Source organism: Streptomyces sp. NPDC048479, from assembly GCF_040651435.1.
Classification (GTDB): Bacteria; Actinomycetota; Actinomycetes; order Streptomycetales; family Streptomycetaceae; genus Streptomyces.
The window spans coordinates 1-57,671 of record NZ_JBEZKA010000036.1; the positions used below are offsets into that span (position 1 = coordinate 1).

At 70.4% G+C, this 57,671-nt stretch carries 43 protein-coding genes and 1 pseudogene (1 of these 44 running past the window's edge); 17 read left to right on the plus strand and 27 right to left on the minus strand.

The genetic code is table 11. The features are described from left to right. The 7 genes and pseudogenes from AB0D12_RS35325 to AB0D12_RS35355 all read right to left on the minus strand — a co-directional run. Window positions 1–81 (minus strand): annotated as a pseudogene (locus tag AB0D12_RS35325) (VOC family protein); the annotation flags it as partial. Between the two features lie 20 nt (window positions 82–101). Next, entirely contained in the window at window positions 102–536 is a 435-nt protein-coding gene (locus AB0D12_RS35330) for a helix-turn-helix transcriptional regulator (RefSeq protein WP_362692383.1), read from the minus strand. Between the two features lie 207 nt (window positions 537–743). After that, window positions 744–1,571: an AfsR/SARP family transcriptional regulator gene (locus AB0D12_RS35335; protein WP_362692386.1), complete on the minus strand. Its 828-nt coding sequence runs from the start codon at window positions 1,569–1,571 to the stop codon at window positions 744–746. 264 nt (window positions 1,572–1,835) lie between these two features. After that, window positions 1,836–3,053, minus strand: coding sequence for an alpha/beta fold hydrolase (locus AB0D12_RS35340; protein ID WP_362692389.1), 1,218 nt, complete (start codon window positions 3,051–3,053; stop codon window positions 1,836–1,838). Between the two features lie 112 nt (window positions 3,054–3,165). Continuing rightward, window positions 3,166–3,864: a TetR/AcrR family transcriptional regulator gene (locus AB0D12_RS35345; RefSeq protein WP_362692392.1), complete on the minus strand. Its 699-nt coding sequence runs from the start codon at window positions 3,862–3,864 to the stop codon at window positions 3,166–3,168. Beyond that, window positions 3,865–5,463 (minus strand): MFS transporter, encoded by a 1,599-nt coding sequence (locus tag AB0D12_RS35350; RefSeq protein WP_362692396.1) that lies wholly within the window; start codon window positions 5,461–5,463, stop codon window positions 3,865–3,867. 128 nt (window positions 5,464–5,591) lie between these two features. Continuing rightward, a complete protein-coding gene (locus AB0D12_RS35355; RefSeq protein ID WP_362692399.1) occupies window positions 5,592–6,332 on the minus strand; it encodes a 4'-phosphopantetheinyl transferase superfamily protein in 741 nt (246 codons plus the stop codon). A gap of 282 nt (window positions 6,333–6,614) precedes the next feature. On the opposite strand from AB0D12_RS35355, the gene AB0D12_RS35360 reads away from it, so the two are divergent. Genes AB0D12_RS35360 through AB0D12_RS35390 form a run of 7 tightly spaced genes read left to right on the plus strand, consistent with a single transcriptional unit; the run spans window position 6,615 to window position 15,827 of the window. After that, the gene (locus AB0D12_RS35360) at window positions 6,615–8,414 is read left to right on the plus strand and encodes a fatty acyl-AMP ligase (protein ID WP_362692402.1); all 1,800 of its coding nucleotides are present in this window, start codon (window positions 6,615–6,617) and stop codon (window positions 8,412–8,414) included. Window positions 8,415–8,446: 32 nt separating this feature from the next. Continuing rightward, window positions 8,447–8,764, plus strand: coding sequence for an acyl carrier protein (locus tag AB0D12_RS35365; RefSeq protein ID WP_362692405.1), 318 nt, complete (start codon window positions 8,447–8,449; stop codon window positions 8,762–8,764). Next, entirely contained in the window at window positions 8,761–11,790 is a 3,030-nt protein-coding gene (locus tag AB0D12_RS35370) for a beta-ketoacyl synthase N-terminal-like domain-containing protein (RefSeq protein ID WP_362692408.1), read from the plus strand. The genes AB0D12_RS35365 and AB0D12_RS35370 overlap by 4 nt, the downstream gene beginning before the upstream one ends. Further along, window positions 11,787–12,809: a 3-oxoacyl-ACP synthase III family protein gene (locus AB0D12_RS35375; RefSeq protein WP_362692411.1), complete on the plus strand. Its 1,023-nt coding sequence runs from the start codon at window positions 11,787–11,789 to the stop codon at window positions 12,807–12,809. The genes AB0D12_RS35370 and AB0D12_RS35375 overlap by 4 nt, the downstream gene beginning before the upstream one ends. After that, the gene (locus tag AB0D12_RS35380) at window positions 12,806–14,785 is read left to right on the plus strand and encodes an HAD-IIIC family phosphatase (protein ID WP_362692414.1); all 1,980 of its coding nucleotides are present in this window, start codon (window positions 12,806–12,808) and stop codon (window positions 14,783–14,785) included. Before AB0D12_RS35375 ends, AB0D12_RS35380 begins: the two co-directional genes overlap by 4 nt. Next, on the plus strand, window positions 14,782–15,021 hold the full coding sequence (locus tag AB0D12_RS35385) for an acyl carrier protein (protein ID WP_362692417.1): 240 nt from the start codon (window positions 14,782–14,784) through the stop codon (window positions 15,019–15,021). The genes AB0D12_RS35380 and AB0D12_RS35385 overlap by 4 nt, the downstream gene beginning before the upstream one ends. After that, window positions 15,018–15,827 (plus strand): alpha/beta fold hydrolase, encoded by an 810-nt coding sequence (locus AB0D12_RS35390; protein ID WP_362692421.1) that lies wholly within the window; start codon window positions 15,018–15,020, stop codon window positions 15,825–15,827. The genes AB0D12_RS35385 and AB0D12_RS35390 overlap by 4 nt, the downstream gene beginning before the upstream one ends. Here AB0D12_RS35390 and AB0D12_RS35395 read toward each other — a convergent pair. From AB0D12_RS35395 to AB0D12_RS35410, 4 genes are all read right to left on the minus strand, one after another. Further along, the gene (locus AB0D12_RS35395; protein ID WP_362692424.1) at window positions 15,787–16,644 is read right to left on the minus strand and encodes an MBL fold metallo-hydrolase; all 858 of its coding nucleotides are present in this window, start codon (window positions 16,642–16,644) and stop codon (window positions 15,787–15,789) included. The genes AB0D12_RS35390 and AB0D12_RS35395 overlap by 41 nt on opposite strands. A 64-nt stretch (window positions 16,645–16,708) precedes the next feature. Next, complete coding sequence (locus AB0D12_RS35400; RefSeq protein ID WP_362692427.1) at window positions 16,709–18,667, minus strand: AMP-binding protein; 1,959 nt, start codon at window positions 18,665–18,667, stop codon at window positions 16,709–16,711. Continuing rightward, window positions 18,667–19,839, minus strand: coding sequence for a thiolase family protein (locus AB0D12_RS35405; RefSeq protein WP_362692430.1), 1,173 nt, complete (start codon window positions 19,837–19,839; stop codon window positions 18,667–18,669). Before AB0D12_RS35405 ends, AB0D12_RS35400 begins: the two co-directional genes overlap by 1 nt. Continuing rightward, window positions 19,839–21,173 carry an MFS transporter gene (locus AB0D12_RS35410; RefSeq protein ID WP_362692433.1) on the minus strand — a complete coding sequence of 445 codons (1,335 nt, stop codon included), beginning with the start codon at window positions 21,171–21,173 and terminating at the stop codon, window positions 19,839–19,841. Before AB0D12_RS35410 ends, AB0D12_RS35405 begins: the two co-directional genes overlap by 1 nt. Window positions 21,174–21,348: 175 nt before the next feature. Between AB0D12_RS35410 and AB0D12_RS35415 the strand changes: the two genes are divergently transcribed. Together AB0D12_RS35415 and AB0D12_RS35420 are read left to right on the plus strand one after the other, a co-directional pair. Next, window positions 21,349–21,966, plus strand: a complete 618-nt coding sequence (locus tag AB0D12_RS35415) for a TetR/AcrR family transcriptional regulator (RefSeq protein ID WP_362692436.1) — start codon at window positions 21,349–21,351, stop codon at window positions 21,964–21,966. Between the two features lie 126 nt (window positions 21,967–22,092). Continuing rightward, window positions 22,093–22,389, plus strand: a complete 297-nt coding sequence (locus tag AB0D12_RS35420) for a hypothetical protein (protein ID WP_362692439.1) — start codon at window positions 22,093–22,095, stop codon at window positions 22,387–22,389. Between the two features lie 292 nt (window positions 22,390–22,681). On the opposite strand, the gene AB0D12_RS35425 is transcribed toward AB0D12_RS35420, so the two are convergent. The 3 genes from AB0D12_RS35425 to AB0D12_RS35435 all read right to left on the minus strand — a co-directional run bounded on the left by AB0D12_RS35425 (window position 22,682) and on the right by AB0D12_RS35435 (window position 28,082). Beyond that, window positions 22,682–24,901 (minus strand): NADP-dependent isocitrate dehydrogenase, encoded by a 2,220-nt coding sequence (locus AB0D12_RS35425; protein ID WP_362692442.1) that lies wholly within the window; start codon window positions 24,899–24,901, stop codon window positions 22,682–22,684. A 98-nt stretch (window positions 24,902–24,999) separates the two neighbouring features. Next, window positions 25,000–27,405 (minus strand): SpoIIE family protein phosphatase, encoded by a 2,406-nt coding sequence (locus AB0D12_RS35430; protein WP_362692445.1) that lies wholly within the window; start codon window positions 27,403–27,405, stop codon window positions 25,000–25,002. 284 nt (window positions 27,406–27,689) lie between these two features. After that, complete coding sequence (locus AB0D12_RS35435; RefSeq protein ID WP_362692448.1) at window positions 27,690–28,082, minus strand: DUF664 domain-containing protein; 393 nt, start codon at window positions 28,080–28,082, stop codon at window positions 27,690–27,692. A 422-nt stretch (window positions 28,083–28,504) separates the two neighbouring features. On the opposite strand from AB0D12_RS35435, the gene AB0D12_RS35440 reads away from it, so the two are divergent. Beyond that, complete coding sequence (locus tag AB0D12_RS35440) at window positions 28,505–29,878, plus strand: hypothetical protein (protein WP_362692451.1); 1,374 nt, start codon at window positions 28,505–28,507, stop codon at window positions 29,876–29,878. A gap of 414 nt (window positions 29,879–30,292) precedes the next feature. Then, entirely contained in the window at window positions 30,293–33,577 is a 3,285-nt protein-coding gene (locus AB0D12_RS35445; protein ID WP_362692453.1) for a GH92 family glycosyl hydrolase, read from the plus strand. A 118-nt stretch (window positions 33,578–33,695) separates the two neighbouring features. On the opposite strand, the gene AB0D12_RS35450 is transcribed toward AB0D12_RS35445, so the two are convergent. From AB0D12_RS35450 to AB0D12_RS35465, 4 genes are all read right to left on the minus strand, one after another. Next, window positions 33,696–36,110 (minus strand): SpoIIE family protein phosphatase, encoded by a 2,415-nt coding sequence (locus AB0D12_RS35450; RefSeq protein ID WP_362692456.1) that lies wholly within the window; start codon window positions 36,108–36,110, stop codon window positions 33,696–33,698. Window positions 36,111–36,273: 163 nt separating this feature from the next. Beyond that, entirely contained in the window at window positions 36,274–38,109 is a 1,836-nt protein-coding gene (locus AB0D12_RS35455; RefSeq protein ID WP_362692459.1) for a GMC family oxidoreductase, read from the minus strand. Beyond that, window positions 38,106–39,512: a hypothetical protein gene (locus AB0D12_RS35460; protein ID WP_362692462.1), complete on the minus strand. Its 1,407-nt coding sequence runs from the start codon at window positions 39,510–39,512 to the stop codon at window positions 38,106–38,108. The genes AB0D12_RS35455 and AB0D12_RS35460 overlap by 4 nt, the downstream gene beginning before the upstream one ends. Then, entirely contained in the window at window positions 39,509–40,195 is a 687-nt protein-coding gene (locus AB0D12_RS35465) for an FCD domain-containing protein (RefSeq protein WP_362692466.1), read from the minus strand. The genes AB0D12_RS35460 and AB0D12_RS35465 overlap by 4 nt, the downstream gene beginning before the upstream one ends. Before the next feature lie 205 nt (window positions 40,196–40,400). Here AB0D12_RS35465 and AB0D12_RS35470 point away from each other — a divergent pair, with 205 nt between their 5' ends. Next, window positions 40,401–40,703 carry a hypothetical protein gene (locus AB0D12_RS35470; protein WP_362692469.1) on the plus strand — a complete coding sequence of 101 codons (303 nt, stop codon included), beginning with the start codon at window positions 40,401–40,403 and terminating at the stop codon, window positions 40,701–40,703. Between the two features lie 30 nt (window positions 40,704–40,733). Here AB0D12_RS35470 and AB0D12_RS35475 read toward each other — a convergent pair whose 3' ends face one another. Continuing rightward, window positions 40,734–42,824, minus strand: a complete 2,091-nt coding sequence (locus tag AB0D12_RS35475; protein ID WP_362692518.1) for an FUSC family protein — start codon at window positions 42,822–42,824, stop codon at window positions 40,734–40,736. Window positions 42,825–42,916: 92 nt separating this feature from the next. Further along, on the minus strand, window positions 42,917–44,362 hold the full coding sequence (locus tag AB0D12_RS35480; protein WP_362692472.1) for an MFS transporter: 1,446 nt from the start codon (window positions 44,360–44,362) through the stop codon (window positions 42,917–42,919). Window positions 44,363–44,573: 211 nt separating this feature from the next. Between AB0D12_RS35480 and AB0D12_RS35485 the strand changes: the two genes are divergently transcribed. From AB0D12_RS35485 to AB0D12_RS35495, 3 genes are all read left to right on the plus strand, one after another. After that, window positions 44,574–45,140, plus strand: a complete 567-nt coding sequence (locus tag AB0D12_RS35485) for a hypothetical protein (protein WP_362692474.1) — start codon at window positions 44,574–44,576, stop codon at window positions 45,138–45,140. A gap of 19 nt (window positions 45,141–45,159) precedes the next feature. Further along, the gene (locus tag AB0D12_RS35490; protein WP_362692527.1) at window positions 45,160–45,480 is read left to right on the plus strand and encodes a hypothetical protein; all 321 of its coding nucleotides are present in this window, start codon (window positions 45,160–45,162) and stop codon (window positions 45,478–45,480) included. 426 nt (window positions 45,481–45,906) lie between these two features. After that, window positions 45,907–50,475: a glycoside hydrolase family 2 TIM barrel-domain containing protein gene (locus tag AB0D12_RS35495; protein ID WP_362692476.1), complete on the plus strand. Its 4,569-nt coding sequence runs from the start codon at window positions 45,907–45,909 to the stop codon at window positions 50,473–50,475. A gap of 133 nt (window positions 50,476–50,608) precedes the next feature. Here AB0D12_RS35495 and AB0D12_RS35500 read toward each other — a convergent pair whose 3' ends face one another. From AB0D12_RS35500 to AB0D12_RS35525, 6 genes are all read right to left on the minus strand, one after another. Beyond that, window positions 50,609–51,481, minus strand: a complete 873-nt coding sequence (locus AB0D12_RS35500) for a hypothetical protein (protein ID WP_362692478.1) — start codon at window positions 51,479–51,481, stop codon at window positions 50,609–50,611. 76 nt (window positions 51,482–51,557) lie between these two features. After that, complete coding sequence (locus tag AB0D12_RS35505) at window positions 51,558–52,160, minus strand: TetR/AcrR family transcriptional regulator (RefSeq protein ID WP_362692481.1); 603 nt, start codon at window positions 52,158–52,160, stop codon at window positions 51,558–51,560. A gap of 112 nt (window positions 52,161–52,272) precedes the next feature. Continuing rightward, complete coding sequence (locus tag AB0D12_RS35510; RefSeq protein WP_362692484.1) at window positions 52,273–52,461, minus strand: hypothetical protein; 189 nt, start codon at window positions 52,459–52,461, stop codon at window positions 52,273–52,275. A 65-nt stretch (window positions 52,462–52,526) separates the two neighbouring features. Next, window positions 52,527–53,222 (minus strand): SRPBCC family protein, encoded by a 696-nt coding sequence (locus AB0D12_RS35515; RefSeq protein WP_362692487.1) that lies wholly within the window; start codon window positions 53,220–53,222, stop codon window positions 52,527–52,529. Window positions 53,223–53,232: 10 nt separating this feature from the next. Beyond that, window positions 53,233–54,345: an XdhC/CoxI family protein gene (locus AB0D12_RS35520; RefSeq protein ID WP_362692490.1), complete on the minus strand. Its 1,113-nt coding sequence runs from the start codon at window positions 54,343–54,345 to the stop codon at window positions 53,233–53,235. After that, the gene (locus AB0D12_RS35525) at window positions 54,338–55,168 is read right to left on the minus strand and encodes a VWA domain-containing protein (protein ID WP_362692492.1); all 831 of its coding nucleotides are present in this window, start codon (window positions 55,166–55,168) and stop codon (window positions 54,338–54,340) included. The genes AB0D12_RS35520 and AB0D12_RS35525 overlap by 8 nt, the downstream gene beginning before the upstream one ends. Before the next feature lie 228 nt (window positions 55,169–55,396). Between AB0D12_RS35525 and AB0D12_RS35530 the strand changes: the two genes are divergently transcribed. Both AB0D12_RS35530 and AB0D12_RS35535 read left to right on the plus strand, forming a co-directional pair. After that, complete coding sequence (locus AB0D12_RS35530) at window positions 55,397–55,921, plus strand: hypothetical protein (RefSeq protein WP_362692494.1); 525 nt, start codon at window positions 55,397–55,399, stop codon at window positions 55,919–55,921. A gap of 652 nt (window positions 55,922–56,573) precedes the next feature. Further along, window positions 56,574–57,524, plus strand: a complete 951-nt coding sequence (locus tag AB0D12_RS35535) for an NAD-dependent epimerase/dehydratase family protein (protein ID WP_362692497.1) — start codon at window positions 56,574–56,576, stop codon at window positions 57,522–57,524. Here AB0D12_RS35535 and AB0D12_RS35540 read toward each other — a convergent pair. Beyond that, on the minus strand, window positions 57,511–57,671 hold the 3' portion of the coding sequence (locus AB0D12_RS35540) for a hypothetical protein (protein ID WP_362692500.1). It continues 73 nt past the right edge of the window; only the last 161 of its 234 coding nucleotides appear in the window; its start codon lies off the right edge, out of view; it ends in the stop codon at window positions 57,511–57,513. The genes AB0D12_RS35535 and AB0D12_RS35540 overlap by 14 nt on opposite strands.

Genomic DNA, 57,671 nt, shown 5'->3' on the forward strand with positions numbered 1-57,671 from the left:
GCCGAGGGTGTCGCGGTAGAAAGCCAGGGACGCGTCCGGGTCGTCATGCGGGAGGAAGCTCGTGTGAATGGTGATGTCCATGGCAGTCACGCTAGCTGCGACTATGTGACCGGCGCTTCTCGATTCCTGATCGGTCTTGTCACCTGTTTTGCCACACACGGCGGCATCCCCGCCGCAGCGCCCGTTTCGCGGCGTCTGTAGGCGCTGGGCGACATGCCGACCAGCTCGGTGAAGCGCGTGCTGAAGGTGCCCAGCGATGAGCAGCCGACCGCGAAGCAGACGTCGGTGACGCTGAGATCGCCACGACGCAGCAGCGCCGTCGCGCGCTCGATGCGACGCGTCATCAGGTACGCGTACGGCGACTCGCCGTAGGCCAGCCGGAACTGGCGGCTGAGGTGCCCGGCGGACATGTTCACTCCGCGGGCAAGCGCCTCGACGTTCAGCGGCTGCGCGTACTCCCGGTCGATCCGGTCACGGACACGGCGCAGCCGCGCGAGGTCGCGCAGGTGCTGCGCCGCGGCGGGTCTGCTGGTCACCTGCTCGATCGTGTCACGTCGCGCCGGAGTTGCCCAGCGCCGCCGGCGTCCCACCCCACTCCGCGTCCGCTCTGGCCGGTCTGCTCCGCTCACGTCCTCGACCTGCTCAGGCCCTGAGGTATTCGGCCTTCGCCGCGTTGACCCAGTGGTCCCCGGTGAGCAGGTCACGATCCGCTCACCGGGGATCGCATGCACAACACCGCGCCGTCAGCGAAGGGAAGGCGTCATACCCGCAGCGGGGTCGGCCCGCAGGATGGCCTCCTGTGCCAGGCGCAGCGGCGGGCCCGGCTCGATCCCCAGTTCTTCCCTGATGATCTGCCGGACCCTGCGGTACACGCCCAGCGCATCGCCCTGCCTGCCCACCCGGTAGAGAGCCACCATCAGCTGCCGGTAGAAGGGCTCCCGCAGCGGATGCTGGACCACCAGGCCCTTGAGCTCCTCGATCACGGCGTAGTGGCGGCCGAGAGCCAGGGCGGATTCGATATTCAACTCGATGCAATTGAGCCGTTTTTCCTCCTCGACGGCGGCAAACGAGTTGATCTCCAGAGATCCTGCAATACCGTCCAGGACAGGCCCCCGCCACACGGCGAGGGCCTGTCCGAGATACTCCGATGCGGCCAGATGGTCAGCCGCGAAGCAATGGGATCTGCCGATTTCGTAGAGTTCGTCGAACAGTCGGACGTCGAGCTGCGCCGTACTGACATTGAGAATGTAACCGGGCGACACCGTAATAATCGGCGAGATCCTTCCGGGTTCGCTGAGGAGTTTCCGTAATTGCGACACATAGACGCGCAGGCTCGCGGTCGCGGAGCGCGGCGGCTGCTGCTCCCACAACTCCGCGACCAGCTTGTCCCCCGGTACGGTCTCCCCCGCCCGGACGGTCAGGAGGGCCAGCAGTTTGGCGATCTTCGGTGGCGCCGGCGTCAGGTCGACATCGCCACGGGTCACCCTCAGCCGACCGAGCACCTCATAGCGCAGCGGCTGGCCGTTTTGCGCAGAGTGCAGGGACACGTAAACCCCCTGAATGCGTGCCACGCATTCGATAGTTCGGAATCCCCCGTCTACTCCCTGATGTCGCCTGGAGTACACGCTTGCCGATAAACACCCTAGCGCGGCCGTCGTTACGTGGTCATTAAAAGGAAGATAACAGCTGAGATGAGACCCGAATGTCTATTTCCAGCCATTGAACAGCTGGAATTCAATTGTTGAAGCGGCACGATGGAGCGGCAGAGGCGGCCGGCTCGGGGAATCCCCCTGCGCCGGCCGCCTCTCGTCCCTCGTCCTTGCATGTGTGTCGGATCAGGTGGCTGGTACCTGGTCGGGTGCCAGCGTCTCGGCCAGCCAGGAGAACAGCCGGTCGTGGTAGAGGCTCATGGCTCCGGAGTGGCAGTGGGCGCCCCCGCCCTCGTCCGCAGTGAAAACATGCAGTGTCTTGGCGCTGTTCAGCCCCGTGTGCACCTTCTTCGCGTGTTCAAGACCGGAGAAGAACATGTCCTCCTCGGCGTCGAGCACCAGCACGGGACAGCGCACTTGTCCCACGACCTCCGAGAGGTTGAATGCGGGCATACAGCGCAGCAGTTCGGCGGGCGTTTCGGCGCCGAACGTCCACAGTGCCTGGCGCAGCAGCCAGCGGGTGAACGTCTGCTGGATGGCGATCCCGTACATCACGGGATTGGCGAAGTCGTCGCAGCCCTGCTCGACCCACTCCAGTACGAACGGGGGCAGCGCCACGACATCACCGAGCTGCCAGACCGCGTCGTGGGCCACGCAGCCTGCCAGCCGGTGCTCGAACGCCGCGGCGCGTACGGCCAGCAGTCCACCGAGGCTGGTGCCGATCAGCGCCAGACGCTCGGCGTCCACCCCCGGCTGAGCCAGCGCGAAGTCCACTGCCGGGGCGACCACGTTCTCCCAGTCGGGCTTGAAGGTGAGGCCTTGTTCGCGCAGCACCGACCCCTGTCCCGGCCCTTCGAAGCAGAGACAGTGGTAGCCGCGCGCCAGGGCGGCCGCCGCGACGAAGAAGTAGCCCTCCTCGAGTGTGGAGTCGATCCCGCCGTGGTGAATGATGGTGGGCCGTGGCCCGGCGGAGTCGTCGGCGCGGTAGAAGTGGCCCGGCAGTGATCCGTTCTCGTACGGGATACGGACGAACTGCGGTGGGCGTTCCATCAGTTCGGCGGCCTGAGCGAACGTGTCCTTGGAGAGGCGCATCAGCCGGCCGGCCTCGGGGTCGTGGGCGGGGTCGTCGCGCAGGAAGAACTCGGCCGTCCGGTAGTAGTTGTGCGCACGCAGCAGTGCGGCACGGGCGTCGACGGTCCGCCTCTCACCGAGTGCCGCCGTGCCCAGCCGGTGTACGCGCTCGGCCATGGCGGTCCACTCGCGCCGCCAGGCGTCGGTGTCGCCCTCCTGGATGCGCGAGGCGACGGCGATGACCTCGCCGAGCTGTGCACCGCCGAGGTCGGCGTAACCGGCGGCGCGCAATGCCTCGTAATCGAAGGCCGGGTCGTCGAAGAGGAATTTCATGGCTGCGGCTCCTGGGTCGAATGTGGTGCTCCAAAGCCCTGGATCGGGCGCGTGGGGTGACCGATCTGTGCGTACGGGGTGGCGCTGGTCCTTCGGGTCGGCGGCGGAGTGCCTACCGGGATTCCGGGTGAGTCCTCGTCCCGTTGAGGAAGGTGTCGACGATCGACTCGGCGAACGCGGCGGACTCCACCGGCCGCTGCCGGAGGATCAGCCGGGAGAGCATCGGTCCGGTGAGCAGCTCGATGGCCTGGTCCACGTCCAGGCCGGGACGCAGTTCTCCGCTGTCCATGCCTTCGCGCAACGCCCGGCGCATAGCGTCCCGCCGCGCGGCGACGACCGAGTTCTCGAACCGCTCCACCAGCTGCGGGCGGCGCACCGCCTCGCCGAGCAGTCCGGCGAGCAGACGGTGCAGGTTGGTGTCCTGACCCCGGTTCCGGATCTGGTCGACCAGGCTCACCAGCTGGTCCCGCACCGAGAGTCCGTCCAGCGGGGGGATGGGAAGGTCCAGGCTGCTCAGGGCGGCGAGTACCAATTCCTCCTTGTTGCGCCAGCGGCGGTAGATGGTGGCGCGGGCGACCGAGGCCCGCTGCGCCACCAGGTCCATGGACAGCGCGCTGAAGCTGCACCCTTCGCCGAGCAGGCCGAGTGTGCTCTTCAGGATCGCCCGGTCCGCGGCGGGATCGCGCCGGCGGCCGCCCCGGGCGGTGCGCACCGGAGCGGCATTCGGCCCGCGCCGGTCCCCCGACGCGGATGCGGGCCGGAGGCCGTCGGACATGTCGCCCCCGGCCTCCGGCTGAACGTGTGCCTCCATTCAGACCTCCGTGGTGTGGTCGGTTCTTACCGCTTCCTGGATGTTCGGGCGGTCCGCACTCCTACGGGGAGGCAGAAACAGCAGGCTGACAAGGGCGCCCAGAAGGGTGGCTCCAGCGGCGACCAGAGCGGTGACATGCATGGCGGACACGAACGAGTCGACGGCCCCGGCCGCAAGCCCGGACCCGCGCGGGCCGAGCGAATCGGCGACGGTCAGCGTGCTTTCGACGGACTCCTCGGCCTTGTCGCGGACTGCGCCGGGCAGGTCCGCCAGCCGGTCGGCCATCTCGGAGCGGTAGACAGTGGACAGCACCGAGCCCAGCACGGCGACCCCGAGAGCGCCGCCGACCTGGCGGAACGTGGTGTTGACGGCCGAGCCGGTGCCCGCCCTCTCCCGCGGCAGGGCGGACATGACGGCGGTCGTGGCGGGTGGCATCACGCACGCGATACCGACGCCCAGGACGAAGAAGACGGATTCGAGCAGCCACAGCTCGGTGTGCTCGTCGATGGTGGCGACGGTGAGAAACGCGAGCGTGGTCAGCAGCATGCCGGTGACGCACACCGGGCGGATCCCGATCCGCTCGGCCGCGAGACTGGCCGGCGGGGAGAACGCCAACTGGGCCACGGCCAGGGGCAGCAGGCAGTACCCGGCCTCAAGCGGTGTCCATCCGCGCACACTCTGCAGATAGAAGACGAGGAAGAAGGTCGCACCGAGCAGTGCGAAGAACACAAGGCCGATGACGGATACGGCCGCCGAGAAACGCGGGATGCGGAAGAGGGCGATGTCCAGTGCGGGACGCCGGGTTCGCCGCTCCCAGGCGACGAAGACAGCCAGCACGGCGAGCCCGCCGAACATGGGCCCCCACACCTGGGCCTGCGCCCAGTCGTCCGATTCACCGCCCTTGATGACGCCGTACACCAGCAGGGTCAGGCCGACGACGGACAGGGCGACGCCGGCCGGGTCGAAGCCGCCGCGTCCCGGGTCCCTGGACTCGGGTACGACGACGAGGGCGGCGACGGTTCCCACCGCGACGATCGGGATGTTGATCAGGAAGACCGAGCCCCACCAGAAGTGTTCGAGGAGTGCGCCGCCGGCGATGGGCCCGATGGCGACGGCGAGGCCGGCCGCGCCGGCCCAGATGCCAACGGCCTTGGCGTGCTCCGCGGGTGGGAAGACGTTCATGATGATCGCCAGCGTCGCGGGCATCGCCAGCGCGCCGCCTGCACCGAGTCCGGCCCGGGCGACGATCAGCTCGTCGGCGCTGCCCGCGTAGGCGGACCACAACGAGCAGGCGCCGAAGACGACGAGCCCGGCCACCAGCGTGCGCTTGCGGCCCCAGCGGTCGGCGAGCACACCGGTGGTGAAGAGCAGCGCGGCGAAGACGAGCGTGTAGGAGTCGACCGACCACTGCAGCTCGCTCTGCGAGGCGCCCAGGCCGACGGGTTCGGGCTGAGCCAGCGTCTTCAGCGCCACGCTCAGTATTGATGTGTCGAGGACCACGAGCAGGAGGCTGACGAGCAGGACGCCCAGGACCCACCAGCGGCGGGCGTCAGGGGCGGGGACCTGGTCGGCGGTACGGAGTCGGGGCTGTGTTGTCACGGTTTCCGCTCCTCGCAAGAAGAGGGTGCTGCGTGAACTGCCGTCTGAATGCCGTGCAGTTCGACGCTAGGCCCGGCTCTCCATCGAGTCAATGCCGTATCGAAACAACGTTGACTCGTATCTGGCCATCAAAGACCGGCCCCCGGTCCGACCGCACATGCGACAACGAAGTGCCGTGCGACGACGCCGCTTTGGAAGTGCCAGTCCGGTGCTGCACGAGAGCGCCAGAGCGTTGTGTCCCGGCCGACCCGGCGCGGCTGAAAATGCACACGCGAGAAGTCCAGCCCCAACCCGATGCCCAGGGCCTTCGCATACGCCTCTTTGAGCGTCCACAGCCGTACGAGCATGCGATTGCGCTCGGCGTACGGGAGCAGCCGCAGCGCGGCGAGCTCCTCCGGGTGGCAGACCTTCTCCGGGAGCCCCGGCGTGAGCAGCAACCGGTCCTGCGCCTCCACGTCCACGCCGATCCGGAACGTGCCTGAGACACCGACCACCAGGAGACCGGCGGTGTGGCTGATGCCCCCGTCGAAGCCCGCCGGCTCGATCACGCCGGGGCGCCCGCGTGCGCCCCGCCCCAGCACCACACCCGCAGGATCGACGCCACCCGCAGCAGCGACCGCCTGACGCAGCAGTAAGCGGGACCCGAACAGCCGTGCCCGTAACGTGGGTTCACGCGTCGCCTGGTACCTCGGCCAGTCCGCGCCGAGCAGTTCGCGCGCCGGTGTGCACGGGGCGGACGCCCAGTCGGCCAGCCGTCCGTGACACACCACGTACCCCTCGCGCCGCACGTTCGCGCTGACGGCACCCCAGGGCCCTGAACCGGGGAGGAGAGGGCCGACCGAGAAGGACGCCGCACCTGGTTCCACCACAGCCGCGTCCTCCTGTCGTTCCCCACGGTCTCCGCCTCGGCGGCTCACGCCCGGACGGCACCGCGTGCCAACACGCGGCGTTCACAAGCGCGTACCCATTGTTCTAGCGCCTCCGGGCGACGCAGTCCTGGAAACGCCGGACCTGCGACGTGCGCATCAAGCGCGCCTTTACGACTCCTTTTCACCGCCCCCCAACGATGGAGGAACCTGGGTGGCACTTGGTGCCGCCCGGCCCGTATCCCGTACCGGCGGAGCAACCGCCGGCGAGCGACAGGGGAAGAGATGCGCAGGACCTTGACGGACGCCGTACGCGCCGGCGTGGAACAACACCCCGAGCGGGCCGCGTTCGTGTACCTGCACGAAGACGGCGGGAAGATGCGGCCCGAGCGGCTCACGTACAGGGAACTGGACCGCCGGGCCCGCCTGGTGGCCACCCGGCTGCGCGAAGCTTCCCAGGGCGACGACTCACGCCCGGTACTGCTGCTCTACCCGCCCACACTGGACTTCGTCACCGCGTTCCTCGGCTGCTTCTATGCCGGGCGCACGGCCATCCCCGCACCGCTCCCCGACGAGCCGGGTGAGCGGCTCGCCCGGGTGCGGGGCATCCTGCGGGACTCCTCGGCGGGCGCGGTACTGACGCTTCCCGAGCACCGGCAGGCCCTCGCCGCCTGGCTGGCCACCTCCGAGGAACGCGATGTGGTGTGCCTCGCGGCCGGCGGCGACGACGCCGCAGAGCCCGACGTCTGGCTCTCGCCGCACGTACGGGACCAGGACGTGGCCTTCCTGCAGTACAGCTCGGGCTCCACCAGCGAGCCCAAAGGAGTCATGGTCACGCACGCCAATCTGGCTGCCAACCAGGAGGCCATCCAGCGGGCCATGGACACCAGAAAGGGCGTCGTCACCGGCAGCTGGCTGCCGCTCTACCACGACATGGGCCTCATCGGGATGACCCTGCACCCCCTGTGGATGGGCGGCACGAGCGTCCAGATGTCACCCATCTCGTTCATCAAGCAGCCGCACCGCTGGCTGCGCATGATTCACGACTACCGGGTCGAGGGCACCGCCTCACCCAACTTCGGCTACGAGCTGTGCACCCGCCGGGTCACCGAGGAACAGTCAGCCGGGCTCGACCTGTCCACCCTGCGCGTGGCACTCAACGGGGCCGAGCCGGTGCGCGCCGGCACCATCCGCGCCTTCAGTGCCCGCTTCGCCCCCAACAGACTGCGCCCCCAGGCCATGCTCCCCTGCTACGGGCTGGCAGAGAACACACTGCTGGTCTCCGGCGGCGACACCGCCGGGCCGCACATCGAACTGAGCGTGGACGCCCAAGGTCTGGAGCAGGACGAGCTGCAGCCCGCACAACCCGGCCGGGCGACCAGAACCCTGGTCGGCTGCGGCCGCCCGAAGGACACCGAGGTCCTCCTCGTGGACCCGATGACCCTCGAGGTACTGCCGGACGGCCGGGTCGGCGAGATCTGGCTGCACGGCCCCTCGGTGGCCGCCGGCTACTGGAACCGCCCCCAGGAGACCGCCGAGTCCTTCCAGGCGTCGACCGCGGACGGTCGCTCGGGGTACTTCCGCACCGGCGACCTCGGCGCCCTGCTCGGCGGGGAGTTGTACGTCACCGGGCGGATCAAGGAGATGCTCATCCACCACGGCCGCAACCTCTACCCGCAGGACATCGAGCATGCCGTGCAGGACTCGGGGCCCGCCTTCCGCCGTGGCGGCGGCGCCGTGTTCACCGTCTTGGACGAAGAGGCCGAGCGCGCCCATGTGGTGGTGGTGCAGGAGATCCGTCCGCGCACCTACGACGAGCCGGACCTGCCGGGACTCGCCGCGTCGGTACGGGAGTTGGTGAGCCGCGAGTTCCAGCTGCCCGCCGCGAGCGTGGTGCTGGTGCGACCCGGTGTGATCCGCAAGACCACCAGCGGCAAGACACAGCGCACCCTCATGCGGCAGCTCTTCCTCGACGGTGCCCTGCCCGTTCTGCACCAACGCCTGGAACGACCGGTCGTGGCCCTGATCGACGGCGGCGCCGACAACAACCCGGAGTCCGCCCCGCTGGCCGCCCGCGGTCGCTGAGACCACCCGGACCCCCAAGGGAGAGGTACGCCATGCACATCGCCCCCGAAACCCGCCCCGAGAATCTGGACATCGCGTTGTCCGGCCTGACCGCTCCGGACCTCGAGCAGTGGCTCACCGACCGCGTTGCGTTCCATCTGCACCGGTCCGCCGATGAGATCGACCCGACCACGCCGCTCGCCGACTACGGCATCGACTCGGTCGCGGCGATCGGCATCTGCGGCGAGATCGAGGAGCGGTATCGGCTGCCGGTCTCCCCGACGATCGCCTACGACTTCCCCACGGTCCGCGCGATCAGTACGCATCTCGCCGAGCGCCTCGCGGACGGTAGCGGCGGAGAGGCGTCATGACCGACCGCGAAGCGGTCGCGGTCGTCGGCCTCGACTGCCGCTTTCCGGGTGCCCGCGACCCGAAGGAGTTCTGGGAGCTCCTGATGGGGGGCCGGGACGGTACCCGCCGCGTCCCGGAGCAGCGCTGGGACGCCGACCGCTACCACATGGCGCCCCCGACCAGTCCCGCCAGTACGTCCGAGGCCCGGCCGCCCGGCCGCAGCAACACCGTACGCGGTGGCTTCATCGACGATCCGGACGCCTTCGACCCACAGTTCTTCGGGATCTCACCACGCGAGGCGGCCGCCATGGACCCGCAGCAACGGCTGCTGCTGCAGTGCTCCTGGCGCGCCATCGAGGACGCGGCGGTCGCCCCCGAGGACCTGGCCGGCACCGGAACCGGAGTGTTCGTCGGAGTCATGGCCAACGAATGGGCGTATCTGCAACTGTCGGACTACGACAGGATCACCGCCCGCTACGGTTCCGGCAACGGCTACTTCATGGGCGCCAACCGGGTCTCGTACCACCTCGACCTCAAGGGCCCCAGCCTGGCGGTGGACACGGCCTGCTCCTCGTCGCTCGTCGCCGTCCATCTCGCGGCAGGCGCACTGCGCGCCGGCGACTGCGACTACGCCCTGGCAGCGGGCACCAACCTGATCATGACGCCCGTCATCAACATCTTCTACGCCCAGGCCGGCCTCTCGGCGCCCGACGGACGATGCAAGCCCTTCAGCGCATCGGCCGACGGAATCGGACGGGCCGAGGGCATCGCGGTGCTGGTGCTGCGCCGGCTCAGCGACGCCCTGGCCGACCGCCAGCCGGTGTACGCCGTGCTGAGTGGGAGCGGGGTCAACCAGGACGGGCGCAGCAATGGGATCACCGCCCCCAATCGCTGGGCCCAGCAGCAACTCATCGAGGACGTCTGGCAGTCGGCCGGGGTCACCGCGGACGACATCCGCTTCGTCGAGGCGCACGGCACCGGCACCCTGCTCGGCGACATGATGGAGGCGCAGGCACTCGGTCACTTTGCCGGTGACCGCCGCGTCGGGAGCATCGCGCTGGGTTCGGTCAAGAGCAACTTCGGGCATGCCGAGGGAGCGGCCGGCATCGCCGGGATCGTCAAGACCGCGCTCGCTCTGCATCACCGGACCGTGCCCCCCAGCCGCTTCGCCGACGACGAGAACCCCGGACTCCAGCTGGCCGAGCGGCGGCTCTCACTGCTCAAGTCCCCGCTGCGGCTTCCGTCCGGCACCGTGCACGCCGCCGTCAGCAGCTTCGGCATCGGCGGCACCAACGCGCACGCGGTGCTGTCCTCCGCGCCTCGAGCGGTACACCGGTCCGGCGACAGGGCGCCGGGAGTGTTCACCGTGTCCGCCCGTTCCGCACGGCAACTGCGCCCCAACCTGCTGGCCCAGGCGGAGGCCCTGGCCCGCCTGCCAGAGGACCGGCTGGCGCAACTGTGCTGGACCAGCAACCGGGTCAAGTCCCGGCTGCCGCACCGGGTGGCCGTCGCCGCCGCGGGCCTGACCGAACTGGTGGCGGGGCTGCGCGACGCGGCGGAACACTCCGCGGGCGGCGGGCCGGCCGGCGGCGCGCGGCGGACGGTACCCGCGGTGGCGTTCGCCTTCACCGGTCAGGGCGCGCAGCACCCCCGTATGGCCGCCTCCTGGTACACCGAGTCCCCCGTCTACGCGCGGCTGTTGGACGAGATCGACAAGATACTCGCCGGCCACCTCGGGCTGTCGGTACGGGACGCCGTACTCGACGGCGACCCGGGCATCGACCGTACGGGCCTGGCCCAGCCCGCGCTGTTCGCGGTGGAGTACGCGATGGCCGGCACCCTCGTCGAGGCCGGGATCAGACCATCGTTCGTCATCGGACACAGCGTCGGCGAGTTCGCCGCCGCGTGCACGGCCGGCGCGCTCGATCCCGGGGACGCCGCCAGGCTGGTCGCGCGCCGGGGCACCCTGATGGAGGCACTCCCCGACGGGGGCGGCATGCTCTCGGTGCCGCTGGGCGCGACCGGCGTAGAGGCGCTGCTGGGCGAGGATACGCGGCTGTGTGTTGCCGCGCTCAACGGCCCGGACAGCACGGTGGTCGCCGGCGATGTGGCCGAACTGGACGCGCTGCGTGCCGCGTTGGTCGACCGGGGTATTGCCTCGCGTCCGCTGGCCGTCTCACACGCCTTCCACTCGCCGCTGATGCGGCCCGTCGTGGCGGAGTTCCGCCGTGCGGCAGACGTGCCGGTGCGCCGGCCCACAGTGCCGTACTTCTCCACCGTGTACGGGCGCCGCACGGCCGATGACGAGACCCTGGACGCGGACTACTGGACGGAACAGATCACCGCGCCGGTACGGTTCGCCGAGGCCGCGACCGGGTTGTTCGCCGCCGGAGCCACCCACATCGTGGAGATCGGCCCGCGCGCCGCCCTCACTCCGCTGCTCGCGCGCCTCAAGCCGGACACCGGCCACCCGGTGAGCTGCCACGCCGCCCACCCCGGGCACCGCGCGCCGGGGCACCGGCTGTACCAGCTGCTCGGGGAACTGTGGTGCGCCGGGCTCACCCCCGACTGGGACGCGCTGTACCAGGAGGCGGACCGGGTGCCGCGCCGGCTGCCGCCGTATCTCTTCGACGACACCTTCCGCGCCTGGCGCTCCGCCGACGCACCAGAACTGCCCGTGTCCACTTCCCTCGCCACGGACGCGGCAGCCGCGGCACCGCCGACGGCGGACCGTGGAGAATCGTGCCCGCCGACCCGTGCCGGTGAACCCCCGCACCTCGTCTCCGAGGTGACGCACCGTCTGATCTGCCAGGTCGGCGGGCACGAACCGCCCCAGGTTCACGGCCGTTCACGCCTGCACGAAGACCTCGGCTTCGACTCGATCCAGGTGATGGAGCTCAAGACCCGTATCGAGAACGAGCTGCCCCGGCTCGGCAGTCTCCCGATCGAGGAGCTGCTCGCGAGTCTGGAGACCGTGGGCGACCTCACCCGCTATCTGCACGACCGTCTGCTGACACCGTCCGTACCGGAAGGAAGGCACTCATGACCGTCCCCACCGCGCACCTGGTCTCGGTCGGCACCTGTCTGCCGGGCGAACCGGTGGACAACGCGACACTGGCAAAGCTCGTCGGCGTCGACGAGCGGTGGGCCGAGATGTTCATCGGCAACACCAGCAGGTACTTCGCCGTCGACCTGGCGACCGGTCACATCCGGCACACCCTCGCCGACATCGCGGCGACCGCCGGGGACCGGGCCCTGACGGAAGCGGGCCTGGAACCGGGGGACGTCGACTGCATCGTCATGGGCACGGCCACCCCGGACCAGCTGATGCCCGCCACCGTGAACCTCGTGGCGGACCGTCTCGGTATCGACAACGTTCCCACCTACCAGCTCCAGTCCGGCTGCGCCGGGGCCGTTCAGGCACTCGACGTGGCCCGCACCCTGCTGCTCGCCGGGCGCTGCGCGACCGTGCTGGTGATCGGCGGCGATGTGTGCGCCAAACACCTGGAGACGGACTTCGACCCCGGCTCCCGTACCTCCGCCGAACTCGTCAACTATGTGCTCTTCGGCGACGGAGCAGGTGCCGCTGTGCTCAGTGCAGAGCCCCTCGGCCACGGCATCGAGATCCGCCAGGTGCTCAACCGGCTGGTGGGCCTCGGCAAGAAGCCGGGTCAGGTCATCGACTGGTTCGGCCTCGGAGACCGGCACAGCGACCGGACGGTGATCTCCGAGGACTACAAGGCCATCGAAGCGGCTGTGCCCGGCCTGGCATCGCAGATGTTCTGGGAACTCCTCGACGACCTGGGCTGGGCGGCCGAGCAGGTGGACTACCTGCTCCCGCCCCAGCTCTCCGGCCGGATGAGCGACCGTATCTCCGCGGAGATGCCCGCCCCGGACGCCCGGCGCATCAACGTCGTACGCACCGTCGGCAACAACGGCAACGCCCTGCCGTTCCTCCAGCTCGCCGAGCTGACCGAGCAGTGGCAGGGTCCCGGGCGCGCCGTCGCGGTCGCTGTCGAGTCCAGCAAGTGGATCAAGTCCGGCGTCGCCCTGGAGCGCACATGACCACCACGGAACGCACCGCGGCAGACACCACGGCCCACACCACGCCCCGCACCGCGTTCACCGCCGCGGGCGACAGCGGCACCTGGCGGGATCCCGGGGCGCTGCGCACTCTGCGCAGCGCGTACGCCGCAGGCCGGCTGGAGGCCGAGTACGGTTCGGTCCGTGCCCTGCTCACCCGCTTGCCGGAGAGCGATCTGCCTGCGGCGGGCCAGCTGCTGGCCCGTCTCGACCGCGAGGCGGTCGCACGGCTCCACCCGGACCTGCCGGTGGTCACCGTCGCCGTCACCGGCCAGTCCACGGTCGCACCGCTCGTCGGCCCGCTCACCGCTCAACTCGCCCGGCACGGGCTGCTGCTCGACCCGGTGGTCTCCCCCTACGGCTCGTATCTGCAGGACCTGCTGGGGCCCGCGCGGTCCGGCGACGGCGCCCGGCAGCCCCTGCTCACCCTGTGCCTCCTCGACCCGCATACGGTCTTCGAGCAGGTGCCCATGCCCTGGCGGGTCGAGGACGTCGAGGCTGCGGCCCGGGACAGACTCGCTCTCCTCGGCAAGGCAGTGAACACCCACCAGGACTGCGGCCGGGGGCTCTTGGTGCTCAACACCGTGCCGCTGCTGCACCACCACGCCCACCAACTGGTCGATCTGCGCTCCCGGGCCCGGCTGGGCGCCGTGTGGCGCGAGTTCAACAGCGGGCTGCTCGCCCTCGCCCAGGAACATCCCGGGGTGGTCGTCGTCGACCTCGACCCGTTGGTGAGCCTGGGCACGCCCGCGTACGAGCCACGCACCGGCCTGTACGCCAAGGCCAGGCTGGCCGAGGGGCTGCTCTCCGGCTACGCGAGGGAGGTCGGCCACCTCGTCCTGGGCCGCCTGGGCAGGACTCGTAAATGCCTGGTGCTGGACCTGGACGGCACACTGTGGGGCGGAGTGCTCGGTGAGGAGGGCCCGGACGGCATCGAGCTCGGCGCGGGGTTCCGCGGGGAGGCCTTCCTGGAGTTCCAGCGGGTGCTCGCCCAGCTCGGCTCGCAGGGCGTGCTGCTCGCCGTGAGCAGCAAGAACGACGCGGGCGCGGTGCGCGAGGTGCTGCGCGACCATCCTTCGATGCTGCTGCGCGAGGACGACTTCGTCTGTGTCAACGCCAACTGGTCGGCCAAGCACGACAACCTGCGGGACATCTCCGAGCGGCTGGGGCTTGGCCTTGACAGCTTCGTCTTCGTCGACGACACCCTCTTCGAGTGCGGTCTGGTCAGAGAGCAGTTGCCCGAGGTCGCCGTGGTCCACGTCGACCAGGAGCCGGCCCTGCATCCGTCCGCGCTGCTCGCCGACGGCTGGTTCGACCTGCCCCAGCTCACCGAGGAGGACCGCGAACGGACGGGCCGCTATCGTACGGAGGCCCGGCGACAGGAGTTCCGCGAGGACATCGGCTCCTACCAGGACTACCTGGACGGGCTCGGAATCGAGGTCACCGTGCGGCCGGCAGACCCGTCGGAGGCACCGCGGGTTTCCCAACTCACCCTGCGCACCAACCAGTTCCACCTCGCAACCGCGCGCATGCAGGTTCCGCAGGTGCTTCAGTGGGCCGGACTCCCGGGCCACAGCGCGCTCGTGGTGTCCGCACGCGACCGGTTCGGCGACCACGGGCTCGTCGGTGCGGTGTTCCTGCGCCGCGACGCGGAGCAGCTGCGCATCGACAACTTCGTGCTGAGTTGCAGGGTCTTCTCCCGGGGCATCGAGAGCGGATGCCTGAGTGCGGTGCTCGATCATGCCCGCGCCACCGGCGCCCGCGCCACGACGGGCCGCTATCTGCCCACGTCCAGGAACGCCGCCTTCTCCTCCTTCTACACCGACCACGGCTTCACCCCCGCCGGGCCGGACCCGTACGACCCCGACGTCGCCTTCTTCCACCACGACCTGCGCGACATCGCCCCCGCACCCGCCCATCTGCGCCTGCACACCACCTTCGAGGGAGACCGGACATGACCACCGCCATCGCGGACACCGCGGCGTTCTGCACCCTCCTGGAGGAGGAGCTCGGCCTGCACGTCACGCCCGAGGACCTCGACCGCCCCCTGGACGACGTCCCCGAATGGGACTCGGTGCACCTGCTGCGCCTGGTCACCGTCGTGGAGAGCCTCACGGGCCGGCCTGTCCCGGTGGCCGGGCTGTTGGAGGCCATCACCTTCCGGGAGATGTACGACGTGGTGGTCCGCGCATGACGACCACGGTCTCGACGCCGACGGCCTGCCTGGTCCGGGCGCCCCGGGAGAACGCCCGGCTGCGGCTGTTCTGCTTCCACCACGCGGGTGGCGGGGCCTCGTTCTTTGCCCCGTGGCCTGCTCGGGTGGCGCCCGAAATCGACGTCCTGCCGGTGCAGTTGCCCGGGCGCGAGTCACGCTTCCGCGAGCCCCGCTTCCGCGATGCCGGGACGCTGGCCGAGGCCCTCGAGCGCGAACTCGCCCCCTGGCTGGACCGGCCGTACGCCGTCTACGGGCACAGCATGGGCGCCCTGGTGGCCTTCGCGCTGGCGGCAGCCCGGATGCGGGGCGGCGGCCGGGCGCCGCTGATGCTGTTCGTCGGCGCCTACGGTGCCCCGCACCTCACTCCGCCGCTGCCGCCGGCCGACCGGTACGCGGACGTGGAACTCGCCCGTTTCCTGGTGGACATCGGAGGGCTCAGCCCACAGTTCCTCGGCCGGGACGACTGGCTGCGGGCCCTGCTGCCCATCATCCGGGACGACTTGCGGATCTGTGCCAGTCACCGGCGGGCGGGGCTGCCTGATCCGGACGACGAGGAGGCGCGGCTGCCGCTCGACATCCATGCCTTCGCGGGTGAGGACGACCGGCTCGTGGACCCGGGCGCCGTGTGGTTGTGGGAGCGGTACGCCCAGCGCTTCCGGATGTCCACTGTGCCGGGCGGCCACTTCTTCCCGCGCGAGGAGCCCGGACCGTTCTTCGACGTACTCAACCGCTCGCTGACCGAGCTCATCGCGGATCCGGGCGGACGACACGGGGAACCTGTGTAATTCGGCGTGTTATCTCCTCGGCGTTCTTCTCGTACCTCGGGCGCTGGTCGCGGATGCCGGGCATGACCCACAGCGGGCGTGCCGAACCGTCCGCGAAGACGAGCCCGTCGGCGTCGGGCCGCAGCCCCGTCACCGTCAGCGCGAACGGCTCGAGGTAGTCGATCTCATTGTCGGCGGTGAGGCGGAAGGGGCGGTCGTGGCCGGGGTAGATGACATCCGCCAGATCGATGACCCGTTCGATGCTGCGTGATGCCAGCTCGGCGTCCCAGAAGACGAGGGGGTTGCGGCGCGTCTGGGCAACGTAGGCGAAGTGCAGTGCGTCGCCGGTGATCGCGCTCCGCCCGGCATCGGTGTCCACCAGCACCCCGATGCTGCCGGGCGAATGCCCCGGCAGCCCGACGGCGGTGACACCGGGAATGATGTCCTCCCCGTCCGCGACCTCGCGGACGGGTAGTTGTTCGAGCAGCAGTCCGGTCCACGCGGGGGTGGCCCAGTCGTTGGTGTGCGGTGTGTGGGCGTACCGCCGCTCGTCGGTGTGGATCAGCAGGGTCGCCTGTGGGAACAGATCGATGTTCTGTACGTGGTCCCAGTGGGCGTGCGTGAGCACCACGGTGTCGATGTCCGCCGCTGTGAGCCCGCGGGCGGCGAGCGCGTCCCACAGGTGGGGGCGCCGTCCGACGTGCGCGGCGTCGACGAGGATGTTCCGGTTCCGCCCCGCGGCGTCGGTTCCGCGGACCAGGAAGACTCCGCAGAAGGCGGGATAGCCCTGGTCGGTGTCGATGGCGAAGCCCGGCAGGAGAATGTCGATCGTCGGCATGGAACTCCCTTGTCGCTGGCTGCTGTCGGTGGTCTGCGGGCTGTGGTCGGGTCAGTGGTCCGTGTCAGTGGTCCGGCGCGTCGGGGACGACGGAGCGCAGTGCTTCGAGGCTCCGGGGATTCACGAGGGTGGAAAGGTCGCCGGGCGGATCGCCGGTGACACAGTCGCGGATCAGGCGCCGCATCACCTTTCCGGTGCGGGTCCTGGGCAGGGCGGGAAGTGCAATCACTCGGCCGGGCCGGAAGGCGTGCCCGAGCGCGTCGGCCACGCGCTCACGGATCCGGTCTGCGTCCGCCGCGGCAAGCGGGCCGCGCGAAGGGACCACGAAGCACCAGAGGACTTCCCCCTTGATGCGGTGCGGCACCCCGACGGCTGCGGCCTCGGCCACTGCCGGGTCCCCGAGGACGGCCTCTTCGACCTCGGCCGGCCCGAGCCGCTTGCCTGCCACCTTGATGACGTCGTCCAGCCGGCCGTGCAGGAACCACTCCTCGCCGACGCGGGAGGCGAGGTCGCCGTGGGACCAGCGGCCCGGCAGCCGGCTGAAATACGTATGGGCGAAGCGCTCCGGCGCCCGCCACAGTCCGCGGGTCATCCCCGGCCAGGATCGCCGGACCACCAGCTCGCCCAGTTCTCCCGCCGCGACCTCGGCGCCGTCGGCGTCGACGACGGCGGCATCGATGCCCAGGCAGGGGCCGGCGAAGCTGCAGGGCGACTGCGGCACGGTGGGCGAGGAGCCCAGGAGCGACCCACCGACCTCCGTACCTCCGCTGATATTGATCACGGGGCAGCGCCGGCCGCCGAATTCCGCGAAATACCACTGCCAGGCATCCTCGGTCCAGGGTTCCCCGGTGGAGCCCAGAATCCTCAGCCGGGTGGGGGCGGGCGGGGCAGCCGGGGCGGGGTCTCGCGTCATCAGCGTCCGCGACAGGCTGGGCGAGCTCCCGAAGACCGTGACTTGGTGGTCGTCCAGCAGCCGCCACAGCCGGGCAGGGTCCGGATGGTCGATCGCGCCTTCGTACGCCAGGACGCAGGCACCCGCGAGGGTGCAGCCGACGGCGACAAGCGGAAACATGATCCAGCCGGGGTCGGTGACCCAGAAGGCCACGTCGTCCGGGCGGACGTCGAGGTTGTAGCGGACTTCCGAGCCGACCTGCAACGGAAAGCCGCCGTGGGTGTGGACCGCGCCCTTGGGCAGTCCGGTGGTGCCGGAGGTGTGCATGAGGAGGAAGGGGGCGCTGCCGGGGAGCGAGACGGTCGCGGCGGGCTCCGCCGCGACCAGCCGGTCCCAGCTCGTGGCCGCCGGACGGGCCGATGACGTGTCGTCCGTCGACCCGCGCGTCAACTCCTCGGTGACGACCACGAGATGAAGTACCGCGGGCACCTTCTCCGCCGCTGCACGGGCGACCGACTCCATGTCGTGCCGAGTGCCGCGCCGGGTCGTGGCAGCAGCAGTGACGAGCACCTGTGCCTCGGCGTCGGCCAGCCGCACGGCGAGCGCCTCGGAGCCGAAGCCGGAGAACATCGGCACCAGTACGGCTCCGATGCGGGCGCAGGCGAAGAGCAGCACGAAGGCCTCGGGACCGGGTGGCAGAAATGCCGCCACCCGGTCCCCCACCCCCACCCCGAGGCCGCGCAGCCCGGTGGCGACCCGGGCGCTCAACTGCGCCACCTCGCCGTAGCCGAGCCGGCCGCCGGACCCGTCCTCGCGCTCCCAGCGCAACGCGACGGCATCACCGCGGCCCTCCCGCACATGGCGTTCGAGGCAGGAGTCGACGAGATTCGTGCGGCCGCCCGGGAACCAGCGGGTGGCGGCGATACCACCGCGGTCGTCGCAGGTGCGCAGCGGCGGTTCGTGCCAGACGATGCCGATGTCACGAGCGGCGTGAGACCAGTACCACTCCGGATCGGTGACGGAACGGCCGTGCAGCTCACGGTATCCGTCGATGCGGTGGGCGCGGCAGAACGCGGCAACATTGCTGTGCTCGGTCAACTCGCGGCCCGGGAACCAGACATACTCGCCCATCAGGCACTCCCCGGATTCTCGATCAGCGCGGCGATGCCCTGGCCACCTCCGATGCACATGGCGATCACGGCGAACCGCCCGCCGGTGCGGCGCAGTTCGTGCGCGGCCTTGAGCAGCAGGATCGTGCCCGTGGCGCCGATGGGGTGTCCGAGCGCGATCGCCCCGCCGTTCGGATTGACCCGGTCGGGCTCGAGCTTGAGGTCGTCCATCACGGCAAGGACCTGGGCGGCGAAGGCCTCGTTGAGCTCGATCACCTGGACGTCGTCGAGGAGGAGGCCGGTGCGCTGCAGCAGTTTCCTGATGGCCTCGGCGGGCGCGAATCCCATGATCTCCGGTTCGAGCGCAGTGACGACCGTGTCGCGCAGCCAGCACAAGGGGGCGGTTCCGTGAGGGAGATCGGCACCGCGCATCAGCACCACGGCGGCGGCACCGTCGTTGAGCCCCGCCGAGTTCCCCGCAGTGACCGTGCCGTCATCGGTGAACGCGGGAGCGAGCGCCTCGAGTTTCTGCAGGGTGGTGCCGGGGCGCGGGTGTTCGTCCTGCTCGACAGCGCAGTCCGGAGTGATCACGGGCACGATCTGGCCGGCGAACCGCCCGTCCGCAAGGGCCACGGCGGCGCGGCGCTGGCTCTCAACGGCCCAACGGTCCTGGCGCTCCCGGGAGATGGAGAACAGTCCCGCCACGCGCTCGCCCGTCATACCCATCGGAGCGTGCGCGAACGGGTCGGTGACCAGCGAGACGGTGCCGTCGATCCGGTGCTGCCCGAAGAGTTCGTCGGGGGCCCGCTCGCTGTAGTCGAGCAACGGCTGGCGGGTCATCGACTCGTTGCCACCGGCCACCATGATCTCGGCCTCGCCGAGGGCGAGAGTCTGCGCGGCGGACCAGACGGCCTGGATGCCGGACCCGCACAGCCGGTTGACGTTGTACGCGCGGACGTGGACCGGCAGTCCGGCGGCGAGTGCCGCGCGCCGGGCGTTGAACGCGTCCGGCCCCACCTGTCCCACACAACCCAGGACCACTTCGTCGACGGCGTACAGCTCGACGCCGGCGCGCACGATCGCTTCCTGGATCACCACGGCACCGAGCCGGTGCGCGGGGACCGAACGCAGCGCGCCCCGGTACCGCCCCACCGGCGTACGGGCCCCCTGGACAACGGCGATGTCGGACAGCATCAGATGTCACTCCTTCGCTGGGTACCCAGCAACAGGGCGTCCCGGTCGGGCCGTACCAGGAGCATCGAGATCACACCGCCGGCGATCAGCAGCCAGGCCGCGACATCGAAGGCCCGGCCATACCCCAGCGCTTCACTCGGCGCCGCATCGATGATCCGGCCGGTGACGTACGGCGCGAGCAGACTGGAGAGGGCGGCGAGCGCGTACGACAGACCCAGGGCGGCGCTGCGCCGTCCGGGCGGGGAAATATCCGCGATAGCCGAGTTGGTCAGCGGTGTCTGCCCGTTGCCGGCGGAGAAGGCCACCACCAGCGGCAGCAGGAGAGCGCCGGGCCCCACGCGGGTGGTCAGCAGCAGGCAGGCCCCGGCGAGCAGTGGCAGCAGTGCGCCGAGCAGACCCTGGGCGACCCGGGCGGTGGTGCCCCTGCGCAGCAGCCGCTGGGCGGCGATTCCGGCTGTGAGGACAAGGACGGCCATCGACAGTGCGGGCAGCCCGAGGATCCCGCTGATCTCCGCGTCGCTGAATCCCGCCTGTTCCTCCAGGAACAGCGGCAGCCAGGCGAATCCGAGGGCCAGGGTCCACATCACCGTGAAGGCGGAGAACGTGGCCCCGAGCCAGGTGCCAGTGGCGACGATGCGCCGGAAGGGCGCCTCGCCCGCGGGCGCGCCCGGTACAGCAACGGACAAGGCATCCCCGACCGGGGCGGTGGCGTCCACCCGTGCGGCGTACGGTCCGCTTCCGCCGAGCCGCAGCCAGGCGATCACCCAGAGGATCCCGATCCCGCCCAGCAGACCGAAGGAGGCGCGCCACCCGAGGGTGTTGCTGACCAGGATGACAAGGGGGGCGGCCACAATGGTGCCGCCCGCGCCCCCGGCGACGACCACGGCGGAGGGCAGCGACCGCCCCTTGCCCGGAAACCAGGTGAACGCTGTGTAGTTGGCCAGCGGATACCCCGGCCCCTCGCCCGCGCCGAGCACCACACGGGTGGCGACGAGGGTGCCGAAGCCCGCCGCGGGCAGCAGGATCGGGAGCTGCGCCGCGGCCCAGACCAGCGCGAGCGCGGCGAGCAGCGGCCGGGCACGGATCCGGTCGCCAAGGAAGCCGACCGCGACGGCCGAGACACTGAACAGCAGGTAGAAGCTGCTGGCGACGGTGCCGAACTCGGTTGCAGTGAGACCGAGATCGTCCCTGATCGGGTCCGCGGTGAGGCCGAGTACGGCCTTGTCCGCGGCGTTGATCACGATGAAGAGCGCCAGCACGACGAGGACGGTGCGGGCGCGTCGGCGGGTGCCGTCGGCCGTGCTGCCGGGGTGCACTTCGGCTTCGAGTCCCATCACACGGCCAGTCGCTCGTCCAGCCAGTCGGAGAACGCCTTGTCGTCGAAAAGGAACTTCATCAGAACCCCTCCCAGCGGAACGGAACGGAACGGAACCGTTCCGGAACACTGCGCGGAACGTACAGCGGGAATTGACGGAACGCAACCGTTCCGTTCCGTGCTAATCTCCGATCATGGACACAAGCCCTGCCAGCGAACTCCTCCGCCCTGCCACCGGCGCCGCTCTCCTCCGGGAGTCCGTGACCGAGACGATCCGACGGGCCGTGTTCGAGGAGCTGGCGGAGACCGGGTACGCCCGTATGTCCATGGAGGCCGTGACCCGCCGCGCGGGCGTCGGCAAGGCCGCGCTCTACCGCCGCTGGCCTTCCAAAGAGGCGATGGTGGTGGACCTTGTGTCCGAGATGGCCGCCGAACACATCCCCACCACGACGGACTCGGGGTCGCTGGGTGTCGATGTCGAGAGGTTCATCAGAGAGACCATGGAAGCGCTGCGGCATCCGCTGGTGGGCCGGATCATCCCTGATCTGCTGGCCGAGTCGGCTCGCAACAGTCCCTTGCACGAGGCCCTTCATCAGGCGGTCCTCGAGCCCCGTCGCGCAGCCGTCGCGACGCTCCTGCGCCGGGCGACGGAGCGTGGCGAACTGCCGCCCGACATCGACACGAGCCTCGCCATCGACCTCTTCGGCGCCCCGCTGTACTTCCGCATGCTTGCCGTCGGCGGGCCGACGGACGACGGCTACGTCGCACGCCTCGTCAAGGCCGTCGTGGCGGCCATCACCGCCGGCCGCTGACCGCGCCCAACGGAAGCTCCGCAGCTGCGGAAGCTGCCGGAATTGGTCGGCTGCCGGGCCGTCACGCCCTCGCAGCCAGCGCGGCAACGAGTCGCGCATGCGAGGCGGCAGTGTGACGCTGGGAGGATGAGCTGGGCATCGTGGACGACCACCGGAGTGTTCTCAGGGCGCGGAGGGGTGCTCACGGACGAGGTCGGCGTGGTGACCGGGGACCTCACCGTGCATACCACCTGGGCGGATGGTGAAGCACGGGTCGCTGTGCAGTACAGCGGGGCATCGGACTGGTTCACGATGTCGGGCAGTCCAACGTCCTGCCCTTCCGAGAGCGACAGCCGCACACTCCATGACGCCGTGGTGCAAGCCGTGCGGGACGGTGACGCTGCCACCGTTCCGTGTCTGCCGCCCCAGACCTCGGTGCAGTGATCCCCTGTCCGCGACCTGGGTGGTCGTAGGCATCAGCAACTCGGCGGCCGACCGTGGGTGTTCTGGTGACCGGCAGCGCGAGTTCCTTGAGCGCGGCCCACGGATGAGGAAGCCGAAGGCGCGATGCGGACGACGGGACCGCCCCGGCCGGACAGAAGCCGGCCGGGGCGGAACGGGTGCGGACGGAGGACGGGTGCCTCCGCGGCGAAGGCTCTTGTCGGGCTTCAGCACAACGGTCACCGCATGGGCAGTGGCAAGACCCGGGCACCCTCACCCGTCCGCAGCCATCGCGTCAGCCGAGGGTCGCGAGGGCCTGGTTGAAGGTCGCCGACGGACGCATGACCGCCGAGGCCTTGGACGAGTCGGGCTGGTAGTAGCCACCGATGTCGGCCGGCGAACCCTGCACCGCGATCAGCTCGTCGACGATGGTCTGCTCCTGCTCGCTCAGCGTCTTGGCGAGGGCGGCGAACGCCTCCGCGAGCTGGGCGTCGTCGGTCTGCTTCGCCAGCTCCTGCGCCCAGTAGAGCGCCAGGTAGAAGTGGCTCCCGCGGTTGTCGATGCCACCAAGCCGACGGCTGGGCGACTTGTTCTCGTTGAGGAAGGCGCCGGTGGCACGGTCGAGCGTGTCGGCGAGCACCTGAGCGCGCGCGTTGCCCGTCGTCTGCGCGAGGTGCTCGAAGCTGACCGCGAGCGCGAGGAACTCGCCCAGGCTGTCCCAGCGCAAATAGTTCTCCTTGACGAGCTGCTGAACGTGCTTGGGCGCGGAGCCGCCGGCGCCGGTCTCGAACAGTCCGCCACCGTTCATGAGCGGGACGACGGAGAGCATCTTCGCGCTCGTGCCGAGCTCAAGGATCGGGAACAGGTCGGTCAGGTAGTCGCGCAGCACGTTGCCGGTGACCGAGATCGTGTCCTCGCCGCGACGGATGCGCTCCAGGGAGAACGCGGTCGCGTCGACCGGCGACAAGATCTCGATCCGCAGCCCGTCGGTGTCGTGCTCGGCGAGATAGGTCTTGACCTTCTCAATGAGGACCGCGTCGTGCGCGCGGCCCTCGTCGAGCCAGAACACCGCCGGGTCGCCGGTCGCGCCGGCGCGGGTGACGGCGAGCTTGACCCAGTCCTGGATCGGCAGGTCCTTGGTCTGGCACATGCGGAAGATGTCGCCGGCGCCCACGGCCTGCTCGAGCACGACGTTGCCACCACCGTCGACGACCCGCACCGTTCCCGTGGCGGGGATCTCGAAGGTCTTGTCGTGGCTGCCGTATTCCTCGGCCTTCTGCGCCATGAGGCCGACGTTGGGCACCGAGCCCATCGTCGACGGGTCGAAGGCGCCGTTCGCGCGGCAGTCGTCGATGACGACCTGGTAGATGCCGGCGTAGCTGCTGTCGGGGAGAACCGCGAGGGTGTCGGCCTCCTGGCCGTCCGGGCCCCACATGTGACCGGAGGTGCGGATCATGGCCGGCATGGAGGCGTCGACGATGACATCGCTCGGTACGTGCAGATTGGTGATGCCCCGGTCGGAGTCGACCATCGCCAGGGCCGGGCCCTCAGCGAGCTCGGCATCGAAGGACGCCTTGATCGCCGCGCCCTCGGGCAGCGACTCCAGGCCCTTGAGGATGCCACCGAGCCCGTCGTTCGGGCTCAGTCCGGCCGCGGCGAGCGCCGCGCCGTGCTCGGCGAACGTCTTCGGGAAGAAGGCCCGTACTACGTGACCGAAGATGATCGGGTCGGAGACCTTCATCATCGTGGCCTTCAGGTGCACCGAGAACAGGACGCCCTCGGCCTTGGCACGCGCGACCTGCGCGGTGAAGAACTCACGCAGCGCCGCCACCCGCATCACCGACGCGTCCACGACCTCGCCCGCCAGCACGGGCACCGACTCGCGCAGGACGGTGGTGCTGCCGTCGTCCCCCGCCAGCTCGATGCGCAGTGAGCCGTCCTCGGCGATGACCGCGGACTTCTCGGTGGAGCGGAAGTCGTCGGCGTCCATGTGCGCGACGTTCGTCTTCGAGTCGGAGACCCATGCACCCATCGTGTGCGGGTGCGCCTTGGCGTAGTTCTTCACCGACGCCGGAGCGCGGCGGTCGGAGTTGCCCTCACGCAGCACCGGGTTGACGGCACTGCCCTTGACCTTGTCGTAACGCGCGCGGACGTCACGGTCCTCGTCGGACTTCGGGTCGTCCGGGTAATCCGGCAGCGCGTAGCCCTGCTGCTGCAGCTCAGCGATCGCCGCCTTCAGCTGCGGGATCGAAGCCGAGATGTTCGGCAGCTTGATGATGTTCGCGCCGGGCGTCTTGGCCAGCTCGCCGAGCTCGGCGAGGGCGTCGTCGACCCGCTGGCCCTCTTCCAGGCGCTCGGGGAAGCTGGCGATAACGCGCCCCGCGAGCGAGATGTCACGCGTCTCCACAGTGACCCCGGCCGTCGAGGCGTAGGCCTGGACCACAGGCAAGAACGAATGGGTCGCCAGGGCCGGGGCCTCGTCAGTGTGCGTATAGATGATGGTCGAGTCAGTCACCGGGTGCTCCGCTCCACGTCTGCAACATTGCTCGACATCAAGATATCTCGTGACCGCACCCCTCTCGACAGGGCCCTGGCCTACCCGCACACCCCCGATCAGAGCTCGCGTCGTGGCAGGACGGCCTCCGCCCACACCTGCTTCCCGCCGCCGAGCGGCACGGAGCCGTACGACGCCGACACCGCCTCGACGAGCAGGATCCCCCGGCCACCGGTCGCCTCCCAGTCCATACTCGCCGGTTTCACGGGCGCGCGCGGCGACGAGTCGCTCACCGCCACCCTCAGCCGCTCCCCCGTGAATGTGAGATCGAGGCGCACCTGACCCTGGGTGTGCACCAGGGCATTGGTGACCAGCTCGGAGGCGATCAGCAGGATCGCGTCGCGCTCTTCCGTCACGTTCCAGGAACGCAATGTGCGGGAGGTGAAGCGGCGCGCGTGCGCGACGGCATCGGGCAGCCTCCACACCGTCCAGGTCGCCCGGAGCGGCCGGACCCCTATCCCGTCGTAGCGCAGGAGCATCAGGGCCACATCGTCGTCGCGCCGGTTGACGCCGCCGAGCAGTTCGTCGGCCATCCGCCCGGCATCGGACGGATCGGCGGTGGAGAGTGCGTCGCACACCCGGCGCAGGCCGTCGTCCAGGTGAAGGCTCGACGACTCGACCAGGCCGTCCGTCAGCAGCGCGAGAACCGCGCCCGGGACCAGTGCGACCGTGGTCATCGGGAACTCTGCCTCCGCCACCACGCCCAGCGGCGGCCCACCCTCGATCTCCACCTCACCGGTACCGCCGCCCGGGATACGAAGCAACGGCGGGAGATGCCCCGCCCGGACGCACCAGGCGGTGCCCTCCTCCATGTCGATGGCGACATAGCAGCAGGTGGCGAAGAGGTCGGTCTCCATACCGACGAGCAGGCGATTGGCGCGGGAGACGACCACGTCGGGCGGATGGCCCTCCACGGCATAGGCCCTGATCGCCGTACGCATCTGGCCCATGATCGTCGCGGCACCCGCGTTGTGCCCCTGCACATCCCCGACGACCAGCGCCACATGGTTCTCGGAGAGCGGGATCACGTCGTACCAGTCGCCGCCCACCGCCAGTCCCACCGTCGCCGGCAGATAGCGGGCGACGGCCACCGCGCCGGACAGCCGCGGGAGCTTACGGGGCAGCAGGCTGCGCTGGAGCATTGTGGCGAGCTCGTGCTCGGCGTCGAGCGCACGGGCGCGCACCAGGGCCTGTCCCACCAGGCCCGCGGTCGCGGTGAGCAGGTACCGCTCCTCGGGGCCGAACGCGTGCGGCTCGTCCCATCCGACCAGGCACGCGCCGACCACCCGGCCTTCGGCCGGGAGCGGCAGAACGGCGAGACCACCGGGGCCCACACCTCTGAGGCCCGGTTCAAGGGTGGAACCCGCCGTCCACAGGCTCATGCGGCCCTCGCGCACCGCGGCCTCCAGCGTGGGCAGCGCGCCCGCGGGCGCATCGGGCCACTCGGACCGCCATTCGGACCGCCAGAGCCCCGGCCAGGCATCGGGTTCCGGTGGATCGAGGACTGTGACCACCAACCGGTCGCCCTCCAGCTCGGCAAGAGCCACCCGATCTGCTTCCAGCGGGTCGCGCAGGGCGACGACCACCGCCCTGCTGACGTCCCGGACGGTCATCGCACCGGCCAGCGCGACGGACAGTCGCTGCACCCTGGAGACCTCGTCGGCGGTGGGCCGCAGATGCGAGGCGTCGGCGACCACTCCGAGTACCCGCTCCGGTTTGCCTTCGCTGTCCGCCAGCACCCGGTACCGCAGGCGCAGCCAGCGCAGCTCGCCGGTGGGGCGGCGGATGCGGAACTCGAGTTCCCGGCCACCGGAAGATATGTGGCCCGGCTCGACGACGGACATCAGCGCGGGCAGATCGTCGGGGACGGTGTGCGCCAGCAGCGTCTCCAAACGTCCGTCGAAGTCGTCCCGCGGGATGTCGACCAGGTTGAGCACCCGGGCGTCCACGTCGATCCGCCCCGTGCTCAGGAGCAGGGTGAACGAGCCAACGCAGAAGCGGTCCAGGGCGGGGCCCAGCAGCGGCCGGGGCCCCGTGCGGCCGACGCGGGAGTCAGGTTCACCGCCTGCTTCGAGCCATGCGGTGACCTGGTCGGCGTAGAGCTCCAGAAAGTTGCGCCGGTCGGCGTCGAAGCCGTCCGCGACGTCGTCCACGACAACCAGACAGCCCAGCGGAATGCCGTTCGCACCGAGCGGCAGTGCGCCCAGCGAGATGTTGGCGGGCAGGACCTCCGGGGGGTTCTCGCCGTAGGCGGCGATCCCCGCCGCGTTCAGCCACAGGGGGCGGCCGGTCTGGAAGGCGTCCGCCACGGGAGAACGACCGGAGAGGGGATAGCTGGGCGACAGCCCGTACAGGGCGCCGGACCCGCCCGCCGACTCCGCAAGCTCCAGACTGTCGTTCCTCTTGCCCAGCACATAGACAGCGGCCAGCACCGCCCCACCGAAGACCCGGACCCGCTCTCTCACAGTCCCCAGCGCCCCAGTCGCAGGGAGCGGACACGCTTCGCGCGACCCACGAGGTGCACCCGTGGGCTCGGTGGCTCCATCGCCGGACGTCTCATCTTCCCTCGCATCCGACCGGTCTTCGCAGAGCGAGCCGCCCTCCGAGGAGGCACACCCACCTCGTCACGCATCTGGGACCCGTCACTTCCAGCCTAGGGAAGGCGGGCGCCGCGTGCGGGCTTCTACGTGTGTTCCGCAGCTCTGGTCGCGTGCGACCGGGCTCCCGCCCTGCTCCACAGCGGTCCGGCCTACGCCGGGGCCGCAGCAGGTTTGTGGCAGACCGGCGCGAAGCGGGCGCCGGCGGCGATCCCGGTCCGCTTCGACGACGACTGCGCCTCGAGCGTGCTCGAGAACGGTGCGGCGGTCTCCGTGGTGTGGCTGGTTACGTCTGGGACCCCGAACAAGCCCGACGCCCACTGACCCGCTCTTCCGCCGATCCGCTCGCGCAGAAAGTCGGCGTGGCCGTTGTGCCGGGCGTACTCCTCGATCATGTGCACCAGGACCTCGCGGAGCAAGATCGGCTCATGGCCGTGGTACCGGTGACATCGAGATCGGGCGCCTCGGCCACGAACCGTTCCGCGAAACGCGACCTCGGCGCGCCAGGTCTCCCACGGCTCTGCGACCACCTCGGGATCGGGCACCGCGCCGTCGAAGCCTCCGTTGCGGTCGGTGTCGGAGCGGTGTGCCGCGGCACGTCCTGCCCATCGGTCCGCGGATCGTCATCGGGTGGAGGAACATGTCCCACCACCCATAGCTCCGAGTGGGCTGATTCTCCAACGACCCTTCGGTCCGTAGGTCGTTGTCGGGGGACGGCTCCGACTCGACCATGTGGGAACCGGCCGATCGAGCGGGATGCCGTCGTTCCCGGGCCGCCCGAAGTGGCCTCCGTGCGCACGGCAGTTCGCGGGACAGCGATGTGATCCAGGTCATCCCCCGGATTCCCAGGAATCTCCGCGATGGCCGTGATGCGTGTGGGATCGTACGGCCAGTTGTTACTCGTCAGTACAGGCGAGTCCTTCCCCTGTTGCGCGTCTCCCCCAACACACGCTCCGAGGATTCCTACGTGCGTAAGCTCCCTGCCAGACATGTCGTTTTACTGACTCTGGCCTCCATTTCCCTGCTCGCAACCGGCTGTTCGGCCGGGACCGGGACACCACCCGCCGCGGCCACCGGCGCCCAGCACCCCACCAGCATCGCGAACCCCGACCCCAGCCCCTCGCAGCAGCTTGCCGTGGCCGGGGTGCCCGAGGGGAAGCCGACCGCCGTCGCGCGGGCAGGCGGCGGCGCGAAGGCGAAGAAGTCGCCGCTGAAGGTCGCCTCCTACGACCGCTCCAGTCGACGGGCTGTCATATCCAGTGCGGAGAAAGCCCCTTCAGGGCCCACACCCGCCAAGAACACTCCCGCCGTCGGCGACGTCATCGCCAGCGGTCCCGCACCCGGAGCGCCCGACGGGCTGCTCGCCAAGGTCACCGACGTGGCGGGAAAGACCGACAAGGGCACCGAAGTCAGGACTGAGCCCGCGAAGCTCAGCGCGCTGCTCGGTGACGACAAGGCACAGGGCACGGTCCCGGTCGATCCGGCGACCGTCGACGTCGAGCCGCTGGTCCAGGGAGTAAAGGTCTCCTGGGCGAAGGCCGGGAACATCCATGTCGGCCCCCAGGGTGCGAAGTTGCCGCTCGGAAGCCTGCGGATCGATGTCGGCGCGTCGGTTCCGCTGCCGGTCACCGAGGGCGCTCCCGTGGCGGGGGCGGCGTCGGTCGCCGGCTATGTGCAGCTGGCACCCGCGGTCGAGTTCTCGTACGACGGGTCCTCCGTCCTCACGCCGGACGCCGCCTTCCTGGGACTGAGCGGTGACTGGACGTCGCAGTGGCAGCTGAAGGGCAAAGCCGTCGCCGGCGGCAAGCCGGTGCGGATTCCGTTCGCCAAGCTGCACGCCGATCCCGTGATCCAGGTCGGGCCTGTGCCGGTGGTGGTGAATCTCGACCTCACGGCGTACGCCCAGGTGGCCGCGGACGGCACCGTCACCGTCGACATCAAGCAGGACCTCAAGGGTGGCTTCCGGATCGGCGGCAGCTACTCGAAGTCGGGCGGATGGAAGCCTGTCAGCACCTCCGACATGACCGGCACCCCGGTACGGGCGAAGGTGACCGCGGCCGGCAACGTGAAGGCCGTTCTCGGCGCCGAGGCCACGGTCGGCCTGTACGGCGCGGTCGGCGTCACCGCCGATCTCGCCCCCTACCTACGAGGCGAGGCCACCGCTGTCGCGACACCGGGAACCGTCGCGGGAACCTGGAAGATCTACGGCGGGGTGGATCTGACGGGATGGCTGCAGCTGCAGTTGTCCATTTTCGGTACGCCCGTGTTCCAGCACCGCATCCCCCTGGGCAGCCTGCACCGGGAGTGGCCGCTGGCACACGGCGGGGGCGCAGCGGCCTGACGTCTGACGTCCGGCACCAGCAACCGGGAGCCCCCGCCGAGGAATTCGGCAGGGGCTTTCTGCTCCATCGCGATTCCGCTTCCAGCGGCGGCACAAGCAACCGGCCGAGCGCCCGGTCAGCGCTCGGCGTCGTGGCGGGTGAGGGCCACTTCATGACGCGCCCCTCTGTGTTGCCGACCTTGGACGGGCTTGGGCTTGTTCGACCCGCCGCAGCGCGACAACGTTGTCAGTCGGAGATGCCGATCAGTAGAGCGCCAACCGCACAGTGTCGTCAAGGGTGTTCGGAATCGGGGGCTCAGCGTGTTGAGCACACGGGGCGAGAGTGCCCTTACGGGATGCGTGGGATGTGCGGTACGGTCCCCTCCGGCTTGTTCGACCCGTCGTGCGTGGCCCTTCCGACAAGGCAGGACCGCCATGCCCTTGAAGCTCCCGGCCGCCTTCGCGGCCGTGGCGCTGACCGTGGGGCTCACCGTGCCCGCGCTCGCCGCTCCTGCGGCGGCGGACACGGCATTGCCCCTCGTCAGTGATCCGACCGCCTACGTCAACCCGCTGATCGGCAGCAGGAACGGCGGCAACACCTTTCCCGGCGCCGTTCTCCCGCAGGGGATGCTCTCCTGGAGTCCCGAGAACACCCGCGGAAACGCCACCCGCACTGCCGCTCCGGGCGGTTATCAGTACGACGCCACTCGCATCCGCGGCTTCAGCCTGACCCATATGTCCGGCACCGGCTGCGCGGGCGGCTCCGGCGACATCCCGTTCTTCCCGTACGCGGGCGAGGTCACCTCCTCCCCCGCCGCGGACACCAAGGACGCGGTGTACGCATCCGACTTCAGCCACGCCGACGAAACCGCCGAACCCGGCCGCTACAAGGTCGTGCTGAAGTCCGGCGTCACCGCCGACCTGACCGCCACCACCCGTACCGGCTCCGGCCGCTTCACCTTCCCCGAGGACAAGGCGGCCTCGCTCCTCATCCGCAGCGCCAACTCCGAGGTCGGCTCCACGGACGCGCGGATCGACATCGATCCGCAGCGCCGCACCGTCTCCGGCTCGGTCACCAGCGGCAACTTCTGCGGATACCTCGATCCCGAGGGCCGCCGCAGCTACTACAGGGTCCACTTCACCGCCACCTTCGACCGCGCCTTCACGTCCCACGGGACCTGGAAGGACGGCGAGTTGAAGCCGGGCGTCACCACGGCCGACGGCGGGACGGGCGGCTTCGGCACCGACGGCCGCCCCGTCGCGGGCAAGGGCTCGGGCGGATACGTTCAGTTCGCGCCCGGCAAGGACCCCGTCGGAGTGAAGGTGGCGATCTCCTATGTCGACCAGAAGGGCGCCGAGGCCAATCTCGCCGCCGAGAACCCGCCGGCCCGCTCCTTCGACGACGTACGGCGGGCCGCGCACGACGCCTGGCGTCGCGAACTCTCCGCCATCCGCGTCGGAGGCGGCGCCGACACCGACCGCACGACCTTCTACACCGCGCTCTACCACGCCCTCCTGCACCCCAACGTCGTCAACGACTCCGACGGGCGGTACGCGGGCAGCGACGGCAAGGTCCACGCGGTAGGAGGCAGGCAGAAGGCCCAGTACGGCACCTTCTCGGGCTGGGACGTCTACCGCTCGCAGCTCCAGCTGCTGACGCTCATCAAGCCGCACACCGGCTCGGACATCGCCCAGTCGCTGTACAACCTCGCCCGCCAGAACGGCGGCCTGTGGGACCGGTGGATCCACAACTCCGGCGGTACGCACGTCATGAACGGAGACCCGTCGCCCGCCGCCCTCGCCGGCATCCACGCCTTCGGCGGCGACGGCTTCGACCTGGGAGGAGCACTGGACTCACTGGTCAAGGCGGCGACCGTACCGACCGAAAAGGACCTCAGCCCGGCCGGAAAGCCGATCCTGTCGGTGGGGCAGCGGCCGTCCCTCGACAAGTACCTGGCCAGCCACTACATGCCGTCCGTCTCGAATGCCTGGGGCGGCGCGGCCGAGACCCTGGAGATCTCCGGCGCCGACTTCGCCCTCTCCCAGCTCGCCACCGCGGCTGGCAGGAAGAAGACGGCCAAGACGTTCGCCGAGCGTGCCCAGTGGTGGCAGAACAACTTCAACGCCGCCGCCGACCCGACCGGCGGATACATCGCCAACCGCAAGTCCGACGGCAGCTGGGTCACCGGCTTCACCCCGGCCACCGGCAACGGCTTCGTCGAGGGCACCGCGGCCCAGTACACCTGGATGGTCCCGCACAATGCCGCGGGTCTCTTCGCGGCGATGGGCGGCAAGAACCAGGCCGTAAAGCGCCTGGACTCCTTCTTCCACAACTCCGACGGCAGCTGGGCCTTCACCGGCAGCGGCGGCGACAAGTCCGAGATGGACAACGAACCGTCCATCAACGTGCCCTACCTGTACGCGTACGCAGGCCAGCCGTACAAGACGCAGGAGACCGTACGGGCCGCGATGCGGAAACTGTGGTCCACCGCGCCCGAGGGCATTCCAGGCAACGACGACCTCGGCGCCATGTCCTCCTGGTACGTCTTCTCCGCGATGGGCATGTACCCGCAGGTGCCATCGCGCGCCGAACTCGTCCTGTCGTCACCGCTGTTCCCGCGCATCCAGATCGAGCGCGGCCAGCGCGACATCACCGTGAGGGCACCGGGCGCGGCAGCCGACGCCCCGTATGTCCAGTCGCTGAAGCTCAACGGCGCGACAAGCGACAAGCCGTGGCTGCCCGCCTCCCTCGTCGCTCGTGGCGGGAGCCTCGACTACACCCTCGGCAAGGAGCCCAACCGCTCCTGGGGTTCGGCCGCCGACAGCGCCCCGCCGTCGTTCCGCACCGGCGAGCAGCCTTACCAGATCGGCGTCGGACCGACCGCCGGGACCATCGCTCCCGGCGGCTCACTGACCGTCAAGGTCGCGGCTGTACAGGTGAGTTCCGGCGAGGGACCGGACGTGAACTTCAAGGTCACCGCGCCGGCCGGACTCACCGCCTCACCCCTCTCCGGCACGGTCGGGCCGGAAGGAACCGCCGAGATCAAGCTGACGGCAGGAGAGCGGACGGCAGAAGGCTTCTACGATGCCGAGGTGGCCGTCACGAGTGGCGGTGGTCTGGCCGTGAAGCAGCCGGTCACCCTCACTGTCGCGAAGCCCGGCAGTCTGCTCGCCGCGTACAACAACGCCGGCGCCTCCGACGATGCGGGCGAGCACGACGAAGCCGATTACGACGGCGGCGGCTGGAGCTACTCGCGCCAGGCACTCACCGGCGCCGGACTCGCGCCGGGCGCCAAGGGCACCACCCAGGGCCTTGAGTTCACCTGGCCGGCATCACCAGTGGCCCGCCCCGACAACGCCTCGGCCACCGGCCAGACGATCGACCTCGCCGGCACGCCGGCCGCGCTCTCCTTCCTCGGCAGCGCCGTCAACGGCAACCAGGCGGCGACGGCGAAGGTGACGTACACCGACGGCAGTTCGGGCACAGCCGATCTCTCCTTCACCGACTGGACGGTCGGCGGCGGGGGCGGCACGGTCCAGTACGGGAACGAGACCGTCGCCAGGACCCCGTACCGCAATGTCAGCGGCGGCGACAAGGACGTGGTGGACGCCTACATCTTTGCCACCGAGTCCTTCCACGCGCCCTCCGGCAAGACCATCAGGAGCGTGACACTGCCGGACAACCAGAACATCCATGTGTTCACGGTGGCGCTGGGCTGAACATGCCTGACCGGGCTGCCCACCCGCCGATATCCGCCGGGCGTGGTGCCCGACCGCGCAACCGCACAGCAGTCGCCCCTCCCCTTCTCGGGCGGGGCGACTGTACTGGCCCGGCCCCTCACCTCTCCGAAGGAAACGCCTGTTCCGTCCAGATGGTCTTCCCGGACTCGGTGTAGCGCGTTCCCCATCGGTGAACAAGCTGCGCGACGATGAACAGCCCCCGCCCGCCCTCGTCGTCCTCCGCGCTGTGGCGCAGGTGCGGCGAGGTGTGGCCGGTGTCCGCGACCTCGCACAGGAGCGTGCGATCACGGATCAGGCGCAGGCGCAACGGGCCCTCCGCATGCCGGATCGCATTGGTGACCAGCTCGCTGACGACGAGCTCGGTCGAGAACGACAGCTCTTCCAGGCCCCATTCGTGGAGCTGTCCGGTGGCAAGCTCCCGGGCGTGGCCCACTGCGACCGGTTCGGCGGGCAGCTCCCACTCGGCCACCTGCCCGGCGTCGAGTTCGCGGGTACGGACGAGCAGCAGTGCCGCGTCGTCTTCTGTCGTGCCGTCCGGCAGGAGTCCCGACATTGCGCGGTCGCACAGTTCATCCAGTGACCCGCTGGGGTCGCCGAGCATCCGCGCCAGGGTGTCGAGCCCCTGATCGACGTCGCGGTCGCGGGCTTCGACCAGGCCATCGGTGAACAGGGCCAACAGGCTGCCCACCGGCAGCTCGATCTCCATGGACTCGAACGGCAGGCCGCCCAGTCCCAGCGGCGGGCCGGCCGGCAGATCCGGGAAGGACACGCGGCCGTCGGGGTCCACCACCACCGGCGGCAGGTGCCCCGCCCGGGCCATGCTGCAGCGTCGCGAGACCGGATCGTAGACCACGTAGAGACAGGTCGCCCCGGTGGCGTCGTCGTCTTGAGTGGCGGGCGTGCCGAGTGCTTCCGACTGTTCCTCCGCCGCCGTGCCCACCAGATTGTCGAGTCTCATGAGCAGTTCGTCCGGGGCCAGGTCCAGCTGTGCGAGCGCGCGTACGGTCGTGCGCAGCCGTCCCATGGTGGCCGCGGCCTGCAGGCCGTGGCCGACCACATCCCCGACGACGAGTCCGACCCGGGTTCCGGAAAGCGCGATGACGTCGAACCAGTCGCCGCCGACCCCTGTCAGGTTGTCCGCAGGCAGATATCGATGGGCCAGGTCGACCGCCGACGGCTGCGGCAGGTGTTGCGGCAGAAGGTGGCGCTGCAGGGCGAGTGAGGCCGTGCGCTCACGGGTGAAGCGCCGGGCGTTGTCGATGCATACCGCCGTACGGGCCGCCAGCTCGTCGGCGAGTGCGACCTCGCCGTTGTCGAACGTGGCCAACGGCGCACTGCGAAGGAAAGTGATGAGTCCCAGCGTGTCGCCCCCTGCCCGCAACGGCACGACCAAGGTGTTCTCCACCAGCGTGAGCCCGCCGGAGGAGAGGGCTCGGTACTGCGGCGAACCAGGCGGGTACGCGACAGGCGAAGGCTGACGCGGCTCCTTCGGATCGCCGGGGCCGTCCGGCCCGCTCGTCGCCGGGGCGGAGCGGGAGGCGGCCCGTACGAGTTCAGGTGCCCCCAGGCTGCCGACGGCCGGCACCTCGCCCTCCAGTACCTCCCTCACCAGGTCGACCGTCACGGTGTCGGCAAACTCCGGGACCGCCACCTCGGTGATCTCCTCGGCAGTGACGATCACATCCAGGGCTGTGCCGACTGCGCGCCCTGCCTCGACAAGCAGGGCCAGCCGCCGCTGGGCCTCGTAGCGATCGGTGATGTCGAACGCGTCCTCGCACAATCCGAATACATGCCCGTCGGCGTCCTGCAACCGGTAGTAGGAGCATGACCAGAGGTGGGTTGTTCCGGGGTCGCTGGGCGGCTCACCGCGGAAGTGCAGGTCGACGATCGGCTCGCCGGTGTCGAGTACGTGGTGCATCACGGCGTCGAGATTGTCCGGGTACCCCTTGGTCACAAACCTGCCCTCGGAGTACATCTCATCGGCTCGCAGACCGCGAAACTCGGCGAACGGCAGCCCGATCTCCCGTTCGTATGCGGCGTTGCACCACGTCAGGCGCAGGTCGGTGTCATAGATGCCCAGCCCGACGGGCGACTGGGTGGCCAGGCCGTGAAGCAGGGCCAGCCGGGATTCCCACAGCCGTAGCTGCTCCAGTTCGGCCGCGACGAGAACACGAGCCGCCGCCCCGGCGCCGGGCAGGGGGCACACCAGGGTTGCGACCAGCAGGCTACGGCCGTCCCGGTGCCGGGCGACACGGATATCGCTCCCGCTCAGCGGGGTGCCCGAGGCCAGGGCGGACTCCTGATCCGCAGCGCTTTCGGAGGCCTGCCGGGGCGACAGGAACGTGGCCAGCGGCCGTCCGACGATCTCGTTCTGCGGGTAGCCGAGGAGAACCTCGGCCGCGCGGCTCCACCCGATGACCGTGTCCTGGGCATCGAGTACCACCGTGGCAGCCCTGGCGACGTCGAGCGGGCCACGGAAATCGGCAGTTTTCGCCGCGCTCCACGCGCTCATGGCGCCACACCAGCCCGGTTCATTGCCTCCAGAATCCGCCCTGACCCGGACCGGCACAACCGCAATGGGCCCGGCGGATGAGCACCCCCTGACACCCGGCCGTCGACCGGAGCGCCGTGCGGGGTGAAGAAATCCGTGGTAGCCGTACGACGGACCCAGCCCGTCACCCCCGCACATGGCCTTCGGCGACCGCCAGCGCCGCGGCCATGATGCTCAGCTGCGGATTGACCTCGGGGCAGCCCGGCAGCACCGCGCCGTCCGCGATCAGCACTCCGTGCACGCCGCGCAGCCGCCCTTCCGGGTCGGCCGGGAAGCGCTGTGCGTCGGCGCCTGCGGCCACCGTGCCCGTGGGGTGGTACGCGGACAGGTGCAGCCGGCGCGGGCCCACATGTGCGAGGGTCTCGTCCAGTTCGGACAGGCTGCGGACGCGCGGCGCGGTGGGGATGCCGGTGAGGACCTCCTCCGCGCCCGCCGCGAAGAGCAGTTCCCCCATGGCGCGTACGGCACGCATCAAACGGTCCCCGTCGCGCCGGTCCAGGTCGTAGCGGAGCAGGGTTCGCTCCCGGCCCAGTACCCGCCCGGACGGACGGTCGGCGATCATCGCTCCGAGCGTGGCGAGCCGGTCGGCGCTCTCCAGTTCGCGCCGCAACTCGCTGCCCAGACCCGGCAGCACGAAAGAGCCCATGCCCGGCGGGGTCGCAGTGGCCTCGATCAGTACGCCGTCGCCGTGCAGCTCCTCCACCCCGACGCTCTGCAGCACTCCCTCCCAGGCGGTGACCGGCTCGGCGAACCGGCCGGCGACGCTGGTCGCCGGGTGGACGCTGAGGTTGCGGCCGAGCCTCGGATGCCGGCCGAGGCCAGAGCGGCGCAGCAGGGGCGGGGACTGCAGGGCACCTGCGGCGACGACGATCAGCGGGGCAAGGATCTCGAATTCGCCGCCGTTCTCCCGTCGTACGAGGACGCCCGCCGCGCGCGGGCCGCCCTGACGGCCGGCGTCGACCAGGACGCGCCGGGCCTGCGCGCCGGTGACGATGCGGGCTCCTGCGGCGCAGGCATCGGGCAGGACCGACAGCTGCACGCTCTGTTTGGCGCCGGTCGGACAGCCCACCACGCACTGGCAGGATCCCTTGCAGCCGGTCGCGTTGCGACGCAGGGGCGCGGCCCGCCAGCCGAGGCGCTCGGCCCCGGCGAGCGCGAGCCGGCCGTTGTTGCCGAGGACGTCCAGCGGCTGGGTGGCCACCCGCAGCGTGCGTTCGACCTCGTCGAGGTACGGGCCGAAGCGCTCGGCGAGCGAGAAGCCGAAGTCGCCCGTCCAGCGCGCCAGGACATGGTCCGGAGTGCGGTAGCAGGTCCCGGAGTTGACGACCGTCGTACCGCCGACCGCCCGGCCCACCGGAAGCAGCAGCGGTGGGCTGCCCACGGCGACAGTGGCCCCGCCGTCCCGGTAGAGCTCGGCGAATCGGTCGAGCGGGGTGCGCCGCCCGAAGGACGCCGTGGAGTGGTGCTGCCCTTCTTCGAGTACGACGACGCGGAGACCCGCCCGGGCCAGGGTCCGTGCGGCCATGGCGCCGCCCGCGCCGGAGCCGATGACCACGGCGTCGGCGGTGGAGCGCGCCGGCCAGTCGGGGGACGGAGTGCAGTCGAGCGGTGGATCCTCGCGCACCAACGCAGGTGTGCGTAGGCCGTGTTCGAGCATTCGCTCGGTTCCGGCAGCAAGCAGGACCGGCACCTTGAGTACGTCGAGGAGGGGCAGGAGTGCGGGGCGCGCACCGAGGGCGCCGAGCACGGTCTCACGCTCCGCGGCGGTGAGAGCGGCGAGCCTGCGTCCGGTCCGTACCACGGCATACGCGTCGACGGCGCCCGCCGCCGCCCGTACCCCGGCACGGGCCGGCGAGGGCATCGAGCCGATGACGGCCTCCAGCCTGCCGGGGACCCGGGCGGGCCAGTCCGCGGTGCCGTCGTCGGCGATGAGCGCAGCCACAAGACCGTCGAGACTCATCGTGTGCCCACCTCCGCATGCGCCGTGCCGGCCAAGGTCCACTCGGCCTCGGTGCGCCAGCCGCCCCACCAGCGCTGCAACAGGACGTGCGCGTCCGCGCTTTCACTGTTGCGGCAGATCGCGTGAGAGCCGTCGGGGTCGGTGTAGTCGAGCGCGAGCGTGCGGTCCTCGGGCTGGGTGACCTCGACGCGGATGCGGCGCAGGCCCGCGCGTCCGGTCACCGTCCAGGTGGGCAGCCCGATGGCGGAGCGGAACCGCCCGAATCCGGCCCAGCCGACCGCCGTGCGCTCGGCCCGCCGCGGCCAGGTACGGCCGCCCCTGCGCAGACGCAGAAAGACCAGCGGTGGCAGCCTGCGCAGTCCGGGCCGCATGGAGACCGCGGCCACGATCTCCAGTACATCGCCCGCGCCGAGATCCGCGTGCAGCCAGGCCCAGCGGCGCGCGTTGCCATGGCCGTAGATCCGGGCGGAGGCCCCGGGCGCGCCGACGGGGGTCAGGGTCGTGTTCTCGTACGAGAATGTCCCGCCGTACGAGGCCCGCGCGGCCGGCAGCATCTGCGCCGCCGGCAGCAGAGGCCGGCGCCAGGACCAGCGAGGGAAGGTGAACAGCGGCGTTCCATCGGCGTGTTCTGCCAGATCCCAGCGCAATGCGCCCGCCGAGCCGGAGAGCCGTCCGGGCCCGGCGGTCACGCCGTCCGCGGTGAACCCGTCCCCGGTCCCGGTCCATTTCGCGGGGCCGAAGCGGGCGTGCCGTACCGGACCGTCCTTGGGGAACACCGCGGCCCAGCCGTGGGCGAACGCCTCGGACCCGTCCGCGGGCGCGGTGAGTTCATGGTGCAGCCACAGCCCGGTGCCGGTCGCCGGGTCGGTCAAGGTCGTGTACCAGACTTCGGTACGGCCCGGCTCGCCGTTCCAGCGCGGCGCCAGGTGCGCACCCGCGTCCTCCTGCCGCGGGAAACGGAAGCTCGCGAGGAACGGCACGAGCCCCGTCGTCACGGGGAAGCGCAGCATGCCTTCGCCGGCCTGTTCTCCCTCCTCGTACAGCGTGAACGGCAGCACGGTCATCGACCTCAGCGGCCTGCGTGGCGTCACGGACTTCCAGCCGTCGAAGGTGAGTCGGCGATCGCCGGCCGTGAAGGAGATCCGGTAGCGGATACGCCGTCCGGCCAGCGGCGATATCTCCAACTCGCCCTCGGCACAAGGGTCGTCGGCCCATCCGGCGATGCGTATCCGACCGGTGATCCGCGCCTCGGTCGTGCCACGGGGGCGCAGCACGCGATCCGCCGCGGCACTCAGCTCGAGGCGAACGGCGCGGGCCCGGTCCTCCCCCTCGAGCCTGACCGTGCCGAGCATGGTCTCCCGGAACGCGGTACCCCTGGTTCCCCTGCGCATACCTGTACTCATACGAGGCCCTCCAGCATGATCCGCTCCGTTGCTGTCAGATAGGTCTCCGCGGCTCGCCGCGCGGCGCTCTCGTCACCCGCCGCAACGGCTTCGACCACGGGTTCCAGCCTGGCGTGTGCGGCACCGGGGCTGGTGAAAGGGCCCACGAGGGCGGCCCGCACCGGCAGATAGGCGTTGAAGAGAGTGTTGGTCAGGAGCACGTACACGCGATTCCCGGTGGCGCGGGCCAGCGCCCGGTGTACCTCGATGTCGGCGAGCTGCACCGCGTCCCCGCCGTCGGCCATCCGCACCGCCGCCAGCAGGGCACGCAGCTCGGCCCGGTGCTCCTCGGTGGCGCGGACCGCTGCCCGCTCGGCGATCAACGCACCGATACTGCACCGCACTTCGAAGATCTCGCCTATCCAGTCGGGACTGTGCCGTACCAGCATGGGCAGCAGATCGGCCCCGCCGAGCCGCGCATAGTCGCGTACCCGTGTGCCCACTCCGTGCCGCGTCTCCAGCAGTCCGGCCTGGACGAGGCGGCCGAAGGCGTGCTTGAGGGTGGTACGGGTGACGCCGTATCCGTCGGCGAGTTGGCGCTCCGGCGGCAGATAGCTGCCGGCCGGATGCCGCCCGGCCAGGATGTCCTCGCGCAGCCTGGTCTCGAGGACATCGACGATGGTCTCGCGGGGCAGCGCCTCCATGCGTCCCTCCTTCGTGATTCAGTGGCTCAGTGGATGAGCCACTGAACCAGCGTCGGCGGGCGAAGTCAATGAGTCGCTTCAGCTGTCACCCTTCCGAATACGCCTATTGAGGCTCCCACTTCAGCGTCGCTGCTCGACGAACTCAACGCCCGGCCGGCCTGCCAGGTGGAAGTTCGAGCTCTGGTCCGCCGGCATACGACGCAGGATGTCGCGGTGGAACGCGCGGTATCCGCCGCTGAACGGCCCGTTGTCCCAGACCTTCAGCAGGACCTCGGTGAACTTGCCGTTGACCGGGCCGTCGGAGGCCGCCTGGGGTGTCCTGGCAGGCGGAGATGAGCAGGCCGCTCGCGGCCTGCTCACGGCCTTTCGCGGCGGCGAACTCGCGCTGGAGCTGCTGGAAGAGCTCCTTGTCCGTTTCGGCGGCCGCTACCGCCTCGGCAACTACGCCGTACCTCTCTGGCAGCTGGTGGACGATCCTCTGCGGCGCGCCGAGGTCAACTTCGTCTGACCGCCCCTTTTCGTCCGACCGCCGCTTTCGCTAGGGGCGCCCCATCGAGCTCTCGATGCGGGCGAGTTGTGCGGTGAGGCTGCTGAGCCAGCGCTCGAGGTCAATCAGCATGGGCAGGGGTGGGCCGCCCGGCACCTCTGGAGGCGGGCGGTAGGCCGGGAGCGCAGGCGGCGGTCCCTCCCCGGCGCAGAGCGCCGCGACCCGTTCGGTGGCCAGGACGAGCCGTTCGGCCGCTGCGCGTGCCCACGCGGCGGCCTCCGGGGTGACGGCGACCACGGGCAGATCGAAGCGGGGCAGCCACTGAGCGCCGACCAGGATGTGGTTCGCCGCGATGAGCACAGCATGCCCGTCCAGCATGGGCACGGCCGACGGATCGCTCGGTTCGCTCCGGTACTGGAGGTACGCGGACTCGGCGAGGCGCAGTCGGTTCAGGAGGGGGAGCGTGGGCGGCGGGGGCACTGCTCCCGGCGGCGTGGCCAGGAGCACCCCGACAGTCCCGGTGATCAGCGGGCCGGAGGAGTGCAACAGGGCAGCCATGGTTCTTCGCACTTCACGCCGGGCACCGGTCGGCCAGGCGAGCAGCCCGCACAGCAGACCGATCGCACTGCCCGCGACGACGTCCACGATCCTGTCCGCGGCCAGTTGCCAGGAGGCGGGGGCGATCTGGGCGAACGCTGCTGCCACCACCAGCGTGAACAGGGCCTGTGCCCAGGCGATCCCGAGCAGCGGCCCGAGCGCGAACGCGGCCAGCATGCAGGGCGCGAGGACCGGCGCGTACGCATCGGTGTGCCGACCGACGGCGAGCAGCAGTGTGCCCGCCGCGACCGAACCGGCGAGGGTGCCGATCAGTGCCGGCCGCACGGCCTTCCACGTTTCCGCGGCAGTGGTGCGGCCGAGTGTGAGCACGGCGAGCAGCACCCAGAAACCGTGGGACAGATCCAGGGAGCCTGCCACCAGCCGGGCAGCGCCCAGCCCGAGCGCGGTCCGGGTGGCGTTCTGGAACTCGACCGAATGCAGCGTCATATTGCAGGCGAGGCGCCGCCACCACAGGAGGGGCGTACGCGCGTCGGCATACCAGAAGAGTTCGCGCGGCTGGATCGGCGGCGTGCGCCTGCCGTCCAGTCCGACCCGTACGGCGGTCTCCAGAACCCGGGCCGACTCAGCAGTGGCCAGGACCGAGGCCTGGCGTCGCAGCAGCGGCACGGGGGGCACGGCCTCCGGCGGTCCGATCGCCTGCGTGATACGCAGCGCCTGGAAGTCCCGTATCGCCGTGTCCAGGGCCGGGGGCCCGGGCTGTGGAGGCGACCGGCCGGTGCGCAGGGCTGTCGCGGTGGCGGCGCAGAGTGCCGCGATGCGGCCGAGGAGATCGGCCGACGCAGCGTCCTCGTCGGCGCCCTTGCCCAGGCCGGTCGTGGGGGCGGCGGTTGCCGAGGTGTCGCCCAACCGCGCCAGTTGGTCCAGCAGTCGGCGCGCGGCGCTACCAGCCTGTGCCAGGGCCCGGTCCACACGCCCCGCCCCGGCGGGCCGTTCGGCGGGCGGAAGATGGGAAAGCCGCAGCTGTCGGCCGGTCGCCCGCAGCCGGTCCGCCGCAACGGCGCCCGCCCAAGGAGGCTGGGCCGTGGCTGCCGCGGCGGCGGCACGGCCCGCGATCGCGACAGCGTCCGCAAGGCTTTCCCGGTAGGAGGCGGTCGGCGGCTCGGGCAGCAGAAAGCGCTCGCAGGCGACGAGTAGCAGCACACCCAGGGTGAGGCCCGCCAGCCGGGACCCGAGAGCGTCCGGATTGTAGGGCGGGAAGCAGGCCAGGATGTAGAAGAGCTGAAGCCCGGGGGCCGCTCCGGCCGGGCGGGGCCCCGCCACCGCGGCAAAGGAGAGAACGAATCCGACGACCAGCATCCCGAGAACCGCCGCCCAGGTGCTTACGGCCAGCACCGTCCCCAGCGCGACCAGCACCAGGCCGACCGGCAGCGCGCGCAGCATCACGGCGGCCCGCTGCCGCCCGGACCCGGGGATCGGTGACAGCATTCCGAGCGCCACCGGCCCGAAGAGGGCGTACAGCGCCGTCGCCGGCCGATCCACCCCGTACACGAACGGATAGAACCCGGCACTGGCAGCAGTGGTCACCCGGACGGCCCGGTGCACGATCGACGCCCGCTTTGGATTGCGCCAGGCGGAGCGGTGGCGCGCCTTCTGCGGTTCGGTGGTGCGTGTGCCGGTCACGGCCGGGCCTCACGGGTACTGCCGCCCACGTCAGCGGGCGGCCAGGGCGCGTGCATGGACAGCGCCGGGACCTTGCCGTGGACGACGAGCCGGTGGCGTACGACCATGACGACGACGGACGCCAGCAGGATCACGGCTCCGCCCACGCGCAGGATCGCGTCGTAGGCGTCCTCGGGCGGCCGCTCCGGGGTCATCGCCGTGATCGTGGCCGCCGCGCCGGCGAGGGCGACGGCACCCAGGGTGACCAGGAAGGTCAGCAGGACACCGGACGCCTCGCCCGCTCGGGCGGGCGGTACGACCTGCTGGGTGGCGACGCTGGAGAAGGTCCAGCCCAGCCCGAGGCCGAGCCCGCACCAGGCGAACACGGGTACGTACAGCCACCATGCCGTGACGTTGCTGAGCGAGATCATCCCCGTCCCGGCGATCGCTCCGGCGAGGGCCATGACCCCCGTGGGACGCATCCGCGGTGCCAGCCGCGCTCCCAGCGGCCCGCTCAGAGCCACGAGCACGGCAGGGGCCAGGAACACGAAGCCCGCCACGAGCGGGGACAGACCACGCACGCCCTGGAGATAGAGGGTCGCCAGGAAGACCGTGACGGCGTAGCCCATGTTGGCGACCGTACCCATACCGGTCACCAGGACGTACGGGATGTTGCGGAACAGGCGCAGGTCGACCAGCGGATGCCGGGCCAACCGTTCGCGCAGCAGAAAGAGCCCGCCCGCCAGCACGGCAACCCCGAAGAGTGTGAGGGTGCGAGCGCTGTCCCAGCCCCAGGCGCTGCCGCGTTCCACTGCCAGTGTGAGAGCGGCCAGACAGCACACGATGGTGCAGCAGCCGATCAGATCGAGCTGGCGGGGCGCCGAGGTGTCCCGTGAGTCGGGGACGTACACGACCGCGATGAGGAGCACCAGTGTGCTCAGCAGCGCGAGCAGCCAGAAGATCCAGCGCCAGCCAGGGCCTTCGGTGAAGCCGCCGCCCACGAACGGGCCCAGTGCGGTGCCGATGTTGGCGATACCGAAGGCAGCGCCCAGCGCGCGGGCCCGGATCTCCTGAGGAAAGGCATTGCTGATCACGGCGACGGACACCGGGAAGACAAGGCCGGCCCCAATGCCCTGGACGATCCGGGCGGCGACCAGCAGCGCCAGTTGGGGAGCGAGCGCGCACCCCACGGAACCGGCCGCGAACAGCGCGATACCGACGAGCAGGATGCCCCGCCGCCCGAAGACGTCCCCCAGTCTGCCGCCCACGATGAAGAAGCAGCCGAGAGCGAGCATGTACGCGGAGAGCGTCCACTGGGCGGCCGAAGACGAAACGCCGAGCTCGTCCGCGATTCCGGGGATGGCCAGGTTCAGCGCGAAGAAGTCGACCTGAATGCAGAACAGCGCGACCGCGACCGCGGTGAAGGACCCTTTCCGCACGGCCGATGACGACTCTGCGCGCATGCGCACGTTCCTCTCAGCCGACTCCGTCGCGACGTCGCGAGTGGGTCGGGCGGGCGCCCTTGTCCCATTGTCGGCTCACGGTCGCCGGTCCGCAGCCCAGCCGGTCCCGATCGCGGGGGAACGCGGTCCGGGGCCACCATGGCAGGAAGTGCACGGGCTCGGTCCGGCGGCGGTGCGGGCCGCCGGACCGAGCCGGAATATGGGAGGTCGCATGTCTTCCGAGCGCGCTGCCCCGCTGATCTGGGACACGATCGAGCGGTACTTCGCTCTGCTGCAGGCCCATGCGCCGGCGGAGCGTATGCGGGAGGCAATGCTCACCGACGACTTCCGTACCGGCTTCGTCGACGGGCTGATCTGGCAGGGCGAGCAGGGGCTGCGGGACTTCCTCGAGGCGCGTGCCGAGTTCTTCTACGAATCCCACACCGTGGAGCAGATGTCCCGGCCCGAGCGGCTGCCCGACGGCCGCTGGCGCGCCCACACCCGGCTGGAATTCTTTCTACGACACCGGCTCGACGGATCGCCGGTGAGCGACACATTTACCGGAAAGGCGTTCCACGTCTGGGAGTTCGCTCCACCGCTGGAGCCCGCCGATGCACCGGGTGACGGACGGTCGGCCGAGGCGCCGGATGACGCTCCGGGTGACGGGCGATCAGGTGACGGGACGGACGGCGGCTGGCGGGTCGCGGCGCAGCTGGTCGAGGGCTTCGCCGCCCTCGACGCCAACGCGCGACGGCTCTTCTCACAGCCCGCCTCCGGTCTGAACCTCGACGACCGCTGACCGCCGGAGGCCGACCACGGTGCACACCCTGCTGCCGGTCTCCTTCGCGCTTGGCGCGGCGCTCAGCAACGCCGTCGCCACCGTGCTGCAGCGCCGGGCGGCCCTCAGCGTGCCACGCTCCGGGGGCTTCCGCGCGGGACTCATGCTCGATCTGCTGCGGCGCCCTTGCCGGGCCGCGTCCTTGCCCGACAGCGCACGCCGAACGCGCTGCGGCCTGGTCCGTGTTCTCCCACCACTGCCCTGCCGTCTCGCCGTAGGCCGGCACCATGGCGTTGACGAGAATCAGCTGGTCCACCGCCACCCGTTCGCAGACCAGAGGCGCGGTGAACCCGGCGAGTGACTGCGCCACGAGAACCACGCCGGCTCGGTCGCCGATCGCCCGCACCACAGCGTCCGCGTGTTCGGCGAGCCCGGCGGAGCTTTCCCGAGGCAGGTCGACAGCCACCACGTCGTGTCCCCGCCGACGCAACTCCGGCACAAGGCGATGCCAGTACCAAGCACGGCCGTCAGCACCGGGGATGAGCACGTACGTTGCCACGCAACCCTCCAACACCCACCCCGAACCAGAAGTGGTGAAGCGACGCCACACGCCCCGCCAGGTGCCGGTCGGCGACCATCGCCACACGTCGGCACAGTCATTTCGCCTCTCTCTCCTGGGCTTGAAGTCATCGCATCGGACCTCTAGGCGCACGTGTTCGCGTTCGCTACTGTGCGGTCCTGTTGGTTCTGGAGCGATTTACACCTCACCAGGAGGGTGGTCCACTTGATGCTCCGACTCCGCCGTACGTTCCGAGGACTGGCCGTGCTGGCCCTCGCCGGGGCGCTCGCGGCGCCCGTACCGTCCGCGGCTGCCGCGGCAGCCGGTGCCGCGGACCCTCCCGCCGACGTCTACCGACTGCTCGAGGATCCGGAAGCGACCGGGGTCGGACAGGAGCCGGCGCACGCCGAGTTGACTCCGTACGCAAACACGGCGAGCGCGCTCGAAGGCGGCTCCGACAGCCCGTGGACCGCCTCGCTCGACGGAACCTGGAAGCTGCACATGTCCAAACGTCCCGAGGATGTCCCCAAGGGTTTCTTCTCGCCCGGGTACGACACGGCCGGGAGCGGCTGGAAGAGCGTCAAGGTCCCGCACACCTGGCAGACGGACGGTCTCGACCACCCCGTCTTCCGCAACATCCCCACCGAGATGTATCCGGACGACCCGCCGAAGGTCCCGCACGACGTCAACCCGACCGGGGCGTACGTCCGTGACTTCGAGCTGCCCGGCAGCTGGCAGAAGCGCCGGTCGTTCCTGCGGTTCGAGGGTGTCACCAGCGGCTATCTGGTCTGGGTCAACGGCGCGTACGCGGGATACGACCAAGGCGGCTACACGCCCGCCGAGTTCGACATCAGCGAGCATCTGCGCCCGGGGAAGAACACCATTGCGCTCCAGGTACACCGCTGGAGTTCGGGAGCCCACCTGGAGGACTACGACCAGTGGCGCTTCGCGGGCATCTTCCGCTCGGTCGAGCTGTACTCCACACCCGCCACCTACGTACGAGATCTCACCATCAAAACCGAACTGGACGCCCAGTACCGTGATGCGCGGCTGAGCGCCAAGGTCGATGTGACCGCCAAGGACGCGGCGGCAGACGGTGCGCACAAGGTCACCGGAACGCTCTACGACCAGCGCGGACGCAAGGTGACAACGATGTCGGGCCAGGTTGATCCCGGCGGTGGCGTGCCATCCGCCACCCTCGGGGCCGACGTCGCCGCTCCGGCGAAGTGGACCGACGAGACGCCCAACCTCTACACCCTCGTCGTCCAACTCCTGGGCGCGGACGGCCAGGTGACGCACACCACCGCCCAGCCGGTCGGCTTCCGCAGGATAGAGGTCAAGGACAAGCAGCTGCTCGTCAACGGCAAGCGGATCCTGATCAAGGGCACCAACCGTGCCGAGACCGACCCCGGAACCGGCCGCCATGCGACGCGCGAACGCACCGCGTCCGATGTGTCGCTGATGAAGCAGCTCAACATCAACTCGGTACGCACCTCCCACTATCCGTCCGATCCGTATCTGTACGAGCTGGCCGACGCGCAGGGCCTGTGGATCGACGACGAGGTGGACATCGAGACCCACCACCACGACGGCTGCCCCGACAACTGCCTGGCCGAGCGGCCCGAGTGGCAGAAAGCGTTCATGGACCGCTTCATGGCGATGTACCAGCGGGACAAGAACCACCCCAGCGTGCTGATGTGGGACACCGGCAACGAGGCAGGGCTCGGCAAGGCGCACTACGCGATGGCGGACTTCCTCGACAAGAACGATCCGTCCCGGCCGGTCTACCACCAGTCCAACTCCCCCGACGGCGACGCCCCGTTCGCCGACGTATGGGGGCCGCGCTACCCCTCACCATCGGGCCTCGAGGAGAAGGCCAAGGCCACCACCAAGCCCATCATCATGGGCGAGTACGCCCACGCCATGGGCAATTCGCTCGGCAACTTCCGCGAATTCTGGGACGTGGTCCGCACATACCCCCAGGTGCAGGGCGGCTACATCTGGGACTGGGCGGAGCAGAACATCACCCAGCCGCTGGTCACCACCCCCGATTCCTCGGGGAACGGGATTCTCTCCTACGTCACCGGAAAGCCGGACCATGTCGCCGGGCACCGCGGCAAGGCGCTCGCGCTCTCCGGCCTGGACGACTTTGTGGAGGTCTACCGGGACCCGAAACTCGACGCGGTCTCCGGCGGCCTCACACTTGACTCCTGGGTCCGGCCGGCCGAGTGGACCGGCGACTTCACCGTGATCGCCAAGGGCAATCACAGCTACATGCTGAAGATGAAGGACAAGGACACCCTGGAGTTCTCCGTCTACGGCGGCGGCACCTGGCACGCGGCCGCGGCGAAGGTGCCCGGTGACTGGTACGGGACATGGCACCGGATCTCGGCCACCTTCGACGGCGCCGCACTCAAGCTCTTCATGGACGGCAAGGAGGTGGCCGCGACCGGCTGGGAGGGCACGATTGCGTACTCCGCCCAGCCAGTGAACATCGGCCGTGACCCCGAGAACGGCCAGGAGAACATCACCACCCGCATGACGCACGGCACGGTCGACCAGGTCCGCGTCTACCACACGGCGCTCACCCCGCAGCAGCTGGAGACCGACCCCGCCTCCGACGCGGTCCTCGCGCTCGACTTCGACACCCTCACCACGAAGGGGACTTACTACTCGTACGGGTCCGGCACCGGCGGCGTGGACGGAGTGGTCTCCACCGACCGCACCGTTCAGCCCGAGGCCCGCGCCATGGCGGCCGTCCACGCACCCGTGCGTATCTCTGCCCCGGGTGCCGGAGCCGGCAAGATCACCGTGCTCAATGAGCGCTCCTTCACCGGCACCGGCGATCTGCGGCTGCAGTGGAAGATCACCGAGGGAGACAGGACCCTCGCCCGCGGCGGCCGAGCCCTCCCCCTCAAGCCCGGTGAGAGGGCGGGAATCCAGCTGCCGAAGCCGCCGGCCAACCCGAAGGGCGCCGACCGCCAGCTGACCGTGGAGGCGGTGCAGGCCAAGGACACCGGCTGGGCGAAGGCCGGACACCGTGTCGCCGTCGAGCAGTTCGACATCGGCGGTCGACAGCTCGCCGGCGTACTCAAGGCCGAAGCGCCCGGCAAGGTGAAGACCAGCGGGACCGGCACCCGGATCACGATCGCCGGGAAGGGCTTCTCCTACCTCTTCGGCCGCACAAGCGGTGAGCTGATCTCCATGAAGGCGGGAGGGCGCGAACTGCTGGGCGCGGGACCGGAGTTGGACGCCTGGCGGCCGCCGGTCAGCAATGAGATCGGCTCGGAGGAGGGCCCCTGGCGCGAGGCCGGACTGGACCGGCTCAAGACCGCGCCGGGGAAGGTCACGGTCGCCGAACGGGACGGGGCGGTCACCGTCACCGTCCCCAGCACGGCCGCCGCCCCCGGCGTCAAGGGCTCCTCCTTCACACAGACCCTGCGCTACACGGTCACGGGCACCGGAGAGATACGCATCGACCACCGCGTCGACGCCCAGGGCAAAGCCCGAACGGTGCCCTACCTTCCCCGCATCGGCCTGGCCCTGACGCTTCCGGACCGCTACGACACCTTCACCTGGTACGGGCGCGGGCCGCAGGAGAGCTACAACGACCGCACGGACGGCGCTCCCGTCGGCGTGTACGCGACCAACGTTGACCGGCAGTTCTCCGGCTACACCAAGCCGCAGGACTACGGCAACCACGAGGGCGTCCGCTGGGCTTCCCTGTCCGACGGTACAGGCGGCCTGCTGGTCTCGGGGACGCAGAACTTCTCCGCGGGAGTGACTCCGTACACCGGCATCGACCGGGCCGCCTATCCGTTCGCCCTGCGGAAGAACCCGAAGGGCAACACGCTGCACCTGGACCAGGCCGTCAGCGGGGTCAGCGAAACCTTCCACACCGTGCTGCCCCAGTACCAGGTGCAGCCCGACCAGGAGTACGCGTACACACTGCGGCTGCGCCCGCTGACCGGTGCGGAGGCCCGTACCGGGACTCCGCGAGGACCGGTGGTCTGCACTCCGGACGCGCAACTCACCGCCGATGACACCACTTTGCCGGCGGGCCGGTCGACGCCGGCGAAGCTGACCGTAACCAACCGCTGCGACACGCCGCTGAAGGATGTCGCCGCGACCTTCGACCCGCCGACGGGCTGGACCGCCGACCCGGGCACCTCCCCCATCGGCGACCTGGCCCCCGGTACGTCGGCGGCCGTGACCGCCGTCATCACCCGCGGCGAGGAGACCCCGGACGGCATGCGGCCCGTCGCCGCCCAGGTCTCCGCCTCCTCCACCGGCGGGGCGCGGGTGGACAGCAGGGCAACCGTCGATGTCGAGGGAACACCGCCCCCGCCGCGCGGTGATGTGCATGTGTCCACGATGGACTTCATCACCGCCGACAACGGCTGGGGCCCGGTCGAGCGCAACACCAGCAACGGCGAATCCGCCCCCGGCGACGGACAGACCCTCACGATCGGCGGTACGACGTACGAGCACGGCCTGGGCGTGCACGCCGACTCGGGCGTGGAGGTCTTCCTGGGCGGCAACTGCTCGACGTTCACCGCCAAGGCCGGTCTCGACGACGAGGCGGACCCGTACGGCAGCGTCGTCTTCGAGGTCTACGCCGACGGCGAGCGCGTCCACTCGAGCCGGCTGCTCACCAACGAGGACGCGGCTGTCGCCGTCGAGGCCAAAGTGGCCGGCGCACAGAAGCTCCGGCTGCGGGTGACCGACGGCGGCGACGGCAACGCCCACGACCATGCGGACTGGGCGGCGGCCACGGTCCACTGCGGTGCGGGGTGACGCTGCTCGGCACCGGTGGACGAAGCCGGTGAGGTCCGGTGGGAGCGGCCCAGGTCCGGCAGCGCGCCGGACCTGGGCGAGGGGCCGCTACCCCGGCGCCGGCCGCGGTGCAGATCTGCCGATGACGGTCAGGTCAGTCCCCCGTGGCGAGGACCCTCCGTCCCCGGCCGCCGTGACGGCCCGGCAGCGCAAGCATCGTGAAGGCGCGATCGGCCGCACCACCCCGTCGTACGACGAGGAGCGCCGCGAGAAGGACCGCGACCGGGACGCCGAACCACCAGCCCAGCAGGTGCACCAGGACCGAGGCAACGACAGCCGTGCCGAGCGCCACCCCGAAGACCGCCCCCAGCACGGCGCCGAGGATGCGGAAGCGGCCCGTCACTGTTTCGGCGCCCGTATCGCGCTGGCCGGAGCGGATCCAGAAGGCCATCAGCGCCAGCATGACCGGGACGAGTGCCACGCCCATGGCGTACAGCGTCAGCGCGACCGGCGAGGTGAGCCAGTCGCCCGCACGCGACAGGGCCTCTCCCGCTCCGGGTTGCTCCGGCCACGCCGCCGCGAACGTCTCCCGGTCGGCGGAGAAGAACCGCTGGTACCCACGGCCGTCCCAGCCGTGGACAAGGATGAAGAACATGCCGGTGTATCCGACCCCCGCCTGCAGGAAAGCCGCGTACACCCGGCCCGAGGCGATGAGCCGCTCCGCAACCCGGAAGCCGAGCACACCCTGACTCACGTTCGTCGCGGCGAACAGCGCGACGAGCCAGCCGGGCAGCGAGCTGTGGCCGCTTGCGACCTGCATCGTCTCCCAGTCCGGAAAGCCCCAGAGGAGCCATGCGCCGCTGGGCGCGAACAGCACCGCGCAGTAGAGGACGGTCCCCATCAGGTAGGGGTTGGACCACCGGCCGCCGTGCCCTGCACGGCCGTTGCCGGTCCCGAGCTGATGGGCGGCGGCGGTCGCAAAACTCGCGCCTATCCCATAGGACCAGAAGACATCCACCTGGACCATCGCGCTCCCTTTCCGGAATGACACGTCATTCCGTTCTCAAGGCAGAAGAAATGAGCGGTCCTTGCGGGCCTGCGGCTCAGCGGGAGCCGAGGCCGTCGAACATGAGCGACTCCACCGTGCGAATCCATGGATCACGCATGGCGCCGGGATCCTGCGCATGCAGCAGCCGAACCGCCCCGGTCACGATCATTCCGTTCACCGCGAGGCCGACCACGTGAGCGTCGAGATCGCGCCGCAGGAAGCCGCGGTCCTGCCCGTTGCGAATGAAGGCAGCCGTGTACTGAGCCGCCGCTTCCATCGCCTTGCCTGCCAGATCCGGCTCGGCCCGGTCGATCGCGATGGCGTCGTAGAAGAGAATGCGGCACAGCGCGGGTTCCGCCACCACGAGGTCGAAGAGCTTGTGGCCGATGCGCCGGACCTGTTCGCGGTACTGCGCCACCGACTGGCAGGAGCCGGGGTCCTCGTCGGCGAGGGCATCCATGACCTGGCCCAGCGCGCGCGAGACCACACTGCGCGCGATGTCCTCCTTGTTCTTGAAGTACCGGTAGAACGTGCCGTGCCCAGCCCCGAGCTCTCGGGCGATGTCGGAGATGCCGGTCGCGTGGTAGCCACGCTCGGCGAACACCTTGCCCGCCGCGCGCAGTATCGCCTCCCGCTTGTCCGCCATGCCCTGCGCCACGACCGGGTCCCTCCCTGCTACGGAATGACGTGTCATTCTGGAACCGGTGGCCAACTCCCGTCAATACCACTGCTGTTGATCCGCCGACCCGGCTCACACCGGGGCATCGCCCTTACACGGACTGGAGATCAGCGATGAGCTCGTCGAGGTGATGCAGTGCGGCGGTCACGCGTGCCGGGTTGTTGAAGAAGGGGTCGTCGGGGACGGGCAGGGACCCGGCCAGGGCCCGGCCACGGCCGCGAGCCCAGGTCGCTTCATCGACGTCGAGCGCTGTCTCGCTATGGACGACGCCTCGTCCCACCGTCCGGGGCGCTGCGTGTCCACCCATTTCAGGGGCCCGGTGTCAGCCCTGCAGGGCGGCGCCGGTCATCGCATTCTGCGGATGAGGATGAGCGTCAGCGCGGCGAGAGCGGCAACAACGAGGGCTCCCGCGACACGCTTGGCGATCGGCATTCCCGCCGTACGCAGGAGATCGATCGGCTCCGCCTCGCGCGTTCCGGCACCCGCGGCCACGGAAGGCTCCGTGCCGCTGGGCTCTCTGCCGTTGGGCTCTTTGTCGTTGGGCTCTTTGTCGTTGGGCTTCGCGGCAGCCTCGGCGGGCCCGTCGGTAGCCGGTTCCGCGCCGGCCAGCTGCTGCGACAGGCAGTCCGCGAACCGGCCGATGAGCTTGTCGCCGATTTCGGCCATGACTCCGCGGCCGAACTGCGCGGGCCGTCCGGTGATCGTCAGATCGGTGACGACATTGACGTCCGTCCCCCCGTCACGATCGGCCAGCGTTCCGGTCACGGTGGCCCGTGCCGTGCCCTGGCCCCGGACTTCCTTGCCTTGAGCGGCAAGGACGACCCGGTGTGCCGACTCGTCCTTCTCCTGGAAGGTCGCGGTGCCGCGGTAGGTCACGGTGATCGGGCCGACCCTCACCTTCACGGCTCCGTTGACGGTCTCGCCTTCGACGCTGTCCACGGTGGCACCCGGCATGCACGGGGCGACCCGCTCGATGTCGAGGAGCACCCGCCACGCCTCGTCGACGGGGACAGGGACGGTGAACGAGTTCTGCAGTTCCATGGTCTCCTCCTCACACCGGCCTCAGACGCGGACGGTGGATAGCTCCGGCTGTCTCCGCCAGCGGGCTGCCGCTGCCGCCCCAGCGCAGAGCAACGATCTCCGCCGCGATCGAGACGGCCACTTCCGCGGGTGTACGGGCGCCGAGGTCGAGGCCGATGGGCGAGCGCAGCCGCGCCAGCTCCGTCTCGACGAGTCCCCTCTCCCGCAGCCGCGCCAGTCGGTCCTCGTGCGTGCGACGGCTGCCCATCACGCCGATGTAGGCGGCCGGCGAGTCCAGAGCGACCTCGAGCAGTGGAACGTCGAACTTCGGGTCGTGGGTGAGCACACAGATCACGGTCCGCGCGTCGACATCCGTGTCGCGCAGATACCGGTGCGGCCAGTCGACCACCACCTCCACCCCGTCCGGGAATCGGCGGGGGTCGGCGAAGACCGGGCGCGCGTCGCACACCGTGACCCGGTAGCCGAGGAACGCGCCGATCCGGGCCACCGCGGCGGCGAAGTCGATCGCGCCGAAGACCAGCATCCTCGGTGGCGGCGCGAAGGACTGCAGGAACACGGTGACGTCGTCCTCGCGCCGCTCGCCGTGCGGGCCGTAGTGCCGCCGGCCCGTCGCTCCTTGGGCCAGCTCTCCGCGCGCGTCGGCGGTGACCGCCGCGTCGAGGCCGCTCGATCCCAGCGAGCCGGACACCGACTCGGGCCACACGGCGAGCGTGGCGCCGCGCTGGGCAGGACCGTCGATCACCGTTGCGACCACCACCGGGCGGTGCTCGGCGACGGACGCTGCGACCTCGCCGAACGAGGTGTCGACGGCGGCCGACACGGAGCGTACGAGGAGCGTGATCTCACCGCCACAGGTGAGCCCGACGGCGAACGCGTCCTCGTCGCTGTAGCCGAAGGCCTGCAGCTGTGCCTGACCGGACTCCACGACCTCCTTGGCGAGTTCGAAAACGGCCCCCTCCACACAGCCGCCGGAGACGCTGCCCACGACTTCGTCGTCCGGCCCCACCGCCATTGCCGCGCCGGGGCCGCGCGGCGCACTGCGGCTGACCGCGACAACGGTGGCGAGCCCGAAGGGCGTTCCGGCCTCGTACCAGCGGCTGAGCGCAGGGAGGATCTCACGCATCGCACGCACCTCTCACCACTGCTGCCAGGCGCTCCAGCGCACCCAGGCTGTGCCCCTCGACGAACGCGTCGACGCTGGGCAGCGCCGCCGCCATACCGGCCGCGAGCGGCGCGTATCCCTGGCGCGCCTTGAGCGGGTTGGCCCACACCACCCGGTGCGCCAGTCGGCGCAGCCGCCGCATCTGAGCGGTGCCGATGGTGAACACCTCGGCCTGGGTACGGGACTGCGGCCCGTGGGTGGCGGCGTGCGCGAAGCGCAGCAGCGCGTCCGCGTACGGGGCCATCGAGCCGCTCACGTCCAGCAGCAGCACAGTGGGGCGCGGCTTGGTGGCGGGGGCACGGTGGCGCAGCCGGGCCGGTTCCCCGCCACGGCGCAGCAGCTCACGGGCGGTGCGCCTGGGATCGACGCCGCCACGCCGGGCCGGACGCAGACGTGGGGTGCGGCGCGGCTCACCGCTCAACGAGAACGCCGCGAGCAGCCGCCGCAGTTGTGCCCGCTCGGGCGCGGACAGCCCGGCCATGTCGCGGTGGCGCAGGACCTCCGCCGAGCTGGCCAAGGCGGCTGCCGGCAGCGCCGCGCCGTCCTCCTCCCCTTCGGCGGACATGGCAGCCTCCGCGGCCACCAGGCGAAGGAGTGGCGTGGGCTCCGGGACGCGACGCGCCCGGTCACCGGGTTGCGGCTGCTGCGCGAAGTACGCGGCGAAGACGCGGTCGTACCGTTCCAGGTCGTCCTGACTACCGCAGAGCGTGAGCCGACCCGCCCAGTAGACGTCGGAACGCAGCTCGGACCCGAGGAGTTCGAGCACGCCCAGGAAGGTCTGCACGCGGTCCGGTCCTGGCCGTCCACCGTCAGCGAGATACGGGCCATATGCCCTCCCAGAGATGCAGGCAGGCGGTATCTGCCGTTCTGCTCTGATATACGCAACTCTAGGCCGGGCTCCAGCGACACGCGAGCTCTTGGTGTGCCGCCGCTGGACACCGGAGGCGGGACCTGCGTTACGCCGTGGGCTGACCCTCTTCCCTCAAGGAAGCAGCGGCGTAATCTGGATTACATGATTACCAACGAGCAGGAACAGGCGCTGCGCGGTTGGTTCGCCGGGCGGCTGCCGGAAGGACTCTTCGCCGAACTCCTGGACGTCACCGTGGACCGTGAGGAGATCACGGTCATCGGCCGGATCCCGGAGCCCGACCTCGCCACGGAGGCATCCGAGGTGGAACGCGAGGCTTCCCTGGACGGGCGCATCTCGGAGTTCCGGGAACGCACCCGCGATGAACGCATCGGGGTCGCGCGCGAGGCCGAGCACCGGTTCGGGCGCAAGGTCTCGTGGGGTGTGGAGTGCGGCGGCAAGCGCGCCATGTACACCACGGTGTCCGCGCCGGTGATGACGCGGCTGCGCCAGCCCGAGCGTCAGACGCTCGACACCCTGATCGCCGGCGGCGTCGCCCGAAGCCGCAGCGAAGCCCTCGCCTGGTGCGTCCGCCTGGTACAGCGCAACGCGGACACGTGGCTGAGCGACCTGCGCGACTCCCTCGAACACGTTCAGCAGGTGCGAGCGCAGGGCCCGGACGCCGAATAGTCCCAACCGCTGGCCCCAACCGCCGGCCCGGGCTGTCGGGAGACGGTCCGGCCCCGCACTCCCAGGACCGCGGCGCCGGTTGTCCGCTGCTGGACCCGGCCGCGGCCTTCAACGGCAGGTCGCCACCGCCCCCGCCCTCGAATCCTGTCGCCCGCGCGCACGCAGAGCCCCAGGATCAGTTCACTCACGAGAAGTTCGCCGAGTGCCTCACGTGGCGTTGTGACGCCCGGCCGGAAATGAGGGCCCGTCGACCACCCGACGGGCCCTCACCACAACCAAAACCCCGCACAGTCGGGGCCGGTTCGCGCAGCCCGGGACGATCCGCGACGCACTCGCACTCGCACTGCCAGGCGGTAGCCGTCCGGCAGTGCGCCACAGGCCGCGGCGCGGCACGACCGGGACGCCGCGCTGCCTCACCTTCCGCGATTTCCGCGCACGCCTGCCCGTGCACGCCCCCGTCCCCTCACGCCCGCCGCGGTAGCGGCCCCTTCAGGCCCCGGGCGCCGTAGGCCAGGGGCGGCTTTCCTCTCTCCAGTGACAACGCGAGCCTTTCGACTGCCTCCGACACACCATCTTGCTAGAGACTGTTATTAGAGTTACAGTCTCTAACTAGAGCAAGCATCCATAACCTACAGAAGAGACGGAAGACGCCATGTCTGCTGCTGCATACGACCTCCACGCAGTACTCGGCTCAGGGCCTGCGGGCACCGCGCTCGCCCAGGAGCTGGTGCGCCGCGGTCACGCGGTTCGCCTCGTCGACCGCAAGGCCGACGGACCGGCGGTCACGGGTGTGGATCGGTACGCCGCCGACGTCAGCACCGCCGAGGGAGCCAGGGCCGCCGTCGCCGGTGCCGCCGTCGTCTACCACTGCGTCAATGTCGGCTATCACCTGCAGGTCGAGGTGATGCCCCGCATCCAGGAAGCTGTCCTGGGCGCGGCGGAAGCCGGCGGCGCGCGGCTGGTCGTGCTCGATACCCTCTACCCGTACGGCGAGACCGGCGGCGCGGTGATGACCGAGGACACTCCGTGGAAGGCGACGACCCGCAAGGGCCGTATGCGCGCCGACCTCGACGAGAAGTACCTCGCCGCCCACCGCGCCGGCCGCGCCCGTGTGGTCCTGGGCCGCTCCGCCGACTTCGTCGGCCCCGGCGTGGTCAGCTCCACCCTCGGCGGCGCCGTCTTCCCCGGAGCGCTGACCAGCGGCGAGATCCTGGGCCTGGGCGACATCGATCTGCCGCACAGCTACACGTACATCGATGACGTCGCCGCGGGCCTGGCCACACTGGGCGAACGCCCGGAAGGCGATGGCCGCGTCTGGCACCTGCCCACCGCGCCCGCCCTCACCACCCGCCAGATCCACGCCATGATCGAAGAGCGCGTCGAGCGGCCCTTGAGTGCAATGATCCTCGCCGAGGCCCGCCCCTTCGGCCCCTTCGACGACGTGTTTATGGCCGAGTACGCCGAGATGTTCTACCAACACACCGAGCCCCAGATCGTGGACTCGTCGGCCTTCGAGGAGACCTTCGGTGTGCACCACACACCGCTCACCGAGGCACTGGACGCCACCCTCGCGTGGTACAGCGAGTGGCTCACCCGACAGTGACCGCAGTGCCGCGGGCGCCAACCCGCACTCCCTCGTCGCCGACATCGGCACCTGTCGCTGGACCAACCGCGTCGTCGATCCCGACGGCCTGGCGCTCGGGGGCCGTCGAGACCGTGGCGGTCGCGTATCGGATTCCCGACCAGGGGA

Coding starts and splice junctions, on each gene's coding strand:
- AB0D12_RS35380 (WP_362692414.1), top strand. CDS start 12,806: ATGACCACCACGGAACGCACCGCGGCAGACACCACGGCCCACACCACG.
- AB0D12_RS35515 (WP_362692487.1), bottom strand. CDS start 53,222: ATGGAACTGCAGAACTCGTTCACCGTCCCTGTCCCCGTCGACGAGGCG.
- AB0D12_RS35345 (WP_362692392.1), bottom strand. CDS start 3,864: ATGGAGGCACACGTTCAGCCGGAGGCCGGGGGCGACATGTCCGACGGC.
- AB0D12_RS35400 (WP_362692427.1), bottom strand. CDS start 18,667: ATGGGCGAGTATGTCTGGTTCCCGGGCCGCGAGTTGACCGAGCACAGC.
- AB0D12_RS35420 (WP_362692439.1), top strand. CDS start 22,093: ATGAGCTGGGCATCGTGGACGACCACCGGAGTGTTCTCAGGGCGCGGA.
- AB0D12_RS35390 (WP_362692421.1), top strand. CDS start 15,018: ATGACGACCACGGTCTCGACGCCGACGGCCTGCCTGGTCCGGGCGCCC.
- AB0D12_RS35370 (WP_362692408.1), top strand. CDS start 8,761: ATGACCGACCGCGAAGCGGTCGCGGTCGTCGGCCTCGACTGCCGCTTT.
- AB0D12_RS35480 (WP_362692472.1), bottom strand. CDS start 44,362: ATGCGCGCAGAGTCGTCATCGGCCGTGCGGAAAGGGTCCTTCACCGCG.
- AB0D12_RS35375 (WP_362692411.1), top strand. CDS start 11,787: ATGACCGTCCCCACCGCGCACCTGGTCTCGGTCGGCACCTGTCTGCCG.
- AB0D12_RS35455 (WP_362692459.1), bottom strand. CDS start 38,109: ATGAGTCTCGACGGTCTTGTGGCTGCGCTCATCGCCGACGACGGCACC.
- AB0D12_RS35365 (WP_362692405.1), top strand. CDS start 8,447: ATGCACATCGCCCCCGAAACCCGCCCCGAGAATCTGGACATCGCGTTG.
- AB0D12_RS35415 (WP_362692436.1), top strand. CDS start 21,349: ATGGACACAAGCCCTGCCAGCGAACTCCTCCGCCCTGCCACCGGCGCC.
- AB0D12_RS35360 (WP_362692402.1), top strand. CDS start 6,615: ATGCGCAGGACCTTGACGGACGCCGTACGCGCCGGCGTGGAACAACAC.
- AB0D12_RS35395 (WP_362692424.1), bottom strand. CDS start 16,644: ATGCCGACGATCGACATTCTCCTGCCGGGCTTCGCCATCGACACCGAC.
- AB0D12_RS35410 (WP_362692433.1), bottom strand. CDS start 21,173: ATGGGACTCGAAGCCGAAGTGCACCCCGGCAGCACGGCCGACGGCACC.
- AB0D12_RS35340 (WP_362692389.1), bottom strand. CDS start 3,053: ATGAAATTCCTCTTCGACGACCCGGCCTTCGATTACGAGGCATTGCGC.
- AB0D12_RS35460 (WP_362692462.1), bottom strand. CDS start 39,512: ATGAGTACAGGTATGCGCAGGGGAACCAGGGGTACCGCGTTCCGGGAG.
- AB0D12_RS35500 (WP_362692478.1), bottom strand. CDS start 51,481: ATGGTCCAGGTGGATGTCTTCTGGTCCTATGGGATAGGCGCGAGTTTT.
- AB0D12_RS35470 (WP_362692469.1), top strand. CDS start 40,401: ATGTCGCGGTGGAACGCGCGGTATCCGCCGCTGAACGGCCCGTTGTCC.
- AB0D12_RS35405 (WP_362692430.1), bottom strand. CDS start 19,839: ATGCTGTCCGACATCGCCGTTGTCCAGGGGGCCCGTACGCCGGTGGGG.
- AB0D12_RS35535 (WP_362692497.1), top strand. CDS start 56,574: ATGTCTGCTGCTGCATACGACCTCCACGCAGTACTCGGCTCAGGGCCT.
- AB0D12_RS35485 (WP_362692474.1), top strand. CDS start 44,574: ATGTCTTCCGAGCGCGCTGCCCCGCTGATCTGGGACACGATCGAGCGG.
- AB0D12_RS35450 (WP_362692456.1), bottom strand. CDS start 36,110: ATGAGCGCGTGGAGCGCGGCGAAAACTGCCGATTTCCGTGGCCCGCTC.
- AB0D12_RS35465 (WP_362692466.1), bottom strand. CDS start 40,195: ATGGAGGCGCTGCCCCGCGAGACCATCGTCGATGTCCTCGAGACCAGG.
- AB0D12_RS35530 (WP_362692494.1), top strand. CDS start 55,397: ATGATTACCAACGAGCAGGAACAGGCGCTGCGCGGTTGGTTCGCCGGG.
- AB0D12_RS35385 (WP_362692417.1), top strand. CDS start 14,782: ATGACCACCGCCATCGCGGACACCGCGGCGTTCTGCACCCTCCTGGAG.
- AB0D12_RS35520 (WP_362692490.1), bottom strand. CDS start 54,345: ATGCGTGAGATCCTCCCTGCGCTCAGCCGCTGGTACGAGGCCGGAACG.
- AB0D12_RS35445 (WP_362692453.1), top strand. CDS start 30,293: ATGCCCTTGAAGCTCCCGGCCGCCTTCGCGGCCGTGGCGCTGACCGTG.
- AB0D12_RS35495 (WP_362692476.1), top strand. CDS start 45,907: ATGCTCCGACTCCGCCGTACGTTCCGAGGACTGGCCGTGCTGGCCCTC.